Origin of the sequence: Streptomyces sp. NPDC007088 (genome assembly GCF_042869355.1) — a bacterium.
GTDB lineage: Bacteria > Actinomycetota > Actinomycetes > Streptomycetales > Streptomycetaceae > Streptomyces.
Genome location: NZ_JBIAFO010000004.1, coordinates 57,672 through 114,637, shown reverse-complemented (window position 1 = coordinate 114,637; position 56,966 = coordinate 57,672). Strand labels below are relative to the sequence as shown.

The window sequence follows — 56,966 nt, the reverse complement described above, 5'->3', positions numbered from 1 at the left end:
GCCTCGTCACCCCGAGCACGGAGTTGACGCAGCAAGGCAAGGGAAGCCAAGTGTCGCGGGACGGCTTCGACGTACCGGTGGGCCACCCGCAGCGCCCTCCCCAGGCCGTTCAGCGCCAGGGCCTCCCCCCGGGTGTCACCCACGCTACGGAGCGCCGGCAGGGCCCGCTCCAGCAGACTCAGCGCCTCCTCCGCCTCACCGAGAGTCGTCAGGACGGTGGCCAGATTGATCTGGAGAGTGGCGTTGTCCCCACGCCCACTGCTCGATTCGAAAACCTTGATCGCCTGCCGGTAAGCGTGTTCCGCCGACTGGGTCCGGCCAATACGCTGATAAAGCTCGGCGATATTGTTCAGAGCTCGGTACAGACCCCGTCGATCACCCACCGCGGTAAATCCGGATATCGCTGGAACAAGGCACTCGACAGCTTGTTGATCATCCCCCGTGTGCAGGGCGAGAATCCCCATCAGGTTGTTGCCCCGCGCCAACTGCCGAGCGTCATTGGAGCGGAGGCGCATGGCTCGCTTCACGAATGGCCGCGCGTACCGGTATTTCCCGACGTACCACAACGACGTCGCCAGTTGATGCAGCGCCTCCGCCTCGATGGGCGGGAGGTCCTGGGAGCGCGCCAGTGACAGCGCCCCGAGGGCCGCACGGCGCGCGTCCCCGTACTTGCCCCGATGCGCGCACACCGCGCTCAGATCGAGCAGCGCGGCCGCCGTCGCGCTCGCCTCACCGGCGGCCCGCCAGTACGTCACGGCTCCGCGCTGGAGGGGTTCAGCCGTCGCCAGATAGCCCTCCGCATCAAGGAACCCGCTCAACACGTGTACGAACAAGGCGAGTTGGTCTTCAGGTCCATTGGCGCGCAGCCACTCCAGAGCACCGAGGAGATTGGCCCCCTCCCTGACGAACCACTCCGTGGCGGCGTCCGGCCCCTCCTGGGCGCTCGCACCGCGGGCCCAGGAGCGTGACCCGGGAACCGGTGCGCGCACGCGCCACGCGTAGGCCGCCCGGTCGGCGTGATCGGCGGCGCGGAGATAGTGGTCCACGAGGCGTAGGCGAGCCTGGCGGGCCTCGGCCTCGGTGTCCACCTCGGCGAGTCCGTCGACCTCCGCGCGAATTGCGCCATCTCCTCCCACCAGAAGGCGGGCGTACGAACGCAACAGATCATGCATGCCGTACCGGTGCGGACTGGGTTCTATGATCATGTGCCTGACGAGCAATTCTTCGATTACGCGTTCGGCCGTTGCCACCGGAAGATCCGCCAGTGCCGCCACAGCCTCAGGACCGAACTCGTTTCCGAAATGCATACCGGCCCGGCGGAAAACCAGTTTCTGGAGGGGCGTAAGCACACGATAGGAGGATGCGATCACCTGCGTGATCGCCTTCTCGCCATCACGTAGCTCCCCTAACCGGTCAGGTCCACTCAGTAATTTCTCCAAAAGATCGGACACTCGCCAGGAAGGGTGCGAAAGGAGCCTACTGGACACCAGTTCGATCGCCAGGGGGAGGCCGGCGCAGAGTCTGACCACGCGCTGGACCTCGGGTTTCCAGGCATCCGGCTCCAGTCCGACCCGGTGCAGGAAGAGGGCGGCAGCGTCCTCCTGCGGCAGTGGCGGGAGGGTGAGGTGCCGGACGCCTGTCAGCCCGTTGAGCCGCTGCCGGCTGGTCACCACGACGGCCGCCGGGGAGTCGCCCGGCAGGAGTTCCCTGACCTGTTCGGGCCCTGCCGCGTCGTCGAGCAGTACCGCGATCCGGCGCTCCCTCAGCACGCCGCGCCACAGGGCGACGAGTTCGTGCCGCCGGTGCGGGATACGTTCGGCCGGGAACTCCAGGAGCCGCAGCAGCTCGGTGAGCGCCTGCTCCGGAGTGAGGGGCGCGTGCCCCGGCGTGTGGCCGCGCAGGTTCACGTACAACCGGCCGTCCGGGAACTGGTCCCGCAGCCGGTGGAACACATGTACGGCCAGCGCGGTCTTGCCCAGTCCGCCCATGCCTCCCAGCGCCTCGACCGTCACCACGGAGCCGGCCGCGCCGGCCTTCGGGCTGAGGGCCGTGGTGAGCCTGCGCACCTCCTCGCGCCGCCCGACCCACGACACGTCCCTGGGCAGGTTGTCCGGGCAGCCCGCACGCCTGCGGGCGGTCGGCTCCGAGGGCGGGTCCAGGAGGTCGCCGGCCGGCGTCCCGGCCAGTACCCCGGAGTGGATCGCGGTCAGGCGCTCACCTATGTCGATCCCGGTGCGCCGCACGATGCGCTGTCGGGCCGACCTGAGCACCGCGGCCGCCTCCCCCGTTCGGCCGCTCCCGTGCAGGGCCAGTGCGTACTGGGCGACGAGACGCTCGTCGACGGGCCGGTCCTCCAGCAACGGCACCAGCAACGGCACCGCCTCCTCGTACCGGCCGGCCCGCATGAGCATCGTCGCGCGCAGACTCCGGGCGCCGATCCGCGCGTCCCCCACGGTGGCGCGCAGCCGCTCGACCCAGGCCGTGTCCAGTCCCGCCAGCGGCTCCCCGCGCCACAGCGCGTCGGCTTGGTCGAGGACCTGCCACGCCTCGCCTCCGGCGCCGCCTCTCGACAGCGCCCGCGCGCGACGCAACAGATCGGTGTAGCGGTGCAGGTCCACCTGATCCGGCTCGACCGCGAGCAGGTAGGCGTTGCCCCTGTTGACGATCATCGACGCGTCGAGACGGCACTCGCGCAGCGCCCGGCGGACCCGGGAGACATGGCTGTGCAGCGCTTCCCTGGCCTTGAGCGGGGCATCCTCGCCCCAGACCCTGCGGACGAGGCTCTCCACGCCCACGGTGTTCCCGGCCTCCCAGGCCAGGACGGCGAGCGTCAGCCGGGTCTTCGGTGGCCCGAGGGCATGGCAGATGCCGGCCGTACGAATTTCGACCGAACCCGAAAGCCGAATCTCGAATTCCACCAACGCCCCCCTACGGAAAGGGCTTGTGTCCAAGCGACCAAGACTGACATGGGATCATCGAAATCGACTACATGGCATCAATCGATGTCCAAAACTGATCGACTCCTTCGTCATCTCGTTGGGCGGCGCCGAAAACCGGGGAGAACTTCAGGGCACCAAAAGGGCGATTATTGCCACGGGCATATGCTGAGTGACTGAATACGCTTCGGGGGATCAAGGAATGCCACTTTCGTCGTCGTGGGACGCCGGGGCCCTTCACCGGGCGGTCGCCCGGTGGCAGCACCAGCGCTGGTCTCCGGCCTGGCTCGAACTGTCCGGCATCGTCCTGCCGTTGACCGCCGGGGACGAGAGGCTCGCGCGGTTGTGGTGGCAGACGCCCGCCGGCTCCGCGTTCAGCGCCGCCCTGTGCGCCCGCGCCGCGCAGGATCCGGAGACCGGCCATCGTCTCGGCTCGTGGCTGGAGCGGTACGCGGCGCCCGGTACGCCGTCATCCGCGCACGGGAACGCGGTGAGCGGGAGCGTACTCAACGGGCCGACGGTGCAGTCCGGAACGATTCACGGCGGGGTCCACTTCCACGCGGCCTCCCCGGCGTCCGCCTCCCCGAGACCGGTGCCCCGCCAGCTGCCCCCGACGCGCAACTGGCTGGCCGACCGGCGAGCGGACCTGCGCGCGCTCGACCGGCTCGGCGCGGGCGAGCATCCGGTCCTGCTGGTGGTCAGCGGCTTCGCCGGGGTCGGGAAGACCACACTCGTCGCCCGCTGGCTGAAGGACCGGGTGGACCACTACCCGGACGGTCAGCTGTACGCGGATCTGGGCGGGCACCGGGCGGAGGGCCGGGACGGGCCGGTCGCACCCGCCTCGGTCCTGAGCGCCTTCCTCCGGGCCCTGGGCGCGAGCGCCGTCCCCGACGAGTTCTCCGAGCGCGTCACGCTGTGGCGGTCACTCACCTGGGAGCTGCGACTGATCCTCATGCTGGACAACGTGGCCACCTCCGCCCAGGTCCGCCCCTTGTTGCCCGGCTCCTCGACCGGGCTCACGGTCGTCACCAGCAGGCAACGGCTCACCGGGCTGGCCCCCGACGGTGCGCTGACCCATCACCTCCGCCCCCTGCCGCCCGACGCGGCGGTCGAACTGCTGGCGACGGGCGGTGGCGCGCGGGTGGCCAGGGAGCCGGCCGCCGCGCGGGAGGTGGTGACCCTGTGCGCGGGGCTGCCCCTCGCGGTCTGTCTGGCCGCGGCCCAGCTCGCCGCGCGTCCCGAGCACACCGTCTCCGCCCTGGCCAGCACGCTGGCCCAGGGCGGAGGACCTCTCGCCGCCCTGCGTGTGGACGGCGAGGCCGTCGTCCGCACGGCGCTCGACCTCGCCCACGCGTCACTGCCCGAGCAGGCCGCGGCTCTCTATCGCGCGCTCGGTGTCCTGCCCCCGGAGCGTTTCGAGCTGTCCCTGCTGACGGCCCTGTGCGGTACCGGATCCGGGCCCGAAGCGTCCCGGGAGGCCGAGTTCGCGGTCAACGCGCTGCTGGAGGCACACCTTTTGGAGGAGACCGGTCCGGGCGTGCACCGCTTCCACGATCTCGTCCGGCCTCATGCCGCGCTGCGGGGCGAGCAGGCGGACGACGGCGAGCGCGAGCGATACGGGTGCCGGTTCCTGCGGTGGTGTCTGGCCGGCGCCACCGAGGCCGAACGCCTCCTGACCCCGAGCCACCGCAGACCCAAGGGCGTCGAGCCGCCCGCACCCGTCGCCTGCACGGCACTGGAGGACGCGCCGCAGGCACTCGGCTGGCTGAGCGATCACGGGCCCGCCCTCCTGGAGGCGGTACGGCTCGCCCACGCGGCCGGCTGGGACGCCCTGTGCTGGCAGTTGGTGGATGCCATGTGGCCCTATTTCCAGCGTATTCGTCCGCGAGGCGCGTGGAGCGAGGCGCACCGTCTGGGTCTGCACGCCGCGGAACGGGCGGGTTCCCGCGCCGGGGTGGCCCGGATGCTGACGTCCGGGGCCGTCGGGCTGCGGGAGGACGGCCGGTTCGATGAGGCCCGGGACTGGTACCGGCGCGCGCTGGACCTGGCGCGCGCGGACGGGGATCTCAAGGAGCAGGCCCAGGCGCACAACGGGCTGGGACACCTGGCGATGCTGACCGGCCGGTTCACGGAGGCGCGCGAGCATCTCGCAAGGGGACTCACGTTGCGGGAGTCCGTCGGCTACCACCGGGGGGCCGCGCTGAGCCGGGTGCGGCTGGGTGAAGTCGCGCTGGCGCAGGGACATCACGAGGACGCCGTCCGAGAGCTGTCCCGTGCGCGCGCCGAACTGGCCAGTCTGGAGGAGACCTACGAGGCGGCTCGCGCCACCGCCCTGACGGGCCGTGCGACCGCCCTTCGCGGAGAGCCGGACGCGGGCTCCCGGCTCGTCGAGGAGGCCCTGCGCGTCTTCGGTGCGGCGGGCACCCGCTCGCCGCACTGGGAGGGCACCTGCCTGGTCTGGCTCGGGGACATCGCCGAACAGCAGGGTGACCGTGAGACGGCGCGTGACCGGCTGGCAGCGGCACACGCCGTCCTCAGGCTGCTCGATCCGGCCAAGGCCGAGCGGATCCGCGAACGGCTGGAGAGCGGGCCGGGAACGGTGTCCTGACCCGCCGTTTCAGCCAGGTGCGACGTCTCAGCCGCCGCCGTACCCCTCGTCCACGAGCACTCCCCGCACCTCGCCGGGCCGGCCACCGCGCACCGTCCAGGCGTGCAGTAGGGAGAGCAGGAGGTGACCGGGGACCGGGCCGGCGAGGGTGCCGCCCTCGCCGGTCCGCCCTCTCCACACGACGCCCTCGCGCGTGGCCGCCCCCGCGAACAGACAGCCCGGGTGGCGCCGCACCAGGGCGTCGGTGTCGCGGCGGGCCGTCGCGAGGGTCCGGACCGTTCCCGCGAGGACGACGTCCGCGCAGTCGGCGATCCGCAGCCCCTCGGCCGTGTCCGTGTCGGCCCAGAGGTGGCGGTCCGGGGTGCCCGTACCGCCCTTCCCGTCTACTGCCGGCCCGGGGTGCCCGAGCGCGGTCAGGCGGAACGTCCGTGTCAGTGGCGAGGCCCACGCCCGCCACAGGAACCGGACCGGGGTCCGCGTCCGTTCACCGGCCCGCCCCTCCCCGCCCAGGCGTACCGTCACCCAGGCCGCGCAGGGGGGCGAGTCGAGTCCGGTCACCGGCGGGTCCGCGGTCACGACGCCTCCTCCCTGGCCGGGGTCTCCCAGTCGGACAGGCCGGGGGGCAGCGGCGGCGGCACCGGACCGGCATCCCGGGCGGGCTCCCCGAGCGCCAGCTGCCGGTACAGCAGCCTGCGCATCCTGCGATGGAACTCCCCGGGTGCGGAGGACAGTTGGGTCGCCACCTCGGCGTAGCGGCCCGGTTGGTGCTCATGGCTCACGTGCCGCAGCTGCTCGTCGAGCGAGTGCAGGGGCGAGATGACCGGGGCGATCGCCGACAGCAGGGCGGCGGGTGAGTACGCGGAGATCCCCCGCCCCGCCCCGGGTGTGAGGATCAGGGCCGCGTCGGTCAGCGTCGCGTAGGCGGTCAGGGAGCCGTGGTCTCCGACGACGACGTCGGCGGCTATGAGCAGGGACTGCCAGTCGGCTTCCGGCGGCACCACGGCCACGGGGCGCCCCCGCAGCCCGGCGAGCCAGCTGCGTACCTGCCATCTCCCGTGACCCGCCCAGACGTTGGGGTGGATGAGGAAGGCCGCACGGTAGCGGTCCCGCGGCAGACCGCCGATCAGTTGCGGCAGCAGGGCGTCCAGGCGGCCGAAGGTGGAGGTCGCTCCCCACGTCGAGGTCACCACCACGAGCTTCTGCCCCTTGCCGACGCCGAGGGCCTGCCGGTACCGCTCGCGCTGTGGGACACCGGCCCTGATGCCGTCGACGCACGGATCTCCCACGACGTGTGCCACCGGCACCGCCTCCGGGCAGAAGCGGGCGAGTTCCCGCACGTCCCGCTCGTGCGCGTAGGCCAGGGCGGCGGGCACCACACGGCCCCCCTGCGTCACATGGGTGCGGCTCAGCATGCCGGGAGGCCGCTCCTCGTCCGGGGACGCCCCCACGGGACCCGGCACCGGCTTGATGTGACCGGCGCCGTGTGAGACGCGGACGACCGGAGCACGCACCTCGTGCATGCCACGCGATCCGGCGGCGAGTGCGAGGTCGAACTCCGCGCTCACCGCCTCGCTCCAGGGCACGGTGGTGATGCCGAGATCGCGCAGGTACTCCACGACGCCCGTACCGAAGGCGTGCGGGGCGACGGTGAAGATCACCTGGACCCGCAGGTCGGCCTCCAGGAGACTGACGAAGGCCCGCAGTCGCTGCGCGTACGTCACCGTGTGGACGACGACCAGGACCCGTTTGCAGCCCTGGACGGTGAGCCACCTCCCCTGTTCGATCAGCGCTGTTCTCGTGTATGCCACAGACACGTGCTCCCCCATGGTGGTCGGCTGCGTACAACGTTCCGCACGAGCTGATGCCCGGAAGCCTTGGCCCTTTCCTTGCCGTCCCCTTGCAGGGACCTTGCCGCGCAGGCCCGGCCCGTGGCGCGGGGTGGCGAACACGCACCCCGCGGCGTGCTGGGGGGTGGACGCCACGGGCCCTGGCGGGCCGTTCCGCTCGCCACTACGCTCGCCGTCCATGACATCTGTGTGGCCGCAGGGCGCGGACGGGGTGCTTGTGCTGCCCTCCGGCCGGAGCGTGCGGGGGCGGGGGTTGCGGCACGGGGAGCCCGGGGCCGGTGGGGCGCTGCCCGCCTTCGGGGTGTATCTGCTGGGGAAGGCGCCGCCCGAGCCGGTGTGGGAGTACCGGTGGGTGCGCTGGCCGGACTTCCGGCTGCCCGCCGACCGGGCCGGGTTCGCGGCGGTACTGCGTGAGGTGTGGGAGCGCTGCGCCGCCGAGCGGGTCGAGGTGGCGTGCGGGGGCGGGTACGGGAGAACCGGTACCGCGCTGGCCTGCCTGGCGGTTCTCGACGGGGTGCCGCCCTCGGCGGCGGTGACCTACGTACGCCGTCACTACGCGGCGCGGGCGGTGGAGACGCCGTGGCAACGGCGGTTCGTGGCCCGGTTCGCGGCCTGAACCGCGCCCCGTGCCGCCACGGGCGCCCCGCGGCCCCCGCCACGAGGACCGGTCGGGCGTGCCCGTCGCCAGGGCCGCGCGGGCACCGTGCCCACGCGGCCCCGTGGCGGGCGGTCAGCCCCGGTACGCCTCCAGGAGCCGCAGCCACACCTCGCTGATCGTCGGGTAGGCCGGGACGGCGTGCCACAGCCGGTCGAGGGGGACCTCTCCGGCGACGGCGACGGTCGCGGAGTGCAGCAGCTCGCTGACCCCGGGACCCACGAAGGTCACGCCGCGCAGGAAGCCGTGGTCCTCGTCGACGACCATGCGGGCCCGGCCGGTGTAGTCGTCCCCGTACAGGGCGGCCCCGGCGACCGAGCCGAGGTCCTGGTCGACGGCGCGGACCCGGTGTCCGGCCGCTCGGGCCTCGGCGAGGGTGAGTCCGACCGAGGTGGCCTCCGGGTCGGTGAAGACGACCTGCGGGACCGCCGCGTGGTCGGCGGTGGCCTGGTGCGGGGACCACGGGGACGCGTCGACGTCGGCGTCCTGGGCGCGGGCCGCGATGACCGCCCCGGCGATCCTGGCCTGGTACTTGCCCTGGTGGGTGAGGAGCGCGCGGTGGTTGACGTCACCGACCGCGTACAGCCAGTCGGTGCCCTTGACGCGGCAGCTGTCGTCCGCGTCGAGCCAGGTGCCCGGTTCGAGCCCGACCGTCTCCAGGCCGAGGTCCTCGGTGCGCGGGGCGCGGCCCGTCGCGAACAGGACCTCTTCGGCCTGGAGGGTGCCGCCGTCGCCGAGGGTCAGCGTGACGGGGCCGTCCTCGGAGTCCCGGGAGACCTCGGCGACCGAGGTGCGCAGGCGCAGGTCCACCCCGGCCTCGCCGAGGCGCTGGGCGACGAGTTCCCCGGCGAAGGGCTCCATCCGCTCCAGGAGTCCGGCGCCGCGTACGAGCAGCGTCACCCGGGAGCCGAGCGCCTGCCAGGCGGTGGCCATCTCGACGGCGACCACGCCGCCGCCGACGATCGCGAGACGGGCGGGCACGGACTGGGCGCTGGTGGCCTCCCGGCTGGTCCAGGGCCTCGCCGTGTCCATCCCGGGCAGACCGGGGAGGACGGCGCGGCTGCCGGTCGCGACGACGACCGCCTGCCGGGCGCCGAGCGTCGTCTCGGTCCCGTCGGGGGCGGTCACCGTCACGGTGCGCGGACCGGCGAGCCGGCCGGTGCCGCGGTGCAGGGCGACGCCGACCGAGTTGACCCACTCGACCTGGCTGTCGTCCTTCCAGTGCGAGGTGAACGAGTCCCTGCGGGCGAGTACCGCGGCCGCGTCCAGGGGGCCGGAGACCGCTGGGGCCAGACCCGGCAGCCGGCGCGCGTCGGCCTGTGTGAGAACCGGCTTGAGCAGGGCCTTACTGGGCATGCAGGCCCAGTAGGAGCACTCACCGCCCACCAGTTCGCTCTCCACGATCGCGGTGCTCAGTCCCGCGGCCTGCGTGCGGTCGGCGGCGTTCTCGCCCACCGGCCCGGCCCCGATGACCACGACGTCGTACTCGGTGTGCTGCGGCGTTCCGGAATCCGTCATGGGAGCCAGTCTGTCGGAGGGTGTGGACGGTTGCCACACGGGTAGCGGAACCCGGAATACGACGTGCTGGGGCAGGGTTGTGCGTAGCGGGTCCGCCCGGACGCCAGCAACGCATGCCAGGCACGGACGCCGAGAAGTCCAGGAAGTAGGGAAAGCATGAGCACTGTGGAGCTCACCAAGGAGAACTTCGACCAGACGGTCACGGACAACGAGTTCGTCCTGATCGACTTCTGGGCGTCCTGGTGCGGTCCGTGCCGCTCCTTCGCCCCGGTGTACGAGAAGTCGGCCGAGGAGAATCCCGATCTCGTCTACGGCAAGGTGGACACCGAGGCGCAGCCCGAGCTGGCCGCGGCCTTCGGTATCCAGTCGATCCCGACCCTCATGATCGTGCGCGATCAGGTCGCGGTCTTCGCCCAGCCCGGCGCGCTGCCCGAGTCGGCCCTCCAGGACGTCATCGGCCAGGCCCGCGAGCTGGACATGGCGGAGGTCCGCAAGTCGATCGCCGAGGCCGAGCAGAGCACCGGCGGCCAGGCCCCGCAGCCGGGCGAGAGCGCCTGAGCACACCGCACCGGCGGACTCGCCCGGCGGACGACTGCGCCGCTGGTGACACCGCCGACGGGCCCTGACAGACGCTGACCCGCACCTTCCCCAAAGGGTGTTCACTCACACGGGTGAACACCCCTTGGCGTACCCGGTACCCGGTATCCCGGGGGCGTCAGGCAGCGCTCAGAACGGGTAGCCGGCGACGTCCTCGCGCACCGTCGTCCAGCGCAGGTCGGTGAACGCGTCGAGGTTGGCCTCGCCACCGAACCGCGCCCCCGTGCCGGAGGCGGCGACCCCGCCGAAGGGGGCGACGGCCTCGTCGTTGACGGTCTGGTCGTTGATGTGCGCGATCCCGGTCGGGACGCGCTCGGCGAACGCGAGGCCGCGCGCGGTGTCGCGGGTGACGACGCCGAGTACGAGCCCGTAGGGGCCCGCCGAGGCCAGTCGCGCGGCCTCGTCGAGGTCGGTGAAAGGGCGTACGGGGGCCACCGGGCCGAAGACCTCCTCGGTGTACGCGGGGGTGTCCTCGTCGACGTCGGCGAGGACCGTGGGGCGGTGGAACAGCCCCTCGTGGGTGCCGCCGGCCGCGAGCCGGGCGCCGCGCGCGGTGCTCGCCTCGACGAGCTGGTGAATTCGGGACAGCTGCCCCTGGTCGATGACCGGGCCGAGGTGCACCTGTTCCCGGTAGGGGTCGCCTACCGCGAGGGAGTCGGCCCTGGCGGCGAGCCGCTCGACGTACTCCTCGTAGAGCGAGGCGTGCACGAGGTGGCGGCCGGTGGTCATGCACACCTGGCCCTGGTGGAAGAACGAGCCCCAGGCCGCGGCGGAGATCACCGCGTCGAGGTCGGCGTCCTCCAGCACGACCAGCGCGGAGTTGCCGCCCAGCTCCAGGTGGGCGCGCTTGAGGTGGCGGCCGGCCGCCTCACCGACGGCGCGGCCCGCGCGGGTGGAGCCGGTGAAGGAGATGACGGGGACCCTGGGGTCGGCGACGAGGGCCTGTCCGAGCGGGGCACCGCCCGGCAGCACGTGCAGGAGCCCCTCGGGCAGTCCCGCCTCGGCGAGGACGGCGGCGAGGGCGAGTCCGCCGCTGACAGCGGTCCGCGGGTCGGGTTTGAGCAGCACCGCGTTGCCGAGGGCCAGGGCGGGGGCGACCGAGCGGAGCGCGAGGATCAGCGGCACGTTGAACGGGGCGATGACGCCCACCGTGCCGACCGGGACCCGGCGGGTGTACGACAGTCGCGGGGCCTCGCTGGGCAGTACCTGGCCGAGCGGCCGGGAGGCGAGGGCCGCGGCCTCGTAGCACTCCTGAGCCGCGACGTGCAGTTCGAACGCGGCCTTGCCCGGGATCGAGCCGGTCTCCCGGACGATCCAGTCGCGCAGGTCCTCGGCGTGCTCGGTGAACAGGTCGCCCGCCCGGCGCAGGACGGCGGCGCGGTCGGGGTAGGGCGTCGCGGCCCACGCGCGGCGCGCGGTCTCCGCCGCCCCGGCCGCCGCGTCGAGGTCCTCGGCCGCCGCGAGGGTGAGCCGGCCCAGCTCTTCCCCGGTGGCGGGTTCGACGACGGTGTGCTCCGCCCCCGACAGTGGGTTCGGCTGCCAGGACTTGGGATCGAGCAGGGGCATGGGGCGCGTCTCCAGTCAGGTGGTCCGGGGCCGAGTGCGCGCGGGCAGCGGTCGGGGCACGCGGTGGGGGGAGGGCACGCGGGCACACGTGACCGCTGACTGGTGCTCACATCCGGTCAGATCTGGTTGAGCGCGCGCCATCCTAGTCCCCCGGTGATCAGTGGCACACGGCAGGACCTCCGTGCGGGAAGAGGGTGGAGCGGGCCCGTCACCCTTGTGAATCAGCCGAGTTGGGGCGAGCGGCGGTGTCCGGGCCGGACCGTCTACGGTGACCCGGTGACCGCTTTCACCGATGACACCACCAGCCCTCGCCCCGCGCCGCCCGGGGCCGGGCAGACCTCAGGACCGGGGGAGCCCGGACGCCGCGGGCCGTATGCCACCACCCAGGCCGATCCGCGTGAGGTGGGCCGGGTGCGCACCTCCTACGCGCCGGCCCACGACGGGGACCCGGACCCCGGCGAGATCGTCTGGACCTGGGTCCCCTACGAGGAGGACGACGGGCGGGGCAAGGACCGCCCGGTGCTGGTCGTGGCGCGCGAGGCCGCCGGGACGGTGCTCGCCGTGCAGTTGTCGAGCAGGCGGCACGACGGCGACCGGGAGTGGGTGCCGCTCGGCAGCGGGCCCTGGGACCGTTCGGGTCGCGACTCCTGGGTCGATGTCGACCGGGTCCTGCGGGTGCACGAACGCGGGATGCGGCGCGAGGCGTGCGCCCTGGACCGCATGCGCTTCAACTCGGTGGTGCGGCGGCTCCAGGAGCGGTACGGCTGGCGGTGACGGGGTAGCCGGTCGGGGAAGACGCGAGGGGGCCCGACCCGCCCCCTGCCCACTGGTGGTGCCCGGTGAACGCGGCGCCACGGCCCCCGGTCGGCCGTGTCGCCGCCCGGGGGCCGGAAAGCTTCGGTTCATCCGTTCGGCCGTGGCGGACGGCCCGGGGTGGCCTTGTGGGATCGCGTGGGCTGGTCTTGGCTGGAGGGTGCGATGACCGTGCTCCGACCCGGAGGACCGATTCCCATGAAGGACGAGGAGGCCGTGACCGAGGCCGATCTTGAGGCCCTGGTCCGCGGTATCTGTTTCAAGACCGGCCCGCCGCGTGCGGTGGGCGTGGAACTGGAGTGGCTGGTGCACGCCCCGGACCGGCCGTCGCTCCCCCTCACCCCCGGCCTGCTGCGCGCGGTCCTGGAGCGGCTGCGCGAGCTGCCACTACGGGCGCCGCTGACCGTGGAGCCCGGCGGACAGCTGGAGATCAGCTCCCTGCCGGCCCCCTCCCTGACGGCGTGTGTCGAGGAGGTGCGGGCGGACCTGCGTCTGGTCCGGACCGCGCTGGAGCCCTTCGGCCTCGCGCTGAGCGGCCTGGGCACCGATCCGTGGCGGGGCCCGCGCAGGATGTTGCGCGAGCCCCGCTACGACGCGATGGAGCAGTATCTGGACCGCGCGGGCCCGGCGGGCCGGAACATGATGTGCTGCTCGGCCTCCGTGCAGGTGTGCCTGGACGCGGGGTACGAGGAACCGGGTGCCCTCGGGCTCGGGCACCGCTGGCGACTCGCCCACCTGCTGGGTCCCGTCCTGGTCGCGGCCTTCGCCAACTCGCCCTACCTGGGCGGGCGGCGGACCGGGTGGCGCTCCACTCGGCAGGCGCTGTGGGCGGAGATCGAACCGGGCCGCTCGGCCGCTCCCCCGGTGACGGACCGGCCGCGCGAGGCGTGGGCCGCGCATGTCCTGGACACACCGGTGATGTGCGTCCGGTCCGAGAGCGGGCCGTGGCCGGTGCCGCGGGGGCTGACGCTGCGCGAGTGGGCACGGACCGGGCGCCACCGGCCCACGACCCGGGAGGATCTGGAGTACCACATCACGACCCTCTTCCCGCCGGTGCGTCCGAGGGGTCATCTGGAGTTGCGGATGATCGACGCGCAGCGCGGGGCCGACGGCTGGGTCGTACCGCTCGCCGTCACCACCGCGCTGTTCGACGACCCGGCCGCCACCGAGACCGCCGCGCGGGCGGTCAAGCCGCTGGCCGAGCGGCTGGGTCCCGAGGCGCCGCCGCGCGGCCGGCTGTGGCAGGACGCCGCCCGGGACGCCCTGCACGACCCGGAGTTGCGCGAGGCGGCGCGGACGTGTTTCGCGGCGGCCGCCGAGGCGCTGCCCCGGCTCGGCGCGAGCGGGGCGGTCGCGGACGCCGTGGCGTCCTTCGCCGACCGCTATGTCGAACGGGGCCGCTGCCCCGCGGACGATCTGCTCGATCTCTCGCCGGAGGCGCTCGCCTCCCCGCCCGGACTGTGGGCGGACCGCGCCCCGGCCCACCCCACGACGCAGCGCAGGAAGGACGTCCTGTCATGACGAACGGGCCTGAGGCAACCGGTACGGCCGTGGACCCCGCCGTGGCGGGGACCGGTGCGGAGGCGCTGCGGGAGCGGGCCGTGTCCGTCCTGCGCCGGGCCAGGGAGCGGACCGCGCTGCTCACCGACGTGGTGGAGGGTCCCGATCTGGTGGCCCAGCACTCGCCGCTGATGTCGCCGCTGGTGTGGGACCTCGCGCACATCGGCAACCAGGAGGAGCTGTGGCTGCTGCGCGCCGTGGCCGGCCGGGACGCGATGCGGCCCGACATCGATCCGCTCTACGACGCCTTCGAGCACCCGCGTGCGGAGCGGCCCTCGCTGCCGCTGCTGGCGCCCGGTGAGGCACGCGCGTACGCCGCCGAGGTGCGGGGGCGGGTCCTGGACCTGCTGGCGGGCGCGGAGTTCGGCTCCCGCGGCTTCGGGGCGGGCCTGACCGAGGCCGGGTTCGCCTTCGGGATGGTCGCCCAGCACGAGCAGCAGCACGACGAGACCATGCTCATCACGCACCAGTTGCGCAAGGGACCCGCCGTTCTGTCGGCCCCCGAGCCGGAGGGCGCGGGAGGTGACGCCGGTCCAGACGAAGTGCTCGTCCCGGGCGGCGCGTTCACCATGGGGACCTCCGACGAGCCCTGGGCGCTGGACAACGAACGGCCCGCGCACCGCAGGCTGGTGCCCGCCTTCCACCTCGATACCGCTCCGGTCACCTGTGGGGCCTACCTCCGGTTCATGGCGGACGGCGGCTACGCCGATCCGCGCTGGTGGGCCCCGGAGGGCTGGGAGCTCGTACGCCGCCAGAACCTGTCGGCCCCGCTGTTCTGGAGGCGCGAGGGCGGTACGTGGTGGCGGCGCCGCTTCGGTGTCGACGAGCCGGTCCGTGAGGCGGAACCGGTCGTGCACGTGAGCTGGTACGAGGCCGACGCCTACGCGCGCTGGGCGGGGCGCCGGCTGCCGACCGAGGCGGAGTGGGAGAAGGCGGCGCGCCACGACCCCGGAAGCGGGCGCTCGCGCCGCTACCCCTGGGGCGACGAGGTGCCGGGCCCCCGGCACGCCAACCTCGGGCAGCGTCACCTGCGCCCCGCGCCGGCCGGCAGTTATCCGCGGGGGGCCTCACCACACGGCGTACGGCAGTTGATCGGCGACGTGTGGGAGTGGACGGCGAGCGACTTCCTGCCCTATCCCGGATTCGTGGCCTACCCCTACCGGGAGTACTCGGAGGTGTTCTTCGGCAGTGAGCACAAGGTGCTGCGCGGGGGTTCCTTCGCGGCGGACGAGGTCGTGGTGCGCGCCACCTTCCGCAACTGGGACTACCCCGTGCGGCGCCAGATCTTCGCGGGCTTCCGCACCGCGCGGGACGCGGCGCCCGGGGAGGGCGCCTGATGTGCCGCCACATCGCGGTGCTCACCGGGCCCGCGGAGCCGCTGGGCCGGCGTCTGGTCGAGCCCGCGCACGGCCTGTACCGGCAGGCGTGGGCCCCGCGCCGGCAGCGTCACGGAACCGTCAACGCCGACGGTTTCGGGGTGGGCTGGTACGCCCCGGGCGATCCGGTCCCGGCCCGCTACCGCAGGTCGGGACCGATGTGGGGCGACCCCTCGTTCCAGGACCTCGCGCGGGTCGTGCGGAGTGAGGCGCTGCTCGCCGCGGTGCGCGACGCGACCGTCCCGGGCGCGGACGACGAGGCGGCGAGCGCGCCCTATGCCGACGGGCGCTCGCTGTTCAGCCACAACGGGGCGGTGAGCGGCTGGCCGCACTCGATGGCGGGGCTGACGGCCACGCTGCCGCCGGCGCTGCTGCTGTCCCTGGAGGCGCGGTGCGACGCGGCGTTCGTGTGGGCGCTGGTCGTGCACCGGCTGCGTACCGGGGACACGGCGCAGCAGGCGCTCGGGGACACGGTCGAGGAGGTCGCCGGGGCCGCGCCCGGCTCCCGGCTCAACCTGCTCATGACCGACGGCGTGTCGATCACGGCGAGCGCGTGGGGCGACTCGCTGTGGTATTTGTCCGATCCGGGGCGGCTCGTGGTGGTCGCCTCCGAGCCCTACGACGACGATCCGCTGTGGCGTGAGGTGCCCGACCGCACGCTGCTCAGCGCGAGCCGCGCCGAGATCCTGCTGACCCCTCTCAAGGAGCCGCCGCAGTGACCGCCTTCGCCCTGACCCGCACCCTGCCCGAGGACACGACCGGAGCCGCGCTGCGCGCCGACGTCCTGGCCGGTCTCGGCCGGACACCGAAGGAACTGCCGCCCAAGTGGTTCTACGACGCGCGCGGCAGCCGCCTGTTCGACGAGATCACGACGCTGCCCGAGTACTACCCGACCCGCGCCGAACGGGAGATCCTGCTGGCCCGCTCGGCGGAGATCGCCGCCGTCTCCGGGGCGCGTACGCTCGTCGAGCTGGGTTCGGGCTCCTCCGACAAGACCCGGCATCTGCTCGACGAACTGCACTCCTTGCACACCTACGTCCCGGTCGACGTCAGTGCCAGCGCGCTGCGTACGGCGGGCCAGGCGCTCGCGGCACAGCGGCCGGGCCTGTCGGTGCACGCGCTGGTGGCCGACTTCACCGCGCCGCTCGCGCTGCCCGACACCCCCGGGCCCCGCCTGATCGCCTTTCTGGGCGGCACGATCGGCAATCTGCTGCCCGTGGAGCGCGCGGCCTTCCTCGCCTCCGTACGGCGGTTGCTGGCGCCGGGCGATCTCCTACTGCTCGGCACGGATCTGGTGAAGGACGAGGCGACGCTGGTCGCCGCCTACGACGACGCGGCCGGGGTCACGGCGGCGTTCAACAAGAACGTGCTGTACGTGCTCAACCGCGAACTGGGCGCCGACTTCGACCCGGAGACCTTCCGGCACGTGGCCGTGTGGAACTCCGAGCAGGAGTGGGTCGAGATGCGTCTGCGCTCGGTGCTCGGCCAGAGCGTCAAGATCCCCGCGCTGGACCTGACGGTGGACTTCGCGGAGGGCGAGGAGCTGCGCACCGAGGTCTCGGCCAAGTTCCGCGAGAAGAGCGCCCGCGCGGAGCTGGCCGCCGTGGGCCTGGCTCCGGTGCGCTGGTGGACGGACGAGGCCGGCCGCTTCGCCCTGTCCCTGTGGGGGGTGGACGAGGCGGGGCGGTAGCCGCCGCGCGGGCGGCGGCTCGCCCGGCGAGCCGCCGCCGTCCGCCTCACTCCGCCCGGCTCGTGTCGAGCGCCTTCGTGATCTTCTCGGAGGCCTCGCGGGCCGCCTTCTGGGGGTCGGTTCCGGTGAGGACCTGGGTCATGTAGGTCTTGATGGGGTTGTTGGCCTCCACCGCGGCCCAGCGCGGGGAGGCGGGCGCCGAGTGGCCCTGTTCCGCGCCCTTGGCCATCGCGCCCACGCCGGGCTCGCCGACCACGGCGCCGGCCAGGGAGGTCTTGTTGGGCACGTAGTTCATGGTGCGGGCGAGGTCGGTCTGCCACTTCTCGCCGGCCAGCGCGGAGACGACGTCGAGCGCCGCCTCGTGGTTCCCGGAGCGCTGGGTGACGACGAGGGCGGAGCCGCCGGTGAAGACGGACCCGGGCTTGGCGGAGGTCTTGCCGGGGACCGGGAAGAAGCCGATCTTGTCCTTCAGCTCGGGGTTCTTCTCGGTGATGACGGCGGCCGAGCCGGGCACGGCCACGATCTGCCCGACATCGCCGCTCGCGAAGACCCCGGTCTGCGGCGGGTTCTCCTCGTCGGCGTCCTTGGGCCCCTTGCCCAGGGCCTGGAGCTGCTCGTAGAAGGCCATCCCGGCGAGCGCCTGCGGCGTGTCGAGACTGCCCTTCCACAGACCCCCCGAGCCCTTGGCGATGTCGCCGCCCTCGTCCCAGATGAACCCGGAGAGCGTGTACCAGTCCTGGCCCGCGAGGTAGATGCCCTGGTGGCCGTCGCGGTTGAGCAGTTCGGTGTCGTGCAGCCACTCCTCGCGGGTCTTCGGCGTCGTCTTGATGCCGGCCGACTGGAAGAGTTCCTTGTTGTAGATCACGACACGGTTGGCGGCGTACCACGGGATGCCGTACTGGGAGCCGTTGAACTGGCCGGGCTCGGCGAGGCCGGGTATCCAGTCCTCCATGCCGAGGTCGCGCATCGACTCCAGCGTGAGGTCGTACAGGCCGCCCTGGTCCACGTACTGCGCGACCTGGGTGTTGCCGACCTCGATGACGTCGGGGACGTCGACGTCGTCGCCGCCCTTGAGCACCTTGGTGACCTTGTCGCCGATCCCGGTCCACGACTGGATCTCGATCTTGAGTCGCAGATCGCTGTGCTCCTTCTCGAACGCGCTGGTGAAGCGCTTGAGGAAGGCCGAGGAGGCGCTGTCCTTCATGAGCCACACCGTCACGGTCTTGCGGTCCTCACCTGAGCCCGGCAGTACGCCGCAGGCCGAGAGCGAGGCGCTGGAGGCGAGCAGGACGACGACAGCCAGGAGGCGGCGCTGATTCACGTGGGTGGCTTTCTGTCTGCGGACAGGGCAGGGCTGACCCGACGTGGGGGACGCGAGCGAATCGCACGGGTGTGCTCGAAGTCTGGTATGGACCAAAGAGGCCGTCAAGGTACATGTGTGACACGAGAGGGCTACGAAAAGGTGTCGGGCGGTCCACGGAGGGTGCTGCCACCCGGGGCGGAGGTCCGCGTGGCAGCCGTGGACGGCTCCGTCTCGCGCACCCGGCGGGAGTGCGGCACCGTGGAGGGGGAACGAGCGGGACGGTTGCCCCGTGCAGCCCGGTGGTGCGACGTCCTTCGCCGGCCGCCGTATGGATTCTGCATATCTCCGGCCATCTTCTGACAACGAGGAGCACGGTTCCATGACCGAGAACGTCTACCGGGTCACCGAGATCTACGGCACCTCCACCCAGGGCGTGGACGACGCCATCCGCAAGGGCATCGCGCGCGCCGCGGAGACCATCCGCAACCTCGACTGGTTCGAGGTCACGCAGGTGCGCGGGCACATCGAGAACGGCGAGGTCGAGCACTATCAGGTCGGGCTCAAGGTCGGCTTCCGGCTGGAGGAGGGCACCTCCGACAGCGGCGACGCGCACACCTGAGGGACCGGTGCCGCCCGCCGCGCCGCCCACCGCACCCGGCCGGCCCGCCCCGTGGGGCCGGCCGGCCACGGGCGGGCGGCCCGCGGGTGACGTCGTGCGAATCCGGCCGCCGGGGGGAGGGAACTGGTGTCGCGAACGGTGGGCTTCTTCGACGAGTTGTCCGCGCCCGAGGGGGTGGGACGCTGCGGTCCGATACGGGACTTCACCCGCTCGACGGGCCCCTCGGACGAGGCGGAGATACTGCACTATCTGCGGTCGGGCGTGACGGTGCGGGCCGCCCGGGAGAGCGAGCGTGACGCCGTGGACCCGGCCGGGCCTGTCCTGCCCGGCGGCGCCACGCTCCTGACCGACGGCACCTGGACCTGGCGCGCGGACCTCGCCTACTACGTGGGGCGCTACCACGTGGCGCTGCCCGCCGCGTTCCTCTCCCTGGTCCGCGCACGGGCCTTCGTCGTACCGGAGTTGACCGCCGGGGACCTCGCCCCGCTGCGCGCGCGGTTCGCCTGACGGGCGGTCGCACCCCGCGCGAGCGGGGCGCCTCAGGTGCGGCCCTCGTGTTCCTGGGCCCGGCGCAGGGGCGCCGAGGGCTGCGCCCAGTCGGCGCGGACGACCCGGAAGCCCGCGTTCCGCGCTTCGAGACAGACCAGTTCGTCGTCGTCGACCAGCAGCACGATCTCCCGTTCGCGGCTCAGCGCCCGCAGCCGTTCCAGCTTCGTGCGGCGGGCCGGCCTGCGGTCCTGGTTCTGCCGCATCCACAGCGGTCCGGCGGGCAGGCCGTGGGCGGTGAGCCAGTCGAGGGTGTCGGCGCGGCAGCGCTCGGGACGCCCGGTGAGATAGCCGACCGCGCAGTCCTTCGCGGTCCGCAGGGCCAGGGCGACCCCTTCGGCGAGCGGCGGGTCCTGGCCGGCCGCGTCGAAGAAACCGTCCCAGTCCCGGCGCGGCCCCTCCAGGAAGTGCTGGCGATGGGCCGCGTCGGACAGGGTGTTGTCGAGGTCGAAGAGGGCCAGTGGTGGCCGGGACCCCTTCGCTTCCTTGGCGTTGTGCACACCGTGAGCCTAGGGCCTGTCCGACGATTCCCGTCGTCGCCCGGAGGGCGGCCGCGCGGCGTCAGGCGCGTGCTCACGGGGTGCCGGGCGCAGACCCTCGTACGGGACGTACTCGGTTCAGCGTCCGGCACCCCGGGGGTGCGCGCACGGCGTCGCGCGGCGGACGGGAATGGCCGGACAAGCCCAAAAGGCCCTACGGCCCCGGCGCCTCATTCCCCGCCGGTGAGGCGGGCCACGCCGCCGAACATGGCGACCTCGGGCGCGGCGGCCTCGGCCGGGTCCTCGGGGCGCCAGTGGTTGCACGAGACGACGCCGGGCTCCAGCAGTTCGAGGCCGTCGAAGAACCGGGCGATGCCCTCCGGGGTGCGCTGGGTGAGCTTCGGGGTGCCGTTGGCGTTCCAGAAGGCGACGGCCTCGTCGACGTCGGGCATGTCGGGCTTCCTTACCGTGTGCGACAGGACAAGGTGGCTGCCCGCGGGCAGCGCGTCCAGCAGCTTGCGCACGGTGCCGTACGCCGTCTCGTCCTCACCGAGGAAGATCACCACGCCCAGCAGGATCAGCCCGATCGGCTGGTCGAAGTCCAGCGTCTTGGCGGCCTGTTCGAGGATGTGGTCGACGTCCCTCAGGTCGGCGTCCAGGTAGTCGGTGCGCCCCTGCGGGGTGCCGACCAGCAGGGCGCGGGCGTGCGCGAGGACGAGCGGGTCGTTGTCCACGTAGACGATCCGGGACTCGGGCGCCAGACGCTGCGCCACCTCGTGCGTGTTGTCGGCCGAGGGCAGGCCGGTGCCGATGTCGAGGAACTGCCGTATGCCCAGGTCCTGGACGAGGTGGCGGACGACCCGGCCGAGGAAGCGCCGGTCGGCGACCGCGTAGTCCCCGATCCCGGGGTGCAGGGACCGGATCTGGTCCCCCAGCGCCTGATCGACCTCGTAGTTGTCCTTGCCGCCCAGCCAGTAGTTCCAGATGCGCGCCGTGTGCGCCTGCGTGGTGTTGATCCGGTCGCGCACGGAGGGCGGCAACGGCTGCTCGGACATGGCGGTCTCCTCGGGGTGCCGGGCGCGCGGTCCGCGCGGCCTGCGGTGATCGTACTGCCCATGTGCCGTGACGCGGGGCGGAGTTCGGCGCGGCCATCGCCTCGGGCGCTTCTCGCGCTGACGAGGCGGTCTCCGGGGCGGTGACCGGCGCGGACCGGGTGGTCCGCGCCGGTCACCGGAAGTCGTCGGCGTGGTCGAGCGCCCACTGGGCGAAGTCGGCGGCCGGCCGGCCGAGCACCTCCCGCACCCCGTCGTACGTCGGCCCGGGGTGGCCGACGCGGGCGGCCTGTCCGCGCAGCACCGCGTCGGCCACCGGGCCGGGCAGGTGCGCCGCGAGCCGTTCCCGGTACTCCTCGGGGCTCACCTCGCGCACCGTGACCGGGCTGCCGATCGCCTCGGCGATCAGCTCCACCTGCCGCGCCTGGGTGAGCGACTCGGGGCCGGTGAGGTGCGGGACGGTTCCTCGGTGCGCGGGGTCGAGGAGCGCGCGCACCGACACCTCGGCCATGTCGCGCTCGTGGACCGGCTCGGTGTGGGCGTCCGGATAGGCGAGGTCCACCCGCCGTGTCGCACGGATCGCCTCGCTCCACTGGAGGGTGTTGCTCGCGAACGCCCCGGGCCGCACGAGGGTCGTGGCGAGACCGGAGGAGGTCAGCGCCTCCTCCACGGCGCGGTGCGAGCGGGCGATGGTGCTGTCCTGTGCCCCCTGGGCCAGGACGGCGAGTGAGGAGAGCAGCACCACGTGCTCGACCCCCGCGTCGCGGGCGACGCGGGTGAAGGTGTCGATGCCCTCGGGCCGGGCGTACAGGAAGACCCCGCGCACCCCGTCGAGGGCGGCGGCCAGCACGGCCGGATCGCGCTGGTCGAAGGGGACGGTCTGCGCCGTGAGACCGGGGAGGGCGCTCTGAGGGCCGCTGCTCGCCACGCGCACGGGCCGGCCCTCGTCGAGCAGCGCCCGCGCCACGGCGCGGCCCACCTGTCCTCGTGCTCCGGTCACCAGAAAGGTCACGACCTGCCCCCTGCCGTAGGTACGGACGAAAGCGCGCGCGGGTGATCGCGTACGCGTGTCCGTGCCAAGAAAGCGGGCCGCCGGGGCATTCCCCGGCAGGACGGCGAGGGGCGGATTTCGGCCACCGCGCTGGGCGGGTCCCGGTCCGCTCCGGTCGGGCCCGGGACTCGCCCGGCGACGGGGCCTGTGGGCCGGCGGGAATCCCCCGTGGCCGCACACGTTGACCACGGTGTGAGTTCTGCGATCGCCACCACCAGATTCTCCGTCCTCGACCGCTCCCGCGTCCGGCAGGGGCACAGCGGCCCCGAGGCGCTGCGCGACACGGTCGCCCTCGCCCGGCTCGCCGAGGAGCTGGGCTACCACCGGTTCTGGGTGTCGGAGCACCACGGCGTCCCCGGGGTCGCCGGTTCGGCCCCGGCGGTGCTGGCCGCCGCCGTCGCCTCGGCCACCTCGCGGATCAGGGTGGGCACCGGCGGCGTCATGCTCCCCAACCACCGGCCGCTCGTGGTCGCCGAGCAGTTCGGGGTCCTGGAGTCGCTGTTCCCTGGCCGGATCGACATGGGGCTCGGCCGCTCCGTGGGCTTCACCGACGGCATCCGGCGGGCGCTGGGTCACGACAAGGAGGACGCGCGGGACTTCGCCGGGCAGCTCAGGGAGCTCCTCGGCTGGTTCGACGGCTCCCAGGACGCCTATCCGCAGGTCCACGCGCGGCCCGCGGAGGGCTTGCGGGTCCCGGCCTTCGTACTCGCCACCGGCCGGGGCGCGCGGACGGCCGCCGAGGCGGGCCTGCCGCTGGTGATCGCCGCCGTGCGGGGTGAGGAGGCGCTGCTGCGCACCGTCGAGGAGTACCGGTCCGCCTTCCGCCCCTCGGGCCTCTCGGCAAGCCCGTACGTGATGCTGTCCGGGACGGTCGCGGTCGCCGCCACGGGGGCCGAGGCGCGCCGCATGCTGCTGTCCGAGGCGTGGTCCACGGCGTACTCCCGCACCCGGGGCGTCTTCCCGGCGCTGGTCCCGGCCGAGGAGATCGCGCGGATGCCGATGGGAGGCCGCGAGCGTGCCCTCTTCGAGGAGGCGCTGCGGGGACACGTCAGCGGGACCGAGGAGGAGGTGGCCGCCCGGCTGGAGAAGCTGCTGGAGCGCTCCGGAGCCGACGAGTACCTCGTGACGACCAGCACCTACGACCGGGAGGCGCTGACCGGCTCCTACCGCCGGCTCGCGCGGGTGGCGGGCCTGGCCGGACATCAGGACGGCGCGGGCGGGCAGGCGCGGTGAGGAGCGTGAGCGGCGGGGATTACGGTGGTCGGGGGAACGGTCGGGGGAGAGTGAGGAGAAGGCATGAGCAGCCGTACGGCACTGGTGGAGGACCTGCTGGAGCGGTTTCCCGGGGTGCCAAGGGAAGCCGTGTTCAAGGAGGACCTGTTGCGGGGCGGGATCGCCTTCGACAAGTCCGCGCTGAGCGACAACGAGTCCGGTGAGGTCAAACCGAAGTCGTACTTCATCTTCTCCTTCGACCACGGGACGCTGCCGGAGCTGGGCGAGGCCGCGCTGCGCCGGCCGCCCGAGGAGATCGTCCTGACCGGCGGGCCCTACGACCTGCGCCGCACGGTGGTGTCGGTGCGCGTGAACCCGTCCTCCCCCTACCGGGTGGCCGCCGACGAGGACGGCATGCTCGCCCTGTTCCTGGACGGGAAGCGGATCGCCGACGTCGGGGTGCCGCCCATGCCGGAGTACTACCGGCACAAGCTCGCGAACGGGAAGTCGGTCATGGAGGTGGCGCCGACGATCCAGTGGGGCTACCTGATCTACCTGACGGTGTTCCGGGTGTGCCAGTACTTCGGGGCCAAGGAGGAGTGCCAGTACTGCGACATCAACCACAACTGGCGCCAGCACAAGGCGGCCGGGCGGCCCTACACCGGGGTCAAGGACGTCGAGGAGGTCCTTGAGGCGCTGGAGATCATCGACCGCTACGACACCGCGAAGACGTCCACCGCGTACACGCTGACCGGCGGGGCGATCACCTCGAAGGTCGCGGGCCGCGACGAGGCCGATTTCTACGGGCACTACGCGAAGGCCATCGAGGAGCGCTTCCCCGGCCGGTGGATCGGCAAGGTCGTCGCGCAGGCGCTGCCCAAGCCGGACGTGCAGCGGTTCAAGGACTACGGGGTGCAGATCTACCACCCCAACTTCGAGGTGTGGGACCAGCGGCTGTTCGAGCTGTACTGCCCCGGCAAGGAGCGCTACGTCGGCCGCGACGAGTGGCACAAGCGCATCCTCGACTCGACGGAGGTGTTCGGGGCGCGCAACGTGATCCCCAACTTCGTCGCGGGCGTCGAGATGGCCGAGCCCTTCGGTTTCACGACGGTCGACGAGGCCATCGCCTCGACCACCGAGGGCCTGCGGTTCTTCATGTCGCACGGCATCACCCCGCGCTTCACGACGTGGTGCCCGGAGCCGACCACGCCGCTGGGCAAGGCCAACCCGCAGGGCGCGCCGCTGGAGTACCACATCCGGCTGCTCCAGGCGTACCGCGCGACGATGGAGGAGTTCGGTCTGTCCTCTCCTCCCGGCTACGGCCCGCCCGGAGCGGGCAACGCCGTGTTCTCGGTCAGCTCCTTCATGGACAGCCTGGCCCCGGACGACGCGGTGGCGCCGACCGTCGTCTGAGCCGGCGCGACCCGCGCCCACCCGGGTCCAAGGCCCCCGTCCCCTCGCGCCGTCGCGGGAGGACGGGGGTTTCGCGTATCCGGCCCCCGCCTCACGCCCTCGCAAGTCGCCGCAAGTCACCGCAAGAAAACGACATCCGCACGCAGGTGTTCAACAACGGAGAGAAAAGCGCTCGCACGGGCCTTGTGGAACCCCGTCCACGCGGTCCTTAATGTGTCCGGAGCTTCCCGGCGACCGTTCGTTCCCCACGCGCACGCCCCCACCCGCACGCGACCGCTCCCCCGTGCCCCGTGATGTCGAGAGGAACGTGCCCGTGACGACCCGGCCCCCTGCGTCCGCCCCGCCCGGCAGACCCGATCCGACCGCTCCGCCCCGCAGGGCGGGCCGGCGGCCGGGCAGATCCGCCACCCTGTTCGCCGCCCTCGGCGCCGTGCTGGCCACCGGACTGCTGAGCACCTCGCCCGCCTTGGCCGCCCCCGGGTCCGCGAGCGGCGGCGCCGCCGCGGGGAAGGCCCCCTCGGTGACCCGGGCCGGTCTCGACCCCGCCCTGGTCGAGGGGCGCGGCGCGCGCGTCGGCTTCGCCGAGCAGGAGGCGGAGAACGCCACCACGAACGGCCGGGTCATCGGACCGGACCGCACCGCCTACACGCTGCCCTCGGAGGCCTCGGGCCGCTCGGCCGTGCGGCTGACGCCGGGAGAGCACGTCGAGTTCACCCTGCCGAAGGCGGCGAACGCGATCACCGTGCGCTACAGCATCCCGGACGCCCCGGACGGCGGCGGCATCACCGCCCCGCTGGACGTGTCCGTGGGCGGCGCGAAACGCGCCACGATGACGCTCACCTCGCAGTACTCCTGGCTCTACAACCAGTACCCCTTCTCCAACGACCCGAAGGCGGACCTGCTCCACCCCGACTGGTGGATCACCGAGTGCGACTGCGTACCGGCCTCGACGAGCCCGGCGCCCGCCATCAGCAAGCCCTTCCGCCCGAGTCACTTCTACGACGAGCAGCGGCTCAGGCTCGGCCGCACCTACCGGGCCGGGGAGAAGGTCCGGCTGACCGTCCCGGCCGCGAGCCGCGCCGCGTGGACGGTGATCGACCTGCTGGACTCCGAGAAGATCGGCCTGCCGCACCTGGCCCCCGTGTCGGCGAACGTGCTGGCCTTCGGAGCCGATCCCACGGGACGGCGCGATTCCGCGGGCGCGATCGACAAGGCCATCGCCTTCGCGCGGCGGGCCCACCTCAAGGTCTACCTCCCCCCGGGCACGTATCAGGTCAACCGGCACATCGTCGTGGACGACGTGACGATCGAGGGCGCCGGGAGCTGGTACACCACCGTCAAGGGCCGCCAGACAGCCCTCGACAAGCCGGCCCCGGACGGATCGGTGCACACCGGTGTCGGTTTCTACGGCAAGGACGCGGCCGAGGGCGGCAGCCACAACGTGCACCTGTCCGGCTTCGCGATCGAGGGCGATGTGCGTGAACGCGTCGACACCGATCAGGTCAACGGCGTCGGCGGCGCGATGAGCGATTCGAGCGTCGAGGACCTGCACATCCGGCACACCAAGGTCGGGCTGTGGTTCGACGGGCCGATGCGCAACCTGCGGGTCGCCCGGAACGTGATCGTCGACCAGATCGCCGACGGCCTCAACTTCCACACCGGCGTGAGCGACTCGCTCGTCACGGACAACTTCGTGCGCAACTCGGGGGACGACGCGCTCGCGATGTGGTCCGAGAAGCGGGAGGACGCCCGCAACACCCTTTCGCACAACACGGTGCAGACCCCGGTCCTGGCCAACGGCATCGCGGTCTACGGCGGCAGTGACAACACGGTCAGCGACAACCTGATCGCCGACCCGGTCCGCGAGGGCAGCGCCCTGCACATCGGCTCCCGCTTCGGCGCCGAGAAGTTCGGCGGCTACCTGCACCTGCGGGACAACACCACCGTACGGGCGGGCACCTACGAGCTGAACTGGAAGATCGGGCTCGGCGCCCTGTGGTTCTACGCGCTGGAGAAGGACATCGACGCCGATATCCGGGTCACCGGGGACCACTACCTCGACAGCACCTACAACGCGATCATGATGGTCGCCGACTGGCCGGTGAAGGACCTCTGGTCGGTCAAGGGGGTCCACTTCAAGGACGTCCGGGTGGACGGCACGGGCACCTCGGTGCTCAGCGCCCGGGTGGCCGGCTCGGCCTCCTTCGAGAACGTCGACGCGCGCAACGTCGGTGCGGTCGGCGTCAACAACTGCGGCTCCTTCAACTTCCCCGCGAGCGGCTCCGAGTTCACGGTGCGGGACCTCGGCGGCAACGACGGGGGCGGCGCGAAGGGCGACTGGCTCGCGCCGTGGGAGCTGCCGAACACGATCACCTGCGAGGACCGGCCGCAGGTCGTGGAGCCGCCGGCGCCCGCGCCCTGGTGAGCTTCGGCTGAGCGGCGCCGCTCCCGTCCGGCCGGCCTCCCTGCCGCGCGGGAGCGGCGCTCCTCCGTAGGATTTCCCCATGGACAGCGCTCATGACCCGTACGTCCGCGTCCGCGGCGCCCGCGAGAACAACCTGCGCGACGTCGACGTGGACGTGCCCCGGGACGTCCTCGCCGTCTTCACCGGGGTCTCGGGATCGGGGAAGTCCTCGCTCGCCTTCGGGACGATCTACGCCGAGGCCCAGCGGCGGTACTTCGAGTCCGTCGCCCCGTACGCGCGGCGGCTGATCCATCAGGTGGGAGCGCCGAAGGTCGGGGAGATCAGCGGGCTGCCGCCGGCCGTCTCCCTCCAGCAGCGGCGCTCGGCGCCCGGCTCGCGTTCCTCGGTGGGCACGGTCACGACGCTGTCGAACCTGCTGCGGATGCTGTTCTCGCGGGCGGGTGACTACCCGCCCGGAGCGGAGCGGCTGGACTCGGACTCCTTCTCGCCGAACACGGCGGTGGGCGCCTGCCCCGAGTGCCACGGACTCGGACGGGTGCACCGCACGACGGAGAAGCTGATGGTGCCCGATCCCTCGCTGAGCGTCCGGGAGGGCGCGATCGCGGCCTGGCCCGGTGCCTGGCAGGGCAAGAACCTGCGGGACGTGCTGAACGCGCTCGGCTACGACGTGGACCGGCCGTGGCGCGAGCTGGACCCGGCCGACCGCGAGTGGATCCTGTTCACCGAGGAGCAGCCCACCGTCACCGTCGAGCCGGTGCGCGAGGCCGGACGTATCCAGCGGCCGTACCAGGGCACCTACATGAGCGCCCGGCGGTACGTGCTGAAGACCTTCGCGGACTCCAAGAGCGAGGCGCTGCGGGCGAAGGCCGCGCGGTACCTGGAGAGCACCCCCTGCCCGGTGTGCCACGGCAGCCGGCTGCGGCCGGAGGCGATGGCGGTGACCTTCGCGGGGCGGACGGTCGCCGAGGTCGTCGCGCTGCCGGTGGCGGAACTGGCGCGGCTGTTGCGCGCGGCGGGCGGCGGGCAGACGGCTCGGGTGCTGGTCGAGGACCTGCTGCCGAGGATCGACACGATCGTGGAGCTGGGCCTGGGCTATCTGTCCCTGGACCGCCCGACGCCCACCCTCTCGGCCGGGGAGTTGCAGCGGCTGCGGCTGGCGAGCCAGTTGCGGGCGGGGCTCTTCGGGGTGGTCTACGTCCTGGACGAGCCCTCGGCGGGCCTGCACCCGGCGGACACGGAGGCGCTGCTCGACGTGTTGCACGGGCTCAAGGAGTCGGGGAACTCGGTGTTCGTGGTCGAGCACCAGCTGGAGGTCGTACGGCGCGCGGACTGGCTGGTGGACGTCGGCCCGCTCGCGGGCGAGCACGGCGGGCGGGTGCTGCACAGCGGTCCGGTGGACGGGCTGCGGACGGTCGAGGAGTCCGCGACCCGGCGGTTCCTGTTCGGGGCCCCCGCCCCGCGCTCCCGGCCGTTGCGGGAGCCCTCCGGCTGGGTCGAGCTGACCGGGGTGCGCCGCCACAACCTGGACGGTCTGGACGCGCGTTTCCCGCTCGGCGTGTTCACGGCGGTGACCGGGGTCTCCGGCTCGGGCAAGTCCACACTGGTCGGCGAGGTCCTCGCGGGCGCCCTGACCCGGCCGGTGGAGGGGCAGGAGCGGGCGCCGCACCCCGCGTACGCGGGGCTGAGCGGGGCGGAGGCGGTGCACCGGGTGGTGCGGGTGGACCAGCGGCCCATCGGGCGCACCCCGCGCTCCAACCTGGCGACCTACACGGGGCTGTTCGACACGGTGCGCAAGGTGTTCGCGGGGACCCCGGCCGCCCGGGAGCGCGGGTACGGGGTGGGGCGCTTCTCCTTCAACGTCCGGGGCGGGCGGTGCGAGACCTGCCAGGGCGAGGGCTTCGTCTCGGTCGAGCTGTTGTTCCTGCCCAGCACCTACGCGCCCTGTCCGGACTGCCACGGGGCGCGGTACAACCCGCCGACCCTGGAGGTGGAGTACCGGGGCAGGAACATCGCGCGGGTGCTGGACCTGACGGTGGAGGCGGCGGCCGGGTTCTTCGCCGGGGTGGAGGGGGTCGAGCGCAGCCTGCGGACCCTGCTCGACGTGGGGCTCGGCTATCTGCGGCTCGGACAGCCGGCCACCGAGCTGTCGGGCGGCGAGGCCCAGCGCATCAAGCTCGCCACCGAGCTGCAACGCGTGCGACGCGGGCACACCCTGTACGTCCTGGACGAGCCGACCACGGGGCTGCACCCGGCCGACGTGGAGGTGCTGAGCGGCCAGTTGCACGGCCTGGTGGACGCGGGCGACACGGTGGTCGTCGTGGAGCACGACATGGCGGTCGTGGCGGGCGCGGACTGGGTGCTCGACCTGGGGCCCGGCGGGGGCGACCGGGGCGGCCGGATCGTCGCCGAGGGCCGCCCCGAGCAGGTGGCCGCCTCCCGGGTGAGTGCCACGGCCCGATATCTGCGGCGCGCTCTGGGGGCGTGATCCGCAGGTGCGAGGCCCCCGCCCGTACGCGGTCCGCATCTGCGAGGTGCCCTTGCCGGTCCGGCAAGGGATCTTGGGGGTGGCCTCGGATGTCACCATGCTGGGACCGAACAGTCCGTACGCCCTCCGGAGGTACCCATGACCGCTCCCGCTCCCGTCCACCGCCTCGTGGACGTTCCCGGAGGTGGCCGCGTCCACCTCGTCGAGCAGGGCAGCGGTCCGCTCGTCCTTCTCGTGCACGGCTTTCCCGAGTCCTGGTACTCGTGGCGCCACCAGATCCCCGTGCTCGCGCGGGCCGGTTACCGGGCGGTCGCGATCGACGTACGCGGGTACGGCAGGTCCTCGAAGCCGACGGCGGTGGAGGAGTACCGGATGCTCGCCCATGTCGCGGACAACGTCGCGGTGGTGCGGGCGCTCGGGGAGCGGACGGCGACGGTGGTCGGGCACGACTGGGGCTCTCCCATCGCCGCCCACTCGGCGCTGCTGCGGCCCGACGTGTTCACGGCCGTCGCCCTGCTGAGCGTGCCGTACACCCCGCCGGGCGGCCCGCGGCCCTCGGAGACCTTCGCGCGGATCGGCGGGGACGAGGAGTTCTACGTCGAGTACTTCCAGCGGCCGGGGCGCGCGGAGGCCGAGATCGAGCCGGACGTGCGCGGCTGGCTGGCCGGTGTCTACGGGGCGCTGTCGGGCGGCGCCGTGCAGGTGGGCTCCGGTCCCTTCTTCATCCCGCGCGGGGAGCGGATGTCGGGGCGTTTCCCGGACGGTCCGCCGCCCGCGTGGCTGAGCGAGGCGGACCTCGACGTGTACGCCGCGGAGTTCGAGCGTTCCGGGTTCGCGGGACCGCTGAACCGCTACCGCAACGTGGACCGGGACTGGGCGGACCTCGCGGCCTGGACGGGTGAGCCGCTGCGGCAGCCCTCGCTGTTCGTGGCCGGGAAGGACGAGGCGTCCACGGGCTGGCTCTCGGCCGCGATCGAGGCGTATCCGCGGACGCTCCCGGGCCTGTCCGGCAGTCACCTGCTGGACGACTGCGGGCACTGGGTGCAGCAGGAGCGGCCCGAGGAGTTCAACGCGCTGCTGCTGGAGTGGCTGGAGCGGCACGTGGAGCGCTGAGCCCGCCCGCGCGCGGCGCCCGCCCCGGGCGGTCCCCCCGCCGTCAGTACGGGGAGGACGCCCGGGGCGGGCGGGTCGCTCGGGCCGGGTTCAGCGCTTTCCGGCCTTGCGGGTGGCGCGCAGCCATTCCTTGTTCATGCTGGTGATCGAGAAGAGCGGGATGCCCTTCGGGCAGGCGGTGGCGCACTCGCCGGCCAGGGTGCAGCCGCCGAAGCCCTCCGCGTCCATCTGGCCCACCATGTCCAGCACGCGGCTCTCGCGCTCCGGGGCGCCCTGCGGGAGGACGTTGAGGTGGTTGATCTTCGCCGAGGTGAAGAGCATGGCGGAGCCGTTGGGGCAGGCCGCGACGCAGGCGCCGCAGCCGATGCACTCGGCGTGCTCGAAGGCGTAGTCCGCGTCCGGCTTGGGCACCGGGGTGGAGTGCGCCTCCGGGGCGGTACCGGTGGCCGCGGAGATGTAGCCGCCGGCCTGGATGATCCGGTCGAAGGCCGCGCGGTCGACCGCGAGGTCCTTGATGACCGGGAAGGCGGAGGCCCGCCACGGCTCGATGTCGATCGTGTCGCCGTCCTTGAAGGACCGCATGTGGAGCTGGCACGTGGTGGTGCGCTCCGGCCCGTGGGCGTCGCCGTTGATCACGAGCGAGCAGGCACCGCAGATGCCCTCGCGGCAGTCGTGGTCGAAGGCGACCGGGTCCTCGCCCTTGAGGGTGAGTTCCTCGTTGAGGGTGTCGAGCATCTCCAGGAACGACATGTCCTGCGAGATGTCGTCCACCTCGTAGGTGGCCATGGCTCCTGGGGCGTCGGCGTTCTTCTGGCGCCAGACGCGCAGGGTGAGCTTCATGCGTAGCTCCGCTGAGTGGGGTGGACGTACTCGAAGACCAGATCTTCCTTGTGCAGGACGGGGGCGTCGCCGGTGCCGGTGAACTCCCAGGCGGCGGCGTAGGAGAACTCCTCGTCCCTGCGGGCGGCCTCGCCGTCCGGGGTCTGCGACTCCTCGCGGAAGTGGCCGCCGCAGGACTCGGCGCGGTGCAGCGCGTCGAGGCACATCAGCTCGGCCAGTTCCAGGTAGTCGACGACCCGGTTGGCGCGCTCCAGCGACTGGTTGAACTCGTCGCCGGTGCCGGGCACCTTGATGCGCTTCCAGAACTCCTCGCGGATCTCGGGGATGCGCCGCAGAGCCTTGCGCAGCCCCTCCTCCGTGCGGGCCATCCCGCAGTACTCCCACATGAGTTCACCGATCTCGCGGTGGAAGGAGTCGGGGGTGCGGTCGCCGTCGACGGCGAGCAGCCGCGTGAGGCGCTCCTGCGTCTCGCGGACGGCCTCGGTGGCCGCCGGGTGGCTCGCGTCGACCTCGTCCTTGTGGGGGTTCCTGGCGAGGTAGTCGTTGATCGTGGACGGCAGCACGAAGTAGCCGTCCGCGAGGCCCTGCATGAGCGCGGAGGCGCCCAGGCGGTTGGCTCCGTGGTCGGAGAAGTTGGCCTCGCCGATCGCGAACAGGCCCGGGACGGTGGTCTGGAGGTCGTAGTCGACCCACAGCCCGCCCATCGTGTAGTGCACAGCCGGGTAGATCCGCATCGGGACCTTGTACGGGTCCTCGTCGGTGATCCGCTGGTACATGTCGAAGAGGTTGCCGTACTTGGCCTCGACGGTCTTGCGGCCCATGCGCTCGATGGCCTCGGCGAAGTCGAGGTACACGCCCTGGCCGCCGGGGCCGACGCCGCGTCCCTCGTCGCACACGTTCTTCGCGGCGCGGGAAGCGATGTCACGGGGCACGAGGTTGCCGAAGGACGGGTAGATGCGCTCCAGGTAGTAGTCGCGCTCGTCCTCGGGGATCTCGTTGGGCGGTCGGGTGTCGCCCTTGGCCTTGGGGACCCAGATCCGGCCGTCGTTGCGCAGCGACTCACTCATCAGCGTGAGCTTGGACTGGTGGTCGCCGGTGCGCGGGATGCAGGTCGGGTGGATCTGCGTGAAGCAGGGGTTCGCGAAGTACGCGCCCTTGCGGTGGGCGCGCCAGATCGCCGTGGCGTTGGAGTTCATGGCGTTGGTCGACAGGTAGAAGACGTTGCCGTAGCCGCCGGAGGCGAGGACGACGGCGTCCGCGAAGTACGTGTCGATCTTGCCGGTGATCAGGTCGCGGGCCACGATGCCGCGCGCCTTGCCGTCGACGATGATCAGGTCGAGCATCTCGGTGCGCGCGTGCAGTTCGACGCTGCCGGCCGCGACCTGCCGGGACAGCGCCTGGTAGGCGCCGAGCAGGAGCTGCTGGCCCGTCTGACCACGGGCGTAGAAGGTACGGGAGACCTGGACGCCGCCGAAGGAGCGGTTGTCGAGCAGGCCGCCGTACTCGCGGGCGAAGGGCACGCCCTGCGCGACGCACTGGTCGATGATCTCGACGGAGATCTGGGCGAGCCGGTGCACGTTGGACTCGCGGGCGCGGAAGTCTCCGCCCTTGACCGTGTCGTAGAACAGGCGGTGGACCGAGTCGCCGTCGTTGCGGTAGTTCTTCGCGGCGTTGATCCCGCCCTGCGCGGCGACCGAGTGGGCGCGGCGCGGGGAGTCCTGGAAGCAGAACTGGATGACGTGGTAGCCCTGCTCGGCGAGGGTGGCTCCGGCCGAACCGCCGGCCAGGCCGGTGCCCACCACGATGACCCGGTGCTTGCGGCGGTTGGCCGGGTTGACCAGCTTCGCCTCGAAGCGGCGGGTGTCCCAGCGTTCGGCGACCGGGCCCTTGGGGGCCTTCTCGTCGACGACCGGCTCCCCGGTGGAGTAGCGCGTGTAGTCAGTCATGTCAGTCAACCAATCCGGTCATGACGCCGACCGGGACGGCGATGAAGCCGAGTGTGATCACGACGGCGAGGACGTTCGCGACGGTCTTGAGCGTGAGGTCCCTGCGCCTGCTGCCCACCCCGAGGGTCTGGGCGGCGCTCCAGAAACCGTGCTGGACGTGCAGGCCCACGGCGAGCATCGCGACGATGTAGATGAGGTTGCCGTACCAAGTGGAGAAGGTGTCCACCACGTTCGCGTACGGGTGGCCCTCCTGGAAGCCGCCGCTGTGCACGGTACCGGTCGTCAGGTCGAGGATGTGCCAGACGATGAACAGCGCCAGCACGATGCCGCCGTAGCGCATCGTGTGGGTCGCGTAGGAGGCACGGCCCCGCTTGTGGACGTACTTGGTCGGCCGGGCCCTCTGGTCGCGGCGGCTGAGCTGGTAGGCCGAGACCGCGTGGGCGACGACGGCGACCACCAGGACGACGCGGATGACCCAGAGCGTCCACTCGTAGTGCATGAACGGTTCGCCGATGGTGCGCAGCCAGTGCGCGTAGTCGTCGAAGGTGCCGGGCCCGAAGAAGATCTTGAGGTTGCCGAACATGTGGACAACCAGATAGAGCAGCATGATGATGCCGGAAACGGCCATCACGGTCTTCTTGCCGACGGAGGAGTCCCAGATCGTTCGCGTCATGGACGGCCGTCGGTCCGTCCCTGGTGCCAGAGCCATGTCAAGCAAGGTAGGGCCGAACGGCCCAAGAGGTCCAAGAGATCGCGAGCCTGATTTCCATAGCCCTGGCCTATCGTGGCTGTATGCAGTTCCAGCAGCTCCAGTATTTCGTGGCCGTCGCCGAGACCCGGCACTTCACCCGCGCCGCCGAGATCGTGCATGTCGCCCAGCCCTCTCTGTCCCAGCAGATCAAGTCCCTGGAGAGGGAGTTGGGCGCGGAACTGTTCTCCCGCGCGCGGGGGAACATCACCCTCACCGACGCCGGTGAGGCCCTCCTCCCGCTGGCCAGACGCATTCTGGAGGACGCCGAGACGGCCCACCACGAGGTGGGAGAAATCGCACAGCTGCGCAGGGGGCGGGTGCGGCTCGGCGCGACCCCGAGCCTGTGCACCGGACTACTGCCGGACGTCCTGCGGACGTATCACGATCGTTATCCGGGCATCCAGCTCCTGATCGAGGAGGGCGGCTCCCACGACCTCGTGCGGGAGCTGGCGCGCGGCGCCCTGGACCTCGCCCTGGTGGTGCTGCCGCTGCCGACCGCCTCACCGGCTCTGGAGACCGTCGAGCTGCTGCACGAGGATCTGGTGGTGGTCTCCTCGCTGGTGCGGCCGGCCCCCGGCCACGGTTCGGGGCGCGGCCGGCGCGTGCGCATCCGGGACCTGCGCGAGGAGCGGCTCGTGATGTTCCGGCACGGCTACGACCTGCGGGAGCTCACCGTCGCGGCGTGCCGCGCCGAGGGCTTCGAGCCGGTCTTCGCGGTGGAGGGCGGCGAGATGGACGCGGTGCTCGGCTTCGTACGGGCCGGGCTCGGGGCGGCCGTCGTCCCGAGGATGGTCGCCGAGCGCCCCGGGGCCGGTCTGCGGGTGACCCCGCTGGCCTCCCCGGGGATGCGCCGCACGATCGCCCTCGCGCACCGCAGCGACGTCGCGCCGCCCAGGGCCGCCCGCGAGCTGCAGGAGATCCTGGTGCGGGAGGCGGCGCGGGTCGCGGGCGAGGAGAGTCCGGCGAAGAAGCGGGGCTGAGACCGCGGGGGCGGTCGCTCCCGCGGGCGGCCCCGGCCTGTCCGCTCAGCCGGCCGCGTCGACCAGGGCCAGTTCGCGCACCCGCTCCGCCGGGCCCGGCCGCGCGTAGTACCAGCCCTGGGCCGTGTCGCAGCCCAGTTCGCGCAGCTGGTCGGCCTGGGCGCCGGTCTCCACGCCCTCGACCGTCACCGCGAGGTCCAGGCTGTGGGCGAGGGCGACGATGCCCTCGACGATCTTGAGGTCGACCGGGTCGGCGGGGTAGTGCTGCATGCCCTGGGTGAAGGAACGGTCCAGCTTCAGGACGCTGACCGGCAGGCGGCGCAGGTTCGCGAGGTTGGAGTAGCCGGTGCCGAAGTCGTCCAGGGCGATGTCCACGCCCATCTCCGCGAGCCGGTGCAGGGGCTTGAGGAGGTCGTCGTCGGCGCCGATCAGCGCGGACTCGGTGACCTCCAGGCACAGCGCTCCCGGTTCCAGCCCGGTGCGCTCCAGTATCTCGACGGTGTCGGCGACCAGCCGGGGGTGCTGGAGCTGGCAGGGCGAGAGGTTCACGTTGACGCGCAGCGGCACCGGGTCCAGCCCCGCGCCGTGCGCCTCCTGCCACTGCCGGGCCTGGCGGGCCGACTCGTCGAGGACCCAGCGGCCGAGCGGCACGATGAGGCCGGTGTGCTCGGCGAGGGTGATGAAACGGTCCGGGCCGAGGATGCCGTGCTGGGGATGCGACCAGCGCACCAGGGCCTCGGCCCCGCGCACGGTGCCGTCCCCGAGGTGGACGAGGGGCTGGTACTCGATGAAGAACTCGCCGCGTTCGAGGGCGGCGGGCAGCGCGGTGGTCAGGCCGTGCCGGGTGATCGCGCGGGCGTCCGCGTCGGCGTCGGCTACCTCGTAGCGGTTGCCGCCCGCCGCCTTGGCCCGGTACATCGTGATGTCGGCGCTGCGCAGCACCTCCGCCGCCCCGCGCTCCCCCGCCGCCGGGCCCTCGACGATGCCGATGCTGCCGCGCGCGGTCAGTTCCCTGCCGTCCACCCGGACCGGGCCGGCCAGCGCGTTCATGATCCGGCCGGCGAGTTCGTGCACCTCGACATGGGCCCGGGGGCCGGTGGTCAGGGCCACGAACTCGTCGCCGCCGAGCCGGGCGACGATCTCGCCGGGCGCCGTCGCGCAGGACTGGAGCCGGTCGGCGACCTCGACCAGCAGCCGGTCGCCCGCCGCGTGACCGAGGCTGTCGTTGACCGTCTTGAAGCCGTCGAGGTCGAGGTAGCACAGGCCGAAGCGCTGGCCCTCCCCGGCCGTCAGCGCCTTCTCCAGGCGCTCGGAGAACAGCGTGCGGTTGGGCAGACCGGTCAGGGCGTCGTGGGTCGCCTCGTAGCGCAGCCGCAGGTTGAGCAGCCGGCGTTCCGTGGTGTCCTCGAAGAGCGCGAGCTGGTAGTTGGGCACGCCGTTCGCGTCGCGCAGCAGGGACACGGTGAGGTTGGTCCACAGGACCGTGCCGTCGTGCCGGTAGAAGGGCTTCTCGGCGCGGAAGTACTCGCGGTCCGCGCCCGTCAGCTCCTCGTAGAGCCGCCATACGGTCGGCGGGTCGTCGGGGTGGCCCCAGTCGCGTACGTTGCGGCCACGCAGCCGTCCCACCCCGCCGAACATCGCCACCAGAGCGTCGTTGACCTCCAGGATGGTGCCGTCCATCGAGGCGATCGAGATGCCGATGGCGGCGCCCTCGAACACCGCGCGGAAACGCGCCTCGCTCACGTGCAGGGCCTGCTCGACGGCGGCGCGGGCGGCGAGCGCGGCCCGGGATATCGCCTCCTGCTCACTGAGCGTGCGCTCGCGCAGCGCCCCGGCGAACCCGGCCGCCAGGGCGTGCTGGAGGCGGGCGGCGCGGGCGGTCAGCTCCTCCTGCCGTCCGTCGACGCCGCAGTACAGCACGAGGTAGGCGTCCACGACGTCGAGCGTGCGGCTGAGCGCCTCGGGGTCGGTGCAGTGCGCCTGGACGAGCGCCGCGCCGATCGACCGGGCCTCGGCCGCGTCGAAGACCCTGGCGTGCAGGGCGTCGCGCAGCCGGTGGGCCAGGGGGCTCAGCAGCGCCTCGAACTCGGCGCGGGTCAGGGAGGTCGCGGTGAGCGGGAACAGGGTCCGGCTCCATATCGTCGCGAACCGCTCCACTCTGCTGTCGGGGTCGTCCACCGCCTCGTTCACGCCGTACGCCCCACGCCCGCGAAACCGGAGTACGCGTACGGGTCCTCGTTCTCGCTCACCCGCCCGCCCTCCGGCCGCCACTCGGGCATCTGCACGAGCCCGGGTTCGACCAGCTCGCAGCCGGCGAAGAAGGCGGCGATCTGCCCGGGGTCGCGCATGATCAGCGGGTTGCGGATGTTCCGGTAGACGTCCACGGCGTTGCCCGCGTCCTCCCGGGAGCGCGGGATGCCCTCGTACGCGGCGTGGGTGAGGATCAGGAGGCTGCCGGGGGCGAGGGCGGAGAGCAGTTCGGCGACGGCGGCCTGCGGCTGCTCCTCGTCGTCGAGGAAGTGCAGGACCGCGACGAGGAGCAGGGCGACGGGCTGGTCGAGGTCGAGCAGGTTCCGCAGCGCGGGCGCGGCCAGGATCTCCTGCGGCTTGCGCAGATCCGCGGAGATCACCGCGGAGCGTTCGTCCCCGGCGAGCACCGCCTCGCTGTGCGCGACGGCGACGGGGTCGTGGTCGACGTAGACGACCCGGGAGTCGGGGGCCACCGACCTGGCGACCTCGTGGACGCTGCCGAAGGTGGGGATGCCGGAGCCGATGTCGAGGAACTGCGTGACGCCCTCGGCCGCCGCGTACCGTACCGCCCGGCGCATGAAGGCACGATTCGCCTGCATGATCTTGGGGAGCCCCGGGAGGTGCTCCATGGCCTTGCGGGCGGCCTCGCGGTCGACCTCGAAGTTGTGCGAACCGCCCAGGTAGTAGTCGTAGATGCGGGACACGCTCGGGACCGATATGTCGATTCCCTGAGGGGCCCAGGCGGGACGCTCCATCGATGCTCCAAGTCGTTGCGGCACGGGTGCGGACGCGGTGCGGTGCGGGCGGAGGGAGCCGAGGGCTCCGCGCAGAGGCTACTGATCAACCGCCAGAAGGGCGAGGAAAAACGGAAAATGACCGTCCGTTCTGGCCCATCACCTGCGACTTGTCCGCAATGCGGCCCGTCCGCCGCGCCCTCGCGTCCGCCCCGCACAATACGGGGTGCCGGCCCGGGGGCGAAACGTGCCTGCCCGCGAACTCGGCCTATGGGTCGCACACTTGGCAGCTCACTCCGGGGCGTGTGGACCGGCGGCGCGGCCTCCCTCCCCGGCGCGGGGTTCTCGGGCGGAGGGGTGCGGCTGTCGGCGGTGGGCCGCGAGCGGGACGCCGAGGTGGGTTCGGGCGTCTTCGACTCGGTCGTGGTGCCGCCCGGAGAGGAGGCCACCGCGGCAGGCCGACCGCGCGGCGGGGCCGGGGCGGCCTACGGGGTGATGTCCGGCTGGGGGCGTGCGGCGAGGCGCGGCCCTGGTCGCGGGCGGCCTCGGGGCCGCCTACCGGCTCACGCGGCGGTGGACGAGGGAGGACGCCGCGTCCCGAGCGCCACGGGCCCCGGGCCGCGGTACGGGGGCGGGGCCGGTCAGGCGTCCGGCCGGTCCCTCTCCTCGGCGCGGCCGCGCAGCCAGAGCAGTCCGCCGCCGATCACCGCCGCGGCGACCAGTCCGCCGCCGACCAGCATGTCCGCGTCATGGGCGGCCTGTTCGCCCGAGCCTCCGCTTCCGCCGCGTACCCCGCCGTGGAAGACGGTGAGGGCCGAGGACCGGGTCAGCCGCAGCCCGCCGCAGCGCACGGTGACGTCGTAGCGGCCGGGGGCGACCGAACGCTCGACGACGGCACCGGCCCGGACGGTGTCCCCGTCCTCGGCGCGGTGCAGCGGGGTACGGGCGAAGGCGGGCGACTCGACGGTGCCCTCGGCGCAGTCGGCTCCCCGTACCGCCACGGTCAGGCCGGTCCCGCGCGCCACGGCCGCGGGGGCGACGACGACCTCGGCCGATCCTGCCCGCGCGGACCACGCGGCGGGGGCGGCGAGAGCGAGAGCCACGGCGGCGAGACCGGCGGCCAGGGCTGGGGTGGTGCGCATGAGGGTGCCCTCCCGGAGGGCGCCCCGGGGTCCGGTCCCGGTTCGACGGTGCGAGCGCCTCCGTGACCGACCTTCGGCCGGTGGCGGGGCCGCCGCATGTCGGGGTACCCCCGTCCGGTGGACCTGACCGGCCGTGAGATCCGCGAAGGGAGGATCATCGCCCCAGGTCACACGCGGGCGCGGGGGTTGCGCCGGTCGTACCCGGACGGCGCAGGCACTGCGGTCGGCCGCCGCGACGGCCCCGGTGGCGGGGGGGGCTCCCGCCCGCGGGGTGGGCCCACCCGTTCGCCGTCGCGCTGTCGCCGCCCCGAGGGGGCGCGCCTAGCGTGCTGGCAACAGGGGCGGCGACGTGCCGGTGGGGCGGACAGGGCCCCGCGGGGACGGCGCCCCGACAGCGGTGTGCCGAGGCCGACGAGGAGGGACGAGGAGGACGGATGAGCACTTCCGGCGCGGGGAATCCATGGCGCCGGGCGGCGCCGTGGGGGCTCGTCGCGCTCGTCCTGCTGACCGGACTCGCCCTGATGCGCCACGGCTGCGGCGAGGTCACGAGCGGTCCGCCGCAGCCCGCCTCCTCCGCGGCGGCGGCCACGGGCCGCTCCCCCGCTCCCGCCGCCGGGCGGGTGCTGGGCTTCTCCGTCCCGCGCCGGGTGCGGATACCGGCGATATCGGTGGACGCGCCGGTGCGCCCGGTGGGCCTGGACCGGGAGGGCTGGGTCGCGGCCCCGCCGCCCGCCGACCCGAACCTGGCGGGCTGGTTCACTGGGGGCGTCTCGCCCGGTCAGCGGGGCGCCGCGGTGATCGTCGGGCACGTCGACAACGACCGCGGCCCCGCCGTGTTCTACGGCCTCGGGGCCCTGCGCAAGGGGCACCGGGTGGAGGTGGAGCGGGCGGACGGGGGGACCGCCGTGTTCGAGGTGTACGGCGTCGAGGTCTTCTCGAAGGAGAGCTTCCCCGGCGAGCGGGTGTACGGGCCCACCGGCGGGCCGGAGCTGCGGGTCATCACGTGCGGCGGGCGGTACCGCAGGGGCTCGGGCTACGAGGGGAACGTCGTGGTCTTCGCCCGCGAGGTCGCGATCCGCCGGCCGGCCGCACCAGGAGCACCACCGACGCCCCGGAAGGGGGGTGGCCGGGCTCCGCTTCCCTCACCGGGGGGAAGCGGGTGATCGCTCCGCCCGCCCACCCACTAATCTCTCTGCGTGACCGAACAGCAGCCACATCAGTTCGAACGCGGCACCGACGGCCCGAAAGTGATCCTCGTGGGGGTCGACGGCTCGGCCTCCTCGATGCGCGCGGCCGCGTACGCGGGGGGTCTGGCCCGTAGGCAGCGGGCCCTGCTCGTCCTCGTGTACGTCAAGCCGGTGCTGTCGGCGGGCGCCACGATGGGCGCTCCGGTGGCCGACACCACCGACGAGATCGCCAGCAGCCTGGTCGCCGACATCAAGCGGTCGACGGAGCAGGTCAAGGACATCTTCGACGTGCGGTGGGAGTTCCACACCTTCCGGGGCGACCCCTATACGGGGCTCGTGACGGCGGCCGACGAACTCCAGGCGGACGCCGTCGTGGTGGGCGCCTCGGAGCAGGCCGGGCACCGCTTCGTCGGTTCGGTCGCGATCCGCCTCGTCAAGGCGGGGCGCTGGCCGGTCACCGTCGTGCCGTGACCGGACGCGCGCTCAACGCCCCGTCCGCAGACCGCTTCCGGCGGCCTTCCGGCGGAGGACGACCGCGCGCAGCCGCTCGCGTACGGCGCTGAGGTCCCTGCCGTGCGCGACCGCCTCGGGCACGTTGACCACCCGGGCGGCCCCGGTGTCGGACCACTGCGGTACGTACTCGGCCTTCCGCACCGTCCGGCGTCCGCAGGACCGTTCGGGCGGGGCGAAGGTGAAGCGGGGTGTCGCGACATCACGTCACATACGGTGTCACGACAGGCCATACAAGCGCACCGCTCGTGCAAGGCTCCGTCCGGCCGGGGGCCGACGTGACCCCAATAGCCCCGCGCGCCCGCCCCCTGGTGGCTTGCGGCCGGGGGCCGCTCCCCCACTGCCGTCGTCCGGGGCCGGTCGCCCGCTCGTCGCACCACTCACCGACGCCTTCGACCGTCCGTCGCACAGCCGCGCGGGGCTATGGCCGTACGGCGCCGGCTGCGCTGCCATACCGCCATGACACCGCCGACGACGACGTTGCCTGAGGTCCGCCGGACCCTTCACCAGGGCCGGACCGCCTTCCCCCGCCACCGCCGCACCGGCGAACGGGCCGGGGAACGCGAACTGGCCGAGGTGCAGCGGGTCCACGGCCACGCCCTGTTCGGACTGCTGCTGCGACTGTCGGACGGCGACCGGCAGCGCGCCGAGGACCTCGTGCAGGAGACCTTCCTCCGGGTCTGGCAGCACCCGGAGGCGCTGCGCGCCGACTACGCCTCGCTCCGGCCGTGGCTGTTCACGGTGGGCAGGAGGCTCGCGATCGACGCCCGCAGGGCCCGGCAGGCGCGGCCCGCCGAGGTGCAGGGCGCGGTCCTGGAGGGCGCGCGGGTGAGCGCGGACCACGCCGAGCGCTCGGCGGCCGCGCTGGACGTACGCGAGGCCCTGCGCACCCTCAGCCCCGAGCACCGCGAGGTCCTGGTGCAGGTGTACTTCCGGGGGGCGAGCGTGGCGGAGGCGGCGGCCGTGCTGGGCATTCCCGAGGGCACCGTCAAATCGCGCGCATACTACGCACTGCGGGTTCTGCGCGGGATTCTGCCGGGATACGCCCCGTCGGCCCTCTGAAACCGGACACTGGGTCAAGTCTCCGCAAAGCCCCTTGCTGAAGGGCCCCTTCAGGTAATCGGCTGTACCCGTCCGCACATCCGCGGCGTCCGGTCCCGCCGTGCGCGGAGTCCCGCGCGCCCGCTCGCGCGGCATAGGCCGGGGGCCAGTGACCACTGCACGGACCTGGAGGAGGACGGACACCATGGGACACGGGGAAGGCGCCGTGAGCGGCGAACTGACGGTGCCGATGGGGTGGCTGTACGCCGAGTACATCGCCGACGAACTGCTGCGCACGGGCGACTTGATGCCGCCGACCTCCTTCGAGTTCCGGGCGGGGCGGGACGCCCTGGCGCTCACCGTGTTCCTCGCCGACACCGAGGGCGAGTTGAGCGGCATCCGCGTCATCACCCAGCTGGAGACCTGGCTGTCGCTGACCGCGTACGACCAGCCCTGGCAGGACTGGGTCGCCGAGCGTCTGCACCTGCTGGAGAGAGGGGCGCCCGCCGGCAGCACCGCCGAGGCCGATCTGGTGCTCGCGGCGGCGGCCTGGCGCTGGCTGCGGGAGACGGAACTGCTCGCCCCCGACCTGGATGCCGTGCCCGGCGCGGGTCCGGTCCCCGAGGAGGAGAACGGGCCGAAGGTGTGGACGCCGGCCTGGCGGCTGGGGCTGCCGCTGGGGCACCTCGCCATCCACCTGTTCTGAGTCCGGCGGAGAGGGACTGGCGGACGCGGGCCGGGGCCCGGCGAGCGGGGTCGCGCCGCGCGTTCAGCCCTCCTCGCGGCGCGCCGTCCGCGGTGTGGAGTGCACACCGGGACGGTACTTGGGCAGCCGTACCGTGATGCGGGTACCGGCCCCCACCCCCGTCTCGATGACCAGCCCGTACGCGTCGCCGAAGACCTGCCGCAGCCGCTCGTCCACGTTGAGCAGCCCGATGCCGGTCGAGGGGCCGCCCTCGCCGCGCAGGATGCGGCGCAGCCGCCCGGGTTCCATACCGACCCCGTCGTCCTCGATGACCACCTCGGCCTCCGCGCCCGCGTCCCGGGCGCCGATGGTGATGCGGCTGCGGGTCACCGCGCCTTCCAGTCCGTGTTTGACGGCGTTCTCCACGAGCGGTTGCAGGCACAGGAAGGGCAGGCTCACGGGCAGCACCTCGGGGGCGATCTGGAGGGTGACCGAGAGCCGGTCCCCGAAGCGGGCCCGGACCAGCGCGAGGTACTGGTCGATGGAGTGCAGTTCGTCGGCGAGCGTCGTGAAGTCGCCGTGGCTGCGGAAGGAGTAGCGGGTGAAGTCGGCGAACTCCAGCAGGAGTTCCCGCGCCCTTTCGGGGTCGGTGCGTACGAAGGAGGCGATCGCGGCGAGGGAGTTGAAGATGAAGTGCGGGGAGATCTGGGCCCGCAGCGCCCTGATCTCCGCCTCGATGAGCCGGGTGCGGGAGTTGTCCAGTTCGGCGAGTTCGAGCTGTACCGAGACCCAGCGAGCCACCTCGTCGGCGGCGCGGGCCAGTACCGCCGACTCGCGCGGCGCGTAGGTCACCAGGGCGCCCAGCAACCGGTGTTCGACCACGACGGGGGCGGCGACCGCCCAGCGCAGCGGGCAGTCCGGGTTTCCGCAGCCGCAGGCGAAGGCGGCGCCGCGCCCCGATTCGAGGACCGCGGCGACCTGTTCCATGACGCGCCGCGCGTGGTGCTCCCCGTGCCCGTCCCAGGCCAGCACCCGCCTCCGGTCGGTGAGGCACAGGGCGTCGGTGCCGAGCAGGGACCGCAGGCGGCGCAGGGCTTTGCGGGCGCTCTCCTCGGTCAGCCCCGCGCGCAGCGGGGGCGCGGCGAGCGAGGCGGTGTGCAGGGTGTCGAAGGTCGCGCGCTCCACGGGGGTGCCCAGATCGCTGCGGCCGGCCGGGTGCGCGGTGCGCCGTCCGAGCAGGAAACCGCCGGCCAGCAGGACGGGGCAGAGTGCGAGGAGCAGGGCGGTCGCGGTCACGGCGGGGGTCCTTCCGGACGGGCCGCGCTCACCGTGGTCCGCCCGCCGGGTCCTCGTCGGCGCTCAGCGACTCGGGCAGGTGCAGCCTGGTCATGGTCGCGCTGGTGTGCGGGGGGACGCTGCCCGGAGTCGCGAGGGAGACCAGGATCATCGCGAGGAAACCGACCGGGACCGACCACACGGCGGGCCAGGCCAGGAGGGTGTGCAGCCAGCCGTGCCGTACGAGTCCGGCGACGGTGAGGGCCACCGCGAGCATCGCGGAGCCGCCGCCCGCGAGAAGTCCGGCGACGGCGCCCGGCGGGGTCAGCCGCCGCCACCAGATGCCGAGCACGAGCAGCGGGCAGAAGGAGGAGGCCGACACGGCGAAGGCCATCCCGACGGCGTCGGCGACCGGGACGCCGTCGACGAGCAGGGTGCCGCCGAGCGGGACGGCGACGGAGAGCACGGTGGCGAGCCGGAAGTGCCGCAGTCCGCGCGGAGGCAGCACGTCCTGGGTGAGCACTCCGGTGACGGCCATCGTGAGCCCGGAGGCGGTGGACAGGAAGGCGGCGAAGGCGCCGCCCGCGACGAGGGCGCCGAGCAGGTCCCCGCCGAGCCCTCCGACGATCCGGCCGGGCAGCAGGAGGACGGTGGCGTCGGCGGCGTCGGTGGTACGGGGGTCGCTCAGCCCGGGGGCGTAGAGCGTGCCGAGCCAGCCGTACAGCGGGGGCAGCAGGTAGAAGGCGCCGATCAGGGCGAGGACGACGACGGTGGTGCGGCGCGCGGTGCGTCCGTCCGGGCTCGTGTAGAAGCGCACCACGACGTGCGGCAGGCCCATGGTGCCGAGGAAGGTCGCGACGATGAGCCCGTAGGTCGCGTACAGCGGATGGTCCGCGCGGCTGGTGGCGAGCGGCTGATCGGCGCCGGCCCCGCCCCAGGAGGCGGCGTCGGCGCCCGGACCGGTGGGCGTGCCCGGGTCTCCGTGCCAGGCCAGCAGCAGGAAGAGGGCGGGCACGAGCAGGGCGGTGAGTTTGAGCCAGTACTGGAACGCCTGGACGAAGGTGATGCTGCGCATGCCGCCGGCCGCGACCGAGAGGATCACCACGGCCGCGACGAGCGCCCCGCCGAACCAGCGGGGCGAGCCGGTGAGGATCTGGAGGGTGAGGCCCGCGCCCTGGAGCTGGGGCAGCAGATAGAGCCAGCCGACGCCGACGACGCAGCCGCTGACCATGCGCCGCACCGCCGAGGACTCAAGCCGGCCCTCCGCGAAGTCGGGCAGCGTGTAGGCGCCCGAGCGGCGCAGCGGGGCGGCGACGAAGACGAGCAGGACGAGGTAGCCGGCGGTGTAGCCGACCGGGTACCACAGCATGTCCGGACCGTGCAGAAGCACGAGTCCCGCGACGCCGAGGAAGGAGGCCGCGGACAGGTACTCGCCACTGATGGCGGCGGCGTTGAGGGCGGGCCCGACGGTGCGGGAGGCGACGTAGAAATCGGAGGTGGTGCGCGAGACGCGCAGGCCGAAGCCGCCGATGAGCACGGTCGCGAGCACCACGACGGCGACCGCCGGGATCGCGTACGCCTGGTTCACGGTGCGGCCGGCCCCCGCGTCCGCGCCGGGCCCCGGGGGCGTTCGGCCCCGCGCACGAGGCGCACGAAGTCCCGTTCGTTGCGTTCGGCGCGGCGTACGTAGGCCCAGGCGATCAGGACGAGGAAGGGGTAGCAGCCGACGCCGAGGACGGCCCAGACCACGGTGGCGTTGCGCAGCGCCCCGAAGAACAGCGGGAGCGTGGTCACGGGCAGCACGAGGACGGCGAACGCGGCCAGTCCGGTACGCAGTTGGCTGCGCATGAGGGAGCGCACGTAGGCGGCTCCGAGGGTGGTCTGTTCGTGGATCTCCGACGGGGCGCGCCGCCCGGGGAGCCGGCGCACGGTCCTGGGCTCCCCCGTCACGATCTCACGCCGGGGCACTTGCTCTGCGGGCACGGGCGGAGTGTAGGCGGGTGGCGGGCGGAGGGGGAAGGGCGGTGCGGCTCAGCGCCCGGCCCGTTCGACGAGGAGTTCGCGCAGCCGGCTCGCGTGCCGCCGGGAGACGGACAGTTCGGCGCCGCCGATGCGCACGCTCATCCCGCCGCCGTCCATGCGCAGTTCCTCGATGCGGTGCAGGGCGACGAGGTGGCTGCGGTGGACGCGTACGAAGCCGTGCGGCTGCCAGCGCTCCTCCAGGGTGGAGAGCGGGATGCGGACGAGGTGGCTGCTCTCACCGGTGTGCAGGCGCGCGTAGTCGCCCTGTGCCTCGGCGTACGCGATGTCGGCGACCGGTACGAGGCGGGTGACGCCGCCGAGTTCGACCGGGACGTGTTCGGCGGCGGTCGCGGGCAGCGCGGCGGGGCGGCGCTGCTGGTCGCGGGCCTCGATCCGCTCCACGACTCGGCGTACGGCCTCGGCGAGCCGTTCCCTGCGCACCGGTTTGAGGACGTAGTCGACGGCCTTCAGGTCGAAGGCGCGTACCGCGAAGTCCTCGTGGGCGGTGACGAAGACGATGAGGGGCGGGCGGGCGAATCCGGTGAGCAGCCGGGCCACGTCCAGACCGGTGAGCCCGGCCATCCGGATGTCGAGGAACAGCACGTCGAAGGCGTCGGCGCCCGGTTCGTCGCCCGCGTCGAGGGCATGGCCGAGCCGGCGCAGCGCGCCGGTCGCGTCGGTCGCCCCCTCGACGCCGGCCACCCGGGGGTCGGCCCGCAGCAGGTAGAGCAGTTCGGCGAGCGCGGGTTCCTCGTCGTCCACAGCCAGTACGCGCAGCATGTCGCTGGAGTGTAGGGGCTGCCGGGGACACCGCCAATGGGCGTGTCCCGCGCGGTCCCGCGGCGGCGGTCATCTGAGCAGGCGGGAGAGTCTGCGGTCGGCGAGGGGTCTCCCCCCGGTCTGGCAGGTGGGGCAGTACTGGAGGGAGGAGTCGGCGAAGGACACCTCGCGGATCGTGTCGCCGCACACGGGGCAGGGTTCGCCGGTGCGGCCGTGCACGCGCAGCCCGCTCTTCTTCTCGGCCTTCAGCCGGCCGGCGGCGACCCCGCGCGAGCGTTCGACGGCCTCCTCCAGCGTCGTGCGCAGGGCCTCGTGGAGGCGGGTGGTCTCGTCCTCGGTGAGGCGGCCGGCGTTCTTGAACGGGGACATCTTCGCGGCGTGCAGGATCTCGTCGCTGTAGGCGTTGCCGATCCCGGCGATCAGGCTCTGGTCGCGCAGGGCGCCCTTGAGCTGTCTGCTCTCCCCGCGCAGCAGGGCGGCGAAGGCGTCGCGGCCGAAGTCGTCGGCGAGCGGGTCGGGGCCGAGCCGGGCGATGCCGGGAACGCGCAGGGGGTCCTCGGTGACGTACACGGCGAGACGTTTCTGGGTGCCGGCCTCGGTGAGGTCGAAGCCCTGTCCGTCCTCCAGGGCGACGCGCAGGGCGAGGGGCCCTTTGCCGGGGCGGGGCGGAGCCTCGGGAAGACGGTCCTGCCAGCGCAGCCAGCCGGCGCGGGCGAGGTGGGTCACGAGGTGCGGCCCGCCGCCGGTCCCCATGTCGAGGAACTTGCCGTGGCGCCGCACCGAGGTGACCTCGCGCCCCTCCAGAGCGGTGAGCGGTGGGTCGTACGTCTTGAGGACGTTGATCGCGACGGGCAGGACGCGCGTCACGGTGTGACCGACGAGGTGGTCGTCGAGGAAACCCCGCAGGGCCTCGACCTCGGGCAGCTCGGGCATGCTCCCAGGGTGCCGCCTCGGGCGCGCGGAGGCGAACCGGAGGCGTCCGGCGGCCGCGGTCCAGCCACGGCCGGGTCCGCGGCGGCTCGGGACGTGGGCCGGTCGGGGACGTGGGCCGGTCGGGGACGTGGGCGGGGGGCGTGGGCCGGTCGGGGGCGCGGGCTCCCCGGAGTCGTGCGGAGCGGTGCGCCGGCTTCAGCTCGCCCGGGACACGGCGGGGCCGAAGGAGTGGTACTCGGTCACGTCCAGGAAGCGGGCGGCGACGGGTGCCTCCTTGCCCTCGTCCGCCCCGGGACCCGGTGACCTTTCCGGGCGTAGGGCTCCTGGGGACGCCAGGCCCCATGGTGAGAGGGCCGTCGTGGTCGCGGCGCCGGGGGGCGGGTCCACCATCCGTCGGGCGGCGCGGGGATCAGTACCCCTGCCCGCGGCCGGGCGGCGCGGGGATCACGAACTCGCACCACACGCACTTGCCGTTGCCCCGGCCCTCGACCCCCCAGTCGTCGGCGAGGAGGTCGACGAGGAGCAGTCCGCGGCCCGAGACCCCTTCGGGGCGGGTCGGGCGGCGGCGCGGGAGGACGCTGGAGGCGTCCTCGACCTCGATGCGCAGGCGGCGCTCCGGGCCGTCGCGCAGGACGCGGAGGGTCACGACGCACTGTCCGTCGGTGTGGGTGAGGGCGTTGGTGATGAGTTCGTCGGCGACGAGTTCGGCCTCCTCCCCGCGGTCGCCGCCGCCCCACGCGTGGGCGGAGGAGCGGATGAGGTGGCGGGCCTGGGGGAGGTCGCGTGGTTGTCCCTGGGACACGGACTGCTGGAGCCGTCCGCCGTAGTGCGGGATACCGGCGGCGCGGCGGCGCAGCAGGAGGAGGGCCGCGTCGTCCTCGCCGCCGCGCTCCTCGACGGTCGCGGTGAGCTGGTCGGCGAGCAGCCGCAGATCGTGCGGCCCCCGGCCGACCTGGGCGATGAGCGCGTCGACGCCGTCGTCGAGGTCGGCCCCCGGCTGTTCGACGAGCCCGTCGGTGCACAGCAGGAGGGTCGCCCCGAGGTCGAGTTCGACGGTGGACACCGGGTAGCCGAGCGAGCCGAACTGGGTGCTCAGGCCCAGCGGCATCCCGCCCTCGACGGGAATCCGCCGGGCCGTGCCGTCGGGGCCGGCGAGGAGCGGGTCGAGGTGGCCGGCCCGGACGAGCTGGAGGACCCCGGTGGACAGGTCGGCCTCGGCGTACAGGCAGGTCGCGAAGCGGTCCGTGTCGAGTTCGTTGAGGAAGGCGGAGGTGCGGGCCATGACGGTGGCGGGCGGGTGGCCCTCGGCGGCGTAGGCGCGCAGGACGATACGCAGCTGGCCCATGACGGCGGCGGCGTGCGTGTCGTGCCCCTGGACGTCGCCGATGACGGCCCCGATCCGGCCGCCGGGCAGCGGGATCACGTCGTACCAGTCACCCCCGATGTCCCGCCCGTGCCGGGCCGCGCGGTAGCGGACGACGAGGTCGGCGCCCGCCACCGCGGGGATGGTGCGCGGCAGCATGGCGTGCTGGAGGTGCTGGGCGAGGTCCTTTTCCTGCTCGTAGAGCACGGCGCGCTGGAGGCTCTGCGCGAGGCTGCTGCCGAGGGCCACGAGGACGTTGCGCTCCTCGGCGGTGAACCCGCGTTTGTCGCGGTAGAGCAGGCCGATCGAGCCGATCGGCTCGCCCTGGGCGACGAGCGGGAGGTAGGCGGCCGCGGACACGCCGAGCCCCTCGATCCGGGGCCAGAGGGCGGGGTAGGCGACGGCGAAGGCTTCCGGGGTGCCGAGGAAGGCGGGCCGCAGGTTCCGGATGACGTCGCTCATCGGGTACGGGTCCTCCACCCGGGTCCAGCGGGTGCCCGGCACGTAGCCGCCCTCGGGCCCGTCGGCGACGAGGCGGATGCGGCCGTCCTCCAGGAGTCCCATGACGAGGTCGTCCGCGCCCAGCCGGGCGAGGCCGTGGCTCTTCTGGAGGACGTCGAGGACGTCCTTGACGGTGCGGGCCGAGGCGAGGGCCGCGGTGGTGCGCTGCACGATCCCGGTCTGGCGGCGCAGTTCCGCGGCCTGCTCGCGGCGGGCCGTGGTGTCGCGGAGTTCCTGGGTGGCGTCCCGGACGATGCCGAAGACGCGGCGGGCGCGGCCGGTGGAGTCGCGCCGGATGGTGCCCTGGGTGTGTGTCCAGCGCAGACCGCCCTCGGGCCGCCGTACCCGGAAGTAGGCGGCGTAGGTCTCGGAGCCCGCGCGGATCGTGTCCTTGATCATGTTGCCCATGCGGTCGCGTTCCGCGGCCGGCATCCGGGAGGAGGCCGTGGTGGCGAGTCCGTCGTAGCTCTCGGGGGTTACCCCGAAGATCGCCAGCGCCTGGCGGTCGAGATGCATGCGGCCGCTGTCGAGATCCCAGTCGAAGCTCCCCATCCTGTTCATGGCCAGGATGGGGTTCGGGCCGGCCGGCCAGTCCTCCGGCGCCGGCTGGGCAGTCGCTCCCGGTTCGGCCATGGAGCCACCTTCCCATCAGAGGGGCCATATCTCGATTTTTCACCTTCCCGGACCCTTCGCGCCCCCTCACTGACTCGTTCCTCCTCAGTGACTCCACTTACCCGAGTACGGGGACGCGCGCCTCCCGAAGCCGGAAATGTGGCATGAACTCGTCAAGACCATGCGTGTGGGCGAAACCAGCCGAACGGGGCGGGGAGGAAGCGGTCCGGCTCTCCTCCCCGCCCCGGCGCCCCTCAGCCCAGCAGCTCCCACACGTGGTCGTCGGTGCCGTTGTCCTCGAACTGCACGACGTGCGCCGAGTCGGCGGTGGACATGGTGTCCACGCCGAGCACCTTTCCCGAGTGCCGGTTGCGCAGCCGGAAGAAGCCCTCGCCGGTGTCCGGCACGAACCGCCACAGGTGGTCGTCGGTGTCGCTGTCGTCGAACTGCACGACGTGGGCCGAGTCGGCCGTGGACATACCGTCCACGCCGAGCACCTTCCCACTGTGCCTGTTGCGCAGCCGGTACCAGCCGTCGCCCTCCGGGACGGGTTCCCACAGGTGGTCGTCGGTGCCGTTGTCCTGGAACTGCACGACGTGGGCCGAGTTGGCCGTGGACATGCCGTCCACGCCGAGCACCTTCCCGCTGTGCTTGTTGCGCAGCCGGTACCACCTACGGCTCAGCCAGGCGTGGCCCGAGGTGCTCGCGGTGGGGAAGGAGGTGACGCGCAGCCGGGCGGCGCCCATCGGGACGAGGGTGACCGTCTCCACGGGTTCCGCGGTACGGGCGGGGCTGTCCTGGAGCGGCCACACCACCTGTTGGGCGTCGGCGCTCCAGTCGGGCAGCCGGCGGGCGCGGGCGGTGAGGGCGAGCGGGGTTCCCTCCAGGGTGAAGGGGTCGGCCGCCGCCCCCGTCCGCCGCCGGACCGGGCGCAGAGCGGCGGTGGGATCGGCCGCGTCGAGGACGAGCCCGTAGTTCCACGGGCCGCTCGCGTGCACGGCGTACTCGGGGAACCGGTCGCTGCCACCGATGCGTTCGTACGTCTCGCCGACGCGCAGCGAGTACGTGAGCGGGCCCCGGTCGACGCTCACGGAGTCGTGGTTGTCCTGCCAGGTGCGCACGGTGGTGCGCTGGGGCAGGCGCAGGACGACGGTGTCGCCGTCCGACCAGATGCGCTCGACGCGGGTGAAGGCGGGACCCGCCGGGGCGTCCACGGGGCTGCCCGCGACGGTGAGCCGCGGGCCCTCGCACCACGCGGGGATGCGCAGTCGCAGCGGGAAGGAGACCTTCTTCGCGGTGTGGACGGTGAAGGTGACGGTGTCGCCGAAGGGGTACTCGGTGTCCTCGGTGACGGTGACCTCGCTGCCGTCGGCGACGGTGGCGGTGACCTCGCTGGGCGCGTACATCGCGGCGGCCAGGCCCCGGTCGGGGCTGGCGAGCCACAGTTCCTCCGTGAAGTACGGCCATCCCATGCCGTAGTTGTGCGGGCAGCAGCGGTACTGGTCGACGCCGGGCAGGTACGCCTGCATCGCGAAGCCGTTCTGGAACTGCCGGTCGGTCTTGACCCGGTTGTCGAGGTCGACGCTGTTGGCGCTGGTGACGTAGTGGATGGCCTTCCCGGAGGGATCGAGCGCGGCGGGCAGCGAGTTGAAGGCGAGGTCCTCGCAGCGGTCGGCCCACAGGGGGTCCCCGGTGAGGCGGGTCAGCAACTGGTGGCTGGCCATGAACTCGACGATTCCGCAGCTCTCGAAGCCCTGCCGGGGGTCGTCGTGCCCCTCCCGGATGTTCTCGTCGCCCGCGAAGCCCCCGCCGGGGAACTGTCCGTGGGCCAGGGCGAGTCGGTAGGTGTCGTAGGTGGCACGGGTATCGGCCTCCCGCCCGCTGCGCAACGCGTACTGGGCGGGTTCGCGGAAGCCCTGGGCGATGTTGACGTTGTGCGGGCCGGCCAGCCGGGCGGACCAGTCGGCGCCGTTCGCGTGGATCTTGTCGACGAGGTCCAGCAGGAAGGTGTCGCCGGTGCGGTTGTAGAGCCAGTAGACGCTGTCCAGCCCGTCGCCCCAGCGCAGCGACACCCAGCTGGTGTTGAAGGCGCCGGGGCCCTGGGCGTTCATGTACCGGAAGAAGGCGGTGAGGAAGGGCACGACGCGCTCGTCGCCGTCGTACTCCTGCCAGGAGCGCATCGCCTGGATCAGGGGGAGGAAGGGCCAGAAGTCCGGTCCGCCGTTCAGGGAGGTGCGCAGACGGCCGGGTCCGAAGAAGCCGTCGTCCTGTCCGGTGGCGAGGATCGCGTCCATCCAGCGGCGCACCTCGGTCAGCGCCGCGCGGTCGCGGGTGACGACGGCCAGGTCGACGTATCCGCGCAGCCAGTACGGCAGTTCCTCCCAGCCCTCCTTCTCCGGGTGGACCCAGCCGGTGGTGTCGAAGTCCAGGAAGTGGGAGATGTCGGCGTACCGCCCGCACAGTCCGTCCAGTTCCTTGCCGAGCTGGACGGCGAGCCAGCCCTTCGGGGTGACGGCCTGGGGCGGCAGTCGCAGGAAGGCGGTGGGCGCGAGCGGCGCGGCGTTCGGGGTGTAGTGGCCACCGGGCGCGGGCCCGGTGCCGGCCCCGGCGGCGGTCGCGGCGCCGGCGAAGCGCCCGCCGAGCACGAGGGCGGCCGAGGCGGCCGCGGAGGCGGAGACGAACTGTCTGCGGTTCAGGTGCATGGTGGGGGCTCCTGGGTCCTGTCGGCTCGGCAGATCTGTTCGGTGGGGTGTCGGTGGGGTGGGCGCGGTCCCGGCGCGCCCCCTTGGCCCTCGTTCCTTGCAACGTTGGAAACGGGGAATCGGCGGTATGACAGCACGGACGACGGGGGCTGTCCAGGGGTCTCGCACACGCTGTGACGGGAGGGGGCGCGGCGCGGCGGGTGGCTCTCGCGTCCCGTCGGCGAGCGGACCGCGCGGCGCTCACCCGGACGGGCGGGGCGCGGTTTCGCGGTGCGGCGGGCCGGGGAGGGTGGGCGGCATGACCCCTCTGCCGCCCTCGCCCGTGTTCTCCGTGCTCGCTTCCGGTGCCTCCCGGATGAGCCCGGCCCTCGATCCGCGTGCCGTCCTGCTCGGTGTGGCCTCCGGGATGCGCAGTCAGTTCGGGCTGGCGGGCGTGGCCCTGACCACCCGCCGTGACGAGATCTCCCCGCCCGCCTCCCTGTTCCGGGGTCCGGCCGCGAAGGCGCTGTGCGCTCTGGGGGCGCTGGGCGAGTCGGCCGCCGACAAGGCACCCGCCGCCCCGAGCCGTCTCGGCGCGAAGGGGCTGCTGCCCCGGCTCGCCTTCGGCGCCCTCGCCTGCGCGGTCGTGGCCGGCCGGGAGGGGCGCGGCCCCGATGTCCCCGTCGCCGCCGCCACAGGGGCCGCGGCGGCGCTCGGCGGGGCGCTTCTGGGGGCGGCCTGGCGCAAGGCCTTCTCGCTGTGCGGCGCCCCCGATCCGCTCGCCGCGGTGGCGGAGGACCTGAGCGCGGCCCTGCTCGTTGCCTTCGTGTGCCTGTCGGGTCCCGACGGCACGACGAACATCGCCTAAGGCGGCGTGAGCGGCCCGACCTCTCGGGACGCGGCCCGCTCACCCGTCCGTGGGACGCCTGAGCAGGTGGGCCGGGCGGGCGGTCTCCTCGCCGGACTCCGGGGTCTCCTCCTCGCCGGGCCGGGTGGGCGGCGGGGTGGACTCCCAGGGCTTGGTGGAGTCGGGGCTCGGGCTGTCCGGTGCGCTCGACTCGGGCTCGGGCGGCGGCTTCGGGGTGTGCTCCGGGGCCGGTACGGTCCGGTCGTGGCCGCCGTCGTCGCCGACCGGCCGCTCCAGGTACAGACCGTGTGCGGGGTCGGCCAGGACGAGGGCGGGCAGCGCCCGGCTCGCGGGCGTCACGGCGTGTACCCGCCCGGCGCGGTAGTCGCTCCACGCCGTGCCGCGGTGTCCGCGCAGCGCGTCGCCCCCGGGCTCGCCGAGGGGGTTGCCGCACGCGCACCGCACCCGGGGCACCCCGCGCGCGTCGACGAGGACGGCGGTGCCGGCCTGGAGAACGGCCGGGTAGGTGGTGACCTCCTGGCCGCGGTAGCCGTGGGAGGTGACGAGGGTGTCGGCGCGCAGCGTCACCGGGGTGAGGTCGTCGAGGTAGCGGTCGAGGCCGTCGGCGGCGACGCCCGAGGCGCGGGCGAAGGCGGTGGCCCGGGACCGGTCCTTGGTCAGCAGCCGCGTCTGGCGCGCGACGTCGCAACTGCCGCGCGCCGGTGTCCCGGCGTACAGGCCGGGGCTGTCCCCGGTGACCCGGGCGGCGCGGGTGTCGTCCGCCGTGGCGGTGGGCACCGGCTGCTCCGTACGGGTGAGCGGCGGCGGGGTGCCGAGCACGCTGCCGGCGGTGAAGGCGTCGGGGCCCCGGTCCGCCGCGGCCTGGAGCAGCGGGCCGCCGGCCGCGCCGAGGCTGCGCTGCTGGGTGCCGCAGGCCCCGCACACCAGGGCGAGGACGGCGAGGCCGGCACCGGCGAGCGCGGCGGGGACGGACTGGTGGCGTGAGCGCACGGCGTCCTCCTGGCGGACGGAGCGGCGCGGGGGCGGGGGCCCCCGGGCCCCCCCGCCCCCCCGGCCCGGGCGGGGGGGGGGGGGGCCGGGCCCGGGCCGGCGGGGCCGCAATATGTGTGCGCGGCCCGCCGCCCGGGCCAAACCCGGGGCGCCCCCGGCCCCCCCCCGCGGCCCCCCCCCCCCCCCCCACCGGTACGCCGCGCCCGCCGTTTACGGAGTGCGCCCGGCGCCGCGCGGCACCCGCACGCGCTCCGTACACGGCGGCGGGGCGCGTCCGGCCGTCACCGGCCCGACGCGCCCCGTGTCACCTTGGTGAAGCGGTTCGGCGGTCGGCTCACCCGAAGCCGCCGCTGCCGAAGCCACCGCTACTGTTGTCGTTCCACTTCCGCTCCTTCTGCGAGGGACTGCGCCGGTCCTGACCGGTGCCGCCGCCGTTCAGTTCGTGCGGTGTCAGCCGGGCGTCGCGCGGTGCCAGCTCGTCCGGCTCGCGCCGCTCGTCCTGCTGGCCGACCGGGCCCTCGGGTGGCATGTGCGGCTGCTCGTCCGGAAGCGGGGGTGCCGGCTGTCGCGCGCGCAGCCTGCGTCCCCAGACGAAGGCCGCGAGCAGCACGGCGACGACGACGATACCGACGAGCGGCATGATGAGAGCCGTCGTCCCGAGCGCCAGTTGCCAGTGGGTAGTGTCCATATGCTTCGGGTACCCCGTATCGCCGCAGTCATATCACTACGCAGCGCGCGTAACGGTACTTTTCGCTCCGGGTTCCGTGGCGATCGTCCCGCCGTCGCTCAGGCCGCCCGCCGGGTCACGGACGATGACCGGGAAGTCCGCCGCGGGCCGAGGCCGTCTCCGTGCCGCTGCCGGGCGCCGGGCCCGCGTCCTGTGGGCCGCCTTCCCCCCGGACGCCCCTCCATCCCCGCGTACCGCCCCGACTACGCTCGGTCGCGTGTTCACCTCCCGAGGCCCGAGCCTCCGCGAACTGACCGTGCAGGCCCTCTCCTCCGTGGAGCGGGGCTACGACCTCCTGGCCCCGAAGTTCGACGACACCCCCTTCCGCACGCCAGAACGCTGGCTCACCGCCGTCACCACGGCGCTGCGCCCGCTCGGGCCCTTCGACGCGGGTCTGGACGTGTGCACGGGGACGGGGGCGGGCCTCGACGTGCTCCGCCCGTTGTGCGCCACCAGGGTCACCGGCGTGGACTTCAGCGCCGGGATGCTGGAGCAGGCCCGGCACGCCGTCGCGGGGAGCCCCGGAGGGCCGGGACGCCCGGTAGTGGACTGGGTGCGCGCCGACGCCCTGGCCCTGCCCTTCCGGCGGGGCTACGACCTCGCCGTGAGTTTCGGCGCCTTCGGGCACTTCCTCCCGGCCGAGCGACCGCGACTGTTCACCCAGGTCAGGCAGGCCCTGCGGCCCGGCGGGATGTTCGCCTTCCCGCTGGCGGCCCCGCCCCGGCCGCGCAGCGCCGCCTACTGGGCCACCTCCGGCTTCGACGCGGCGATGCGGGTACGCAATCTCGTCCGCCGTCCGGCGTTCGTCATGTACTACCGCACCTGGCCGCTCGGCGCGGTGCGCGACGACCTTCTGCGCGCCGGCTTCGAGGTGCGGCTGCTGCCGCTCAAGGAGTTCGGCCGGCGCCCCGACGGCAGCCCGCGCTGCCGTCTCGTGGTCGCCCAGCGCTTCTAGGGGCTGGCTGACGACCCCGTCGTCACCCGGAGAGCGGCCGCGCGGTGTCACGTGCGCGCTCCCGGGGTGCCGGGCGCGGGCCCTCCTTTATCGGACGTCGGGTCTTCGCCCGGTGCTGCGAGAGGGCGTACACGGCGTCGCGCGGCAGACGGGGAATGGTCGGCCAGGCCCTGGGGTCCGGAGCGGGTCCGGCTTCCCGGACCGGCGCCGCGCGATCCCGTCAGTGGGCCGGCGCCGACTCGGCGGTCTTCTTGCGGGCGCGGTAGGCGGCCGCCTTGATCTTGTTCCCACAGGACTCCATGCCGCACCACTGCCGACGCATACCGCGC

At 73.3% G+C, this 56,966-nt stretch carries 48 protein-coding genes (2 of these 48 cut by a window edge); 22 read left to right on the top strand and 26 right to left on the bottom strand.

The annotated features are described in order from the left end of the window. Positions 1-2,918, bottom strand: partial view of a tetratricopeptide repeat protein gene (locus ACFYMP_RS08435; RefSeq protein ID WP_388852579.1) — the 5' portion only. The gene continues 181 nt to the left of window position 1, outside the view; the window shows 2,918 of its 3,099 coding nt (coding positions 1-2,918); it begins with the start codon at positions 2,916-2,918; its stop codon lies beyond the left edge, outside the window. 220 nt (positions 2,919-3,138) lie between these two features. On the opposite strand from ACFYMP_RS08435, the gene ACFYMP_RS08430 reads away from it, so the two are divergent. Continuing rightward, positions 3,139-5,544 (top strand): ATP-binding protein, encoded by a 2,406-nt coding sequence (locus tag ACFYMP_RS08430; RefSeq protein ID WP_388852576.1) that lies wholly within the window; start codon positions 3,139-3,141, stop codon positions 5,542-5,544. 27 nt (positions 5,545-5,571) lie between these two features. On the opposite strand, the gene ACFYMP_RS08425 is transcribed toward ACFYMP_RS08430, so the two are convergent. Then, positions 5,572-6,120, bottom strand: a complete 549-nt coding sequence (locus ACFYMP_RS08425) for a hypothetical protein (protein WP_388852574.1) — start codon at positions 6,118-6,120, stop codon at positions 5,572-5,574. Continuing rightward, a complete protein-coding gene (locus tag ACFYMP_RS08420) occupies positions 6,117-7,352 on the bottom strand; it encodes a hypothetical protein (RefSeq protein WP_388852572.1) in 1,236 nt (411 codons plus the stop codon). Before ACFYMP_RS08420 ends, ACFYMP_RS08425 begins: the two co-directional genes overlap by 4 nt. A gap of 217 nt (positions 7,353-7,569) precedes the next feature. On the opposite strand from ACFYMP_RS08420, the gene ACFYMP_RS08415 reads away from it, so the two are divergent. Beyond that, complete coding sequence (locus ACFYMP_RS08415) at positions 7,570-8,007, top strand: protein-tyrosine phosphatase family protein (RefSeq protein ID WP_388852569.1); 438 nt, start codon at positions 7,570-7,572, stop codon at positions 8,005-8,007. 114 nt (positions 8,008-8,121) lie between these two features. Here ACFYMP_RS08415 and ACFYMP_RS08410 read toward each other — a convergent pair whose 3' ends face one another. Then, a complete protein-coding gene (locus tag ACFYMP_RS08410) occupies positions 8,122-9,564 on the bottom strand; it encodes a dihydrolipoyl dehydrogenase family protein (RefSeq protein WP_388852565.1) in 1,443 nt (480 codons plus the stop codon). 156 nt (positions 9,565-9,720) lie between these two features. Between ACFYMP_RS08410 and trxA the strand changes: the two genes are divergently transcribed. Then, positions 9,721-10,122, top strand: coding sequence for a thioredoxin (trxA, locus tag ACFYMP_RS08405; protein WP_388852562.1), 402 nt, complete (start codon positions 9,721-9,723; stop codon positions 10,120-10,122). Between the two features lie 168 nt (positions 10,123-10,290). Here trxA and ACFYMP_RS08400 read toward each other — a convergent pair whose 3' ends face one another. Then, on the bottom strand, positions 10,291-11,727 hold the full coding sequence (locus ACFYMP_RS08400) for a benzaldehyde dehydrogenase (protein WP_388852559.1): 1,437 nt from the start codon (positions 11,725-11,727) through the stop codon (positions 10,291-10,293). Between the two features lie 276 nt (positions 11,728-12,003). On the opposite strand from ACFYMP_RS08400, the gene ACFYMP_RS08395 reads away from it, so the two are divergent. From ACFYMP_RS08395 to egtD, 5 genes are all read left to right on the top strand, one after another. Beyond that, entirely contained in the window at positions 12,004-12,501 is a 498-nt protein-coding gene (locus ACFYMP_RS08395) for a type II toxin-antitoxin system PemK/MazF family toxin (RefSeq protein ID WP_388852556.1), read from the top strand. Between the two features lie 237 nt (positions 12,502-12,738). Next, entirely contained in the window at positions 12,739-14,061 is a 1,323-nt protein-coding gene (egtA, locus tag ACFYMP_RS08390; RefSeq protein WP_388852553.1) for an ergothioneine biosynthesis glutamate--cysteine ligase EgtA, read from the top strand. Further along, a complete protein-coding gene (gene egtB, locus ACFYMP_RS08385; protein ID WP_388852550.1) occupies positions 14,058-15,437 on the top strand; it encodes an ergothioneine biosynthesis protein EgtB in 1,380 nt (459 codons plus the stop codon). The genes egtA and egtB overlap by 4 nt, the downstream gene beginning before the upstream one ends. Then, positions 15,437-16,195, top strand: coding sequence for an ergothioneine biosynthesis protein EgtC (egtC, locus tag ACFYMP_RS08380; protein WP_388852547.1), 759 nt, complete (start codon positions 15,437-15,439; stop codon positions 16,193-16,195). The genes egtB and egtC overlap by 1 nt, the downstream gene beginning before the upstream one ends. Beyond that, complete coding sequence (gene egtD / locus ACFYMP_RS08375; RefSeq protein ID WP_388852544.1) at positions 16,192-17,166, top strand: L-histidine N(alpha)-methyltransferase; 975 nt, start codon at positions 16,192-16,194, stop codon at positions 17,164-17,166. Before egtC ends, egtD begins: the two co-directional genes overlap by 4 nt. A gap of 46 nt (positions 17,167-17,212) precedes the next feature. On the opposite strand, the gene ACFYMP_RS08370 is transcribed toward egtD, so the two are convergent. After that, entirely contained in the window at positions 17,213-18,487 is a 1,275-nt protein-coding gene (locus ACFYMP_RS08370) for an extracellular solute-binding protein (RefSeq protein ID WP_388852541.1), read from the bottom strand. Positions 18,488-18,848: 361 nt separating this feature from the next. Here ACFYMP_RS08370 and ACFYMP_RS08365 point away from each other — a divergent pair, with 361 nt between their 5' ends. Further along, the gene (locus ACFYMP_RS08365) at positions 18,849-19,088 is read left to right on the top strand and encodes a dodecin (protein ID WP_363143549.1); all 240 of its coding nucleotides are present in this window, start codon (positions 18,849-18,851) and stop codon (positions 19,086-19,088) included. 126 nt (positions 19,089-19,214) lie between these two features. Continuing rightward, on the top strand, positions 19,215-19,595 hold the full coding sequence (locus ACFYMP_RS08360) for a hypothetical protein (RefSeq protein ID WP_388852537.1): 381 nt from the start codon (positions 19,215-19,217) through the stop codon (positions 19,593-19,595). Positions 19,596-19,627: 32 nt separating this feature from the next. Here the strand turns inward: ACFYMP_RS08360 and ACFYMP_RS08355 are convergent, their stop codons facing one another. The 3 genes from ACFYMP_RS08355 to ACFYMP_RS08345 all read right to left on the bottom strand — a co-directional run bounded on the left by ACFYMP_RS08355 (position 19,628) and on the right by ACFYMP_RS08345 (position 22,177). Next, a complete protein-coding gene (locus ACFYMP_RS08355) occupies positions 19,628-20,134 on the bottom strand; it encodes a hypothetical protein (RefSeq protein ID WP_388852534.1) in 507 nt (168 codons plus the stop codon). A 209-nt stretch (positions 20,135-20,343) separates the two neighbouring features. Beyond that, positions 20,344-21,168 carry an SAM-dependent methyltransferase gene (locus ACFYMP_RS08350; protein ID WP_388852531.1) on the bottom strand — a complete coding sequence of 275 codons (825 nt, stop codon included), beginning with the start codon at positions 21,166-21,168 and terminating at the stop codon, positions 20,344-20,346. Between the two features lie 172 nt (positions 21,169-21,340). Further along, positions 21,341-22,177: an NAD(P)H-binding protein gene (locus ACFYMP_RS08345; RefSeq protein WP_388852528.1), complete on the bottom strand. Its 837-nt coding sequence runs from the start codon at positions 22,175-22,177 to the stop codon at positions 21,341-21,343. Between the two features lie 231 nt (positions 22,178-22,408). Here ACFYMP_RS08345 and ACFYMP_RS08340 point away from each other — a divergent pair, with 231 nt between their 5' ends. The 5 genes from ACFYMP_RS08340 to ACFYMP_RS08320 all read left to right on the top strand — a co-directional run bounded on the left by ACFYMP_RS08340 (position 22,409) and on the right by ACFYMP_RS08320 (position 30,864). Continuing rightward, a complete protein-coding gene (locus tag ACFYMP_RS08340) occupies positions 22,409-23,449 on the top strand; it encodes an LLM class flavin-dependent oxidoreductase (protein WP_388852525.1) in 1,041 nt (346 codons plus the stop codon). A gap of 63 nt (positions 23,450-23,512) precedes the next feature. Next, the gene (locus tag ACFYMP_RS08335) at positions 23,513-24,841 is read left to right on the top strand and encodes a radical SAM protein (protein WP_388852522.1); all 1,329 of its coding nucleotides are present in this window, start codon (positions 23,513-23,515) and stop codon (positions 24,839-24,841) included. 409 nt (positions 24,842-25,250) lie between these two features. Beyond that, the gene (locus ACFYMP_RS08330; protein ID WP_388853279.1) at positions 25,251-27,266 is read left to right on the top strand and encodes a glycosyl hydrolase family 28-related protein; all 2,016 of its coding nucleotides are present in this window, start codon (positions 25,251-25,253) and stop codon (positions 27,264-27,266) included. Positions 27,267-27,345: 79 nt separating this feature from the next. Beyond that, positions 27,346-29,751 (top strand): excinuclease ABC subunit UvrA, encoded by a 2,406-nt coding sequence (uvrA, locus tag ACFYMP_RS08325; protein ID WP_388852519.1) that lies wholly within the window; start codon positions 27,346-27,348, stop codon positions 29,749-29,751. Positions 29,752-29,889: 138 nt separating this feature from the next. Beyond that, entirely contained in the window at positions 29,890-30,864 is a 975-nt protein-coding gene (locus ACFYMP_RS08320) for an alpha/beta fold hydrolase (RefSeq protein ID WP_388852516.1), read from the top strand. Positions 30,865-30,954: 90 nt separating this feature from the next. Here the strand turns inward: ACFYMP_RS08320 and ACFYMP_RS08315 are convergent, their stop codons facing one another. From ACFYMP_RS08315 to ACFYMP_RS08305, 3 genes are read right to left on the bottom strand one after another with little or no spacing between them, the layout of a single operon-like run. Beyond that, positions 30,955-31,704, bottom strand: a complete 750-nt coding sequence (locus ACFYMP_RS08315) for a succinate dehydrogenase/fumarate reductase iron-sulfur subunit (protein WP_388852513.1) — start codon at positions 31,702-31,704, stop codon at positions 30,955-30,957. Further along, complete coding sequence (locus ACFYMP_RS08310; protein WP_388852510.1) at positions 31,701-33,650, bottom strand: fumarate reductase/succinate dehydrogenase flavoprotein subunit; 1,950 nt, start codon at positions 33,648-33,650, stop codon at positions 31,701-31,703. Before ACFYMP_RS08310 ends, ACFYMP_RS08315 begins: the two co-directional genes overlap by 4 nt. A gap of 1 nt (position 33,651) precedes the next feature. Next, complete coding sequence (locus ACFYMP_RS08305) at positions 33,652-34,359, bottom strand: succinate dehydrogenase (RefSeq protein WP_388852507.1); 708 nt, start codon at positions 34,357-34,359, stop codon at positions 33,652-33,654. Positions 34,360-34,442: 83 nt separating this feature from the next. Here ACFYMP_RS08305 and ACFYMP_RS08300 point away from each other — a divergent pair, with 83 nt between their 5' ends. After that, positions 34,443-35,381 (top strand): LysR family transcriptional regulator, encoded by a 939-nt coding sequence (locus tag ACFYMP_RS08300; protein ID WP_388852504.1) that lies wholly within the window; start codon positions 34,443-34,445, stop codon positions 35,379-35,381. 45 nt (positions 35,382-35,426) lie between these two features. Here ACFYMP_RS08300 and ACFYMP_RS08295 read toward each other — a convergent pair whose 3' ends face one another. The 3 genes from ACFYMP_RS08295 to ACFYMP_RS08285 all read right to left on the bottom strand — a co-directional run bounded on the left by ACFYMP_RS08295 (position 35,427) and on the right by ACFYMP_RS08285 (position 39,507). Further along, positions 35,427-37,571: a putative bifunctional diguanylate cyclase/phosphodiesterase gene (locus ACFYMP_RS08295; protein WP_388852501.1), complete on the bottom strand. Its 2,145-nt coding sequence runs from the start codon at positions 37,569-37,571 to the stop codon at positions 35,427-35,429. Next, positions 37,568-38,386, bottom strand: a complete 819-nt coding sequence (locus tag ACFYMP_RS08290) for an SAM-dependent methyltransferase (RefSeq protein WP_388852498.1) — start codon at positions 38,384-38,386, stop codon at positions 37,568-37,570. The genes ACFYMP_RS08295 and ACFYMP_RS08290 overlap by 4 nt, the downstream gene beginning before the upstream one ends. A gap of 620 nt (positions 38,387-39,006) precedes the next feature. Next, positions 39,007-39,507 carry a hypothetical protein gene (locus tag ACFYMP_RS08285; RefSeq protein ID WP_388852495.1) on the bottom strand — a complete coding sequence of 167 codons (501 nt, stop codon included), beginning with the start codon at positions 39,505-39,507 and terminating at the stop codon, positions 39,007-39,009. 434 nt (positions 39,508-39,941) lie between these two features. Here ACFYMP_RS08285 and ACFYMP_RS08280 point away from each other — a divergent pair, with 434 nt between their 5' ends. Both ACFYMP_RS08280 and ACFYMP_RS08275 read left to right on the top strand, forming a co-directional pair. Beyond that, on the top strand, positions 39,942-40,670 hold the full coding sequence (locus ACFYMP_RS08280; RefSeq protein WP_388852493.1) for a class F sortase: 729 nt from the start codon (positions 39,942-39,944) through the stop codon (positions 40,668-40,670). 33 nt (positions 40,671-40,703) lie between these two features. Continuing rightward, positions 40,704-41,165, top strand: a complete 462-nt coding sequence (locus ACFYMP_RS08275; RefSeq protein WP_388852490.1) for a universal stress protein — start codon at positions 40,704-40,706, stop codon at positions 41,163-41,165. A gap of 12 nt (positions 41,166-41,177) precedes the next feature. On the opposite strand, the gene ACFYMP_RS08270 is transcribed toward ACFYMP_RS08275, so the two are convergent. Next, entirely contained in the window at positions 41,178-41,348 is a 171-nt protein-coding gene (locus tag ACFYMP_RS08270) for a hypothetical protein (RefSeq protein WP_388852487.1), read from the bottom strand. Between the two features lie 315 nt (positions 41,349-41,663). On the opposite strand from ACFYMP_RS08270, the gene ACFYMP_RS08265 reads away from it, so the two are divergent. Together ACFYMP_RS08265 and ACFYMP_RS08260 are read left to right on the top strand one after the other, a co-directional pair. Beyond that, on the top strand, positions 41,664-42,266 hold the full coding sequence (locus ACFYMP_RS08265) for a sigma-70 family RNA polymerase sigma factor (protein ID WP_388852484.1): 603 nt from the start codon (positions 41,664-41,666) through the stop codon (positions 42,264-42,266). 184 nt (positions 42,267-42,450) lie between these two features. Beyond that, positions 42,451-42,951 (top strand): hypothetical protein, encoded by a 501-nt coding sequence (locus tag ACFYMP_RS08260; protein WP_388852481.1) that lies wholly within the window; start codon positions 42,451-42,453, stop codon positions 42,949-42,951. Positions 42,952-43,014: 63 nt separating this feature from the next. Here the strand turns inward: ACFYMP_RS08260 and ACFYMP_RS08255 are convergent, their stop codons facing one another. The 7 genes from ACFYMP_RS08255 to ACFYMP_RS08225 form a co-directional block, all read right to left on the bottom strand. Next, on the bottom strand, positions 43,015-44,226 hold the full coding sequence (locus tag ACFYMP_RS08255) for a histidine kinase (protein ID WP_388852478.1): 1,212 nt from the start codon (positions 44,224-44,226) through the stop codon (positions 43,015-43,017). A gap of 28 nt (positions 44,227-44,254) precedes the next feature. After that, positions 44,255-45,793 carry a cation acetate symporter gene (locus ACFYMP_RS08250; RefSeq protein WP_388852475.1) on the bottom strand — a complete coding sequence of 513 codons (1,539 nt, stop codon included), beginning with the start codon at positions 45,791-45,793 and terminating at the stop codon, positions 44,255-44,257. Beyond that, complete coding sequence (locus ACFYMP_RS08245; RefSeq protein WP_388852472.1) at positions 45,790-46,188, bottom strand: hypothetical protein; 399 nt, start codon at positions 46,186-46,188, stop codon at positions 45,790-45,792. The genes ACFYMP_RS08250 and ACFYMP_RS08245 overlap by 4 nt, the downstream gene beginning before the upstream one ends. 48 nt (positions 46,189-46,236) lie before the next feature. Beyond that, positions 46,237-47,007 carry a LytR/AlgR family response regulator transcription factor gene (locus ACFYMP_RS08240; RefSeq protein WP_388852469.1) on the bottom strand — a complete coding sequence of 257 codons (771 nt, stop codon included), beginning with the start codon at positions 47,005-47,007 and terminating at the stop codon, positions 46,237-46,239. A 69-nt stretch (positions 47,008-47,076) separates the two neighbouring features. Then, positions 47,077-47,940, bottom strand: coding sequence for an Fpg/Nei family DNA glycosylase (locus ACFYMP_RS08235; RefSeq protein WP_388852466.1), 864 nt, complete (start codon positions 47,938-47,940; stop codon positions 47,077-47,079). Between the two features lie 409 nt (positions 47,941-48,349). After that, complete coding sequence (locus ACFYMP_RS08230) at positions 48,350-50,437, bottom strand: SpoIIE family protein phosphatase (RefSeq protein ID WP_388852463.1); 2,088 nt, start codon at positions 50,435-50,437, stop codon at positions 48,350-48,352. A gap of 233 nt (positions 50,438-50,670) precedes the next feature. Continuing rightward, positions 50,671-53,118, bottom strand: coding sequence for an RICIN domain-containing protein (locus tag ACFYMP_RS08225; RefSeq protein ID WP_388852460.1), 2,448 nt, complete (start codon positions 53,116-53,118; stop codon positions 50,671-50,673). A gap of 298 nt (positions 53,119-53,416) precedes the next feature. Between ACFYMP_RS08225 and ACFYMP_RS08220 the strand changes: the two genes are divergently transcribed. Then, positions 53,417-53,965 (top strand): hypothetical protein, encoded by a 549-nt coding sequence (locus ACFYMP_RS08220; RefSeq protein ID WP_388852457.1) that lies wholly within the window; start codon positions 53,417-53,419, stop codon positions 53,963-53,965. Between the two features lie 39 nt (positions 53,966-54,004). Here ACFYMP_RS08220 and ACFYMP_RS08215 read toward each other — a convergent pair whose 3' ends face one another. Together ACFYMP_RS08215 and ACFYMP_RS08210 are read right to left on the bottom strand one after the other, a co-directional pair. After that, positions 54,005-54,955, bottom strand: coding sequence for a DUF6777 domain-containing protein (locus ACFYMP_RS08215; protein ID WP_388852454.1), 951 nt, complete (start codon positions 54,953-54,955; stop codon positions 54,005-54,007). A 334-nt stretch (positions 54,956-55,289) separates the two neighbouring features. Next, positions 55,290-55,643, bottom strand: a complete 354-nt coding sequence (locus ACFYMP_RS08210; protein WP_388852451.1) for a DUF6479 family protein — start codon at positions 55,641-55,643, stop codon at positions 55,290-55,292. Between the two features lie 256 nt (positions 55,644-55,899). Between ACFYMP_RS08210 and ACFYMP_RS08205 the strand changes: the two genes are divergently transcribed. Next, positions 55,900-56,637: a class I SAM-dependent methyltransferase gene (locus tag ACFYMP_RS08205; protein ID WP_388852448.1), complete on the top strand. Its 738-nt coding sequence runs from the start codon at positions 55,900-55,902 to the stop codon at positions 56,635-56,637. Positions 56,638-56,857: 220 nt separating this feature from the next. Here the strand turns inward: ACFYMP_RS08205 and ACFYMP_RS08200 are convergent, their stop codons facing one another. Then, positions 56,858-56,966: the 3' end of a CGNR zinc finger domain-containing protein gene (locus ACFYMP_RS08200; protein ID WP_388852445.1), read on the bottom strand. Its footprint extends 455 nt past the window's final position; 109 of the gene's 564 nt are visible here — the last part of the coding sequence; the start codon falls outside the window, past its right edge; it ends in the stop codon at positions 56,858-56,860.

Excerpts from the sequence above, each read along its gene's own strand:
- ACFYMP_RS08290 (WP_388852498.1), bottom strand. The coding sequence starts at position 38,386 with ATGGAGCGTCCCGCCTGGGCCCCTCAGGGAATCGACATATCGGTCCCG.
- ACFYMP_RS08210 (WP_388852451.1), bottom strand. The coding sequence starts at position 55,643 with ATGGACACTACCCACTGGCAACTGGCGCTCGGGACGACGGCTCTCATC.
- egtC (WP_388852547.1), top strand. The coding sequence starts at position 15,437 with ATGTGCCGCCACATCGCGGTGCTCACCGGGCCCGCGGAGCCGCTGGGC.
- ACFYMP_RS08350 (WP_388852531.1), bottom strand. The coding sequence starts at position 21,168 with ATGTCCGAGCAGCCGTTGCCGCCCTCCGTGCGCGACCGGATCAACACC.
- uvrA (WP_388852519.1), top strand. The coding sequence starts at position 27,346 with ATGGACAGCGCTCATGACCCGTACGTCCGCGTCCGCGGCGCCCGCGAG.
- ACFYMP_RS08265 (WP_388852484.1), top strand. The coding sequence starts at position 41,664 with ATGACACCGCCGACGACGACGTTGCCTGAGGTCCGCCGGACCCTTCAC.
- ACFYMP_RS08225 (WP_388852460.1), bottom strand. The coding sequence starts at position 53,118 with ATGCACCTGAACCGCAGACAGTTCGTCTCCGCCTCCGCGGCCGCCTCG.
- ACFYMP_RS08260 (WP_388852481.1), top strand. The coding sequence starts at position 42,451 with ATGGGACACGGGGAAGGCGCCGTGAGCGGCGAACTGACGGTGCCGATG.
- ACFYMP_RS08230 (WP_388852463.1), bottom strand. The coding sequence starts at position 50,437 with ATGGCCGAACCGGGAGCGACTGCCCAGCCGGCGCCGGAGGACTGGCCG.
- ACFYMP_RS08335 (WP_388852522.1), top strand. The coding sequence starts at position 23,513 with ATGAGCAGCCGTACGGCACTGGTGGAGGACCTGCTGGAGCGGTTTCCC.
- egtB (WP_388852550.1), top strand. The coding sequence starts at position 14,058 with ATGACGAACGGGCCTGAGGCAACCGGTACGGCCGTGGACCCCGCCGTG.
- ACFYMP_RS08240 (WP_388852469.1), bottom strand. The coding sequence starts at position 47,007 with ATGCTGCGCGTACTGGCTGTGGACGACGAGGAACCCGCGCTCGCCGAA.
- ACFYMP_RS08410 (WP_388852565.1), bottom strand. The coding sequence starts at position 9,564 with ATGACGGATTCCGGAACGCCGCAGCACACCGAGTACGACGTCGTGGTC.
- ACFYMP_RS08320 (WP_388852516.1), top strand. The coding sequence starts at position 29,890 with ATGACCGCTCCCGCTCCCGTCCACCGCCTCGTGGACGTTCCCGGAGGT.
- trxA (WP_388852562.1), top strand. The coding sequence starts at position 9,721 with ATGAGCACTGTGGAGCTCACCAAGGAGAACTTCGACCAGACGGTCACG.
- ACFYMP_RS08315 (WP_388852513.1), bottom strand. The coding sequence starts at position 31,704 with ATGAAGCTCACCCTGCGCGTCTGGCGCCAGAAGAACGCCGACGCCCCA.
- ACFYMP_RS08310 (WP_388852510.1), bottom strand. The coding sequence starts at position 33,650 with ATGACTGACTACACGCGCTACTCCACCGGGGAGCCGGTCGTCGACGAG.
- ACFYMP_RS08300 (WP_388852504.1), top strand. The coding sequence starts at position 34,443 with ATGCAGTTCCAGCAGCTCCAGTATTTCGTGGCCGTCGCCGAGACCCGG.
- ACFYMP_RS08220 (WP_388852457.1), top strand. The coding sequence starts at position 53,417 with ATGACCCCTCTGCCGCCCTCGCCCGTGTTCTCCGTGCTCGCTTCCGGT.
- ACFYMP_RS08280 (WP_388852493.1), top strand. The coding sequence starts at position 39,942 with ATGAGCACTTCCGGCGCGGGGAATCCATGGCGCCGGGCGGCGCCGTGG.
- ACFYMP_RS08285 (WP_388852495.1), bottom strand. The coding sequence starts at position 39,507 with ATGCGCACCACCCCAGCCCTGGCCGCCGGTCTCGCCGCCGTGGCTCTC.
- ACFYMP_RS08415 (WP_388852569.1), top strand. The coding sequence starts at position 7,570 with ATGACATCTGTGTGGCCGCAGGGCGCGGACGGGGTGCTTGTGCTGCCC.
- egtA (WP_388852553.1), top strand. The coding sequence starts at position 12,739 with ATGAAGGACGAGGAGGCCGTGACCGAGGCCGATCTTGAGGCCCTGGTC.
- ACFYMP_RS08365 (WP_363143549.1), top strand. The coding sequence starts at position 18,849 with ATGACCGAGAACGTCTACCGGGTCACCGAGATCTACGGCACCTCCACC.
- ACFYMP_RS08400 (WP_388852559.1), bottom strand. The coding sequence starts at position 11,727 with ATGCCCCTGCTCGATCCCAAGTCCTGGCAGCCGAACCCACTGTCGGGG.
- ACFYMP_RS08305 (WP_388852507.1), bottom strand. The coding sequence starts at position 34,359 with ATGGCTCTGGCACCAGGGACGGACCGACGGCCGTCCATGACGCGAACG.
- ACFYMP_RS08430 (WP_388852576.1), top strand. The coding sequence starts at position 3,139 with ATGCCACTTTCGTCGTCGTGGGACGCCGGGGCCCTTCACCGGGCGGTC.
- ACFYMP_RS08235 (WP_388852466.1), bottom strand. The coding sequence starts at position 47,940 with ATGCCCGAGCTGCCCGAGGTCGAGGCCCTGCGGGGTTTCCTCGACGAC.